Source organism: Caldibacillus thermoamylovorans, assembly GCF_000751775.1.
Taxonomy (GTDB): domain Bacteria; phylum Bacillota; class Bacilli; order Bacillales; family Caldibacillaceae; genus Caldifermentibacillus; species Caldifermentibacillus hisashii.
Window position 1 is genome coordinate 1 of the sequence record NZ_CCRF01000045.1, and the last position, 57671, is coordinate 57671.

The 57671-nt window shown below is 37.6% G+C and carries 54 protein-coding genes and 1 other annotated feature (1 of these 55 running past the window's edge); of the genes, 50 read left to right on the plus strand and 4 right to left on the minus strand.

All coding sequences use genetic code 11. The features are described 5' to 3' along the window. Positions 1-435 precede the first annotated feature (435 nt). The 3 genes from BT1A1_RS07105 to coaD all read left to right on the plus strand — a co-directional run bounded on the left by BT1A1_RS07105 (position 436) and on the right by coaD (position 3352). A complete protein-coding gene (locus BT1A1_RS07105) occupies positions 436-1851 on the plus strand; it encodes a hypothetical protein (protein WP_034769575.1) in 1416 nt (471 codons plus the stop codon). Positions 1852-2327: 476 nt separating this feature from the next. Beyond that, entirely contained in the window at positions 2328-2864 is a 537-nt protein-coding gene (rsmD, locus tag BT1A1_RS07110) for a 16S rRNA (guanine(966)-N(2))-methyltransferase RsmD (protein ID WP_231553308.1), read from the plus strand. After that, positions 2864-3352 (plus strand): pantetheine-phosphate adenylyltransferase, encoded by a 489-nt coding sequence (gene coaD / locus BT1A1_RS07115; protein ID WP_034769578.1) that lies wholly within the window; start codon positions 2864-2866, stop codon positions 3350-3352. The genes rsmD and coaD overlap by 1 nt, the downstream gene beginning before the upstream one ends. A 125-nt stretch (positions 3353-3477) precedes the next feature. Here coaD and ylbJ read toward each other — a convergent pair whose 3' ends face one another. Continuing rightward, positions 3478-4683: a sporulation integral membrane protein YlbJ gene (gene ylbJ, locus BT1A1_RS07120; RefSeq protein WP_034769579.1), complete on the minus strand. Its 1206-nt coding sequence runs from the start codon at positions 4681-4683 to the stop codon at positions 3478-3480. A 311-nt stretch (positions 4684-4994) separates the two neighbouring features. Between ylbJ and BT1A1_RS07125 the strand changes: the two genes are divergently transcribed. Then, positions 4995-5783 (plus strand): patatin-like phospholipase family protein, encoded by a 789-nt coding sequence (locus tag BT1A1_RS07125; RefSeq protein ID WP_034769580.1) that lies wholly within the window; start codon positions 4995-4997, stop codon positions 5781-5783. Continuing rightward, positions 5780-6799, plus strand: a complete 1020-nt coding sequence (locus BT1A1_RS07130; protein WP_034769581.1) for a SepM family pheromone-processing serine protease — start codon at positions 5780-5782, stop codon at positions 6797-6799. Before BT1A1_RS07125 ends, BT1A1_RS07130 begins: the two co-directional genes overlap by 4 nt. A gap of 81 nt (positions 6800-6880) precedes the next feature. Here the strand turns inward: BT1A1_RS07130 and BT1A1_RS07135 are convergent, their stop codons facing one another. Beyond that, complete coding sequence (locus BT1A1_RS07135) at positions 6881-8083, minus strand: nucleotidyltransferase (RefSeq protein WP_034769583.1); 1203 nt, start codon at positions 8081-8083, stop codon at positions 6881-6883. A 257-nt stretch (positions 8084-8340) separates the two neighbouring features. Between BT1A1_RS07135 and BT1A1_RS07140 the strand changes: the two genes are divergently transcribed. The 3 genes from BT1A1_RS07140 to BT1A1_RS07150 all read left to right on the plus strand — a co-directional run bounded on the left by BT1A1_RS07140 (position 8341) and on the right by BT1A1_RS07150 (position 9886). Then, entirely contained in the window at positions 8341-8880 is a 540-nt protein-coding gene (locus tag BT1A1_RS07140) for a YceD family protein (RefSeq protein ID WP_231553309.1), read from the plus strand. 26 nt (positions 8881-8906) lie between these two features. After that, positions 8907-9080 (plus strand): 50S ribosomal protein L32, encoded by a 174-nt coding sequence (gene rpmF, locus BT1A1_RS07145; protein WP_034769587.1) that lies wholly within the window; start codon positions 8907-8909, stop codon positions 9078-9080. Positions 9081-9265: 185 nt separating this feature from the next. Continuing rightward, on the plus strand, positions 9266-9886 hold the full coding sequence (locus BT1A1_RS07150; protein ID WP_034769588.1) for an RsfA family transcriptional regulator: 621 nt from the start codon (positions 9266-9268) through the stop codon (positions 9884-9886). A 62-nt stretch (positions 9887-9948) separates the two neighbouring features. Here the strand turns inward: BT1A1_RS07150 and BT1A1_RS07155 are convergent, their stop codons facing one another. Further along, positions 9949-10428 (minus strand): N-acetyltransferase, encoded by a 480-nt coding sequence (locus tag BT1A1_RS07155; protein ID WP_072012665.1) that lies wholly within the window; start codon positions 10426-10428, stop codon positions 9949-9951. Positions 10429-10685: 257 nt separating this feature from the next. On the opposite strand from BT1A1_RS07155, the gene BT1A1_RS07160 reads away from it, so the two are divergent. The 41 genes from BT1A1_RS07160 to pyrE all read left to right on the plus strand — a co-directional run bounded on the left by BT1A1_RS07160 (position 10686) and on the right by pyrE (position 55311). Then, positions 10686-11600 (plus strand): 2-dehydropantoate 2-reductase, encoded by a 915-nt coding sequence (locus BT1A1_RS07160; RefSeq protein WP_081912298.1) that lies wholly within the window; start codon positions 10686-10688, stop codon positions 11598-11600. 286 nt (positions 11601-11886) lie between these two features. Further along, complete coding sequence (locus BT1A1_RS19655; RefSeq protein WP_419468900.1) at positions 11887-12129, plus strand: DUF3397 family protein; 243 nt, start codon at positions 11887-11889, stop codon at positions 12127-12129. Between the two features lie 36 nt (positions 12130-12165). Beyond that, entirely contained in the window at positions 12166-13785 is a 1620-nt protein-coding gene (bshC, locus tag BT1A1_RS07165) for a bacillithiol biosynthesis cysteine-adding enzyme BshC (RefSeq protein ID WP_034769596.1), read from the plus strand. Between the two features lie 137 nt (positions 13786-13922). Beyond that, on the plus strand, positions 13923-14354 hold the full coding sequence (gene mraZ, locus BT1A1_RS07170; protein WP_034769598.1) for a division/cell wall cluster transcriptional repressor MraZ: 432 nt from the start codon (positions 13923-13925) through the stop codon (positions 14352-14354). 93 nt (positions 14355-14447) lie between these two features. Then, entirely contained in the window at positions 14448-15386 is a 939-nt protein-coding gene (gene rsmH, locus BT1A1_RS07175) for a 16S rRNA (cytosine(1402)-N(4))-methyltransferase RsmH (RefSeq protein WP_034769601.1), read from the plus strand. Between the two features lie 15 nt (positions 15387-15401). Next, positions 15402-15755: a cell division protein FtsL gene (gene ftsL / locus BT1A1_RS07180; RefSeq protein ID WP_034769603.1), complete on the plus strand. Its 354-nt coding sequence runs from the start codon at positions 15402-15404 to the stop codon at positions 15753-15755. Next, entirely contained in the window at positions 15752-17935 is a 2184-nt protein-coding gene (locus tag BT1A1_RS07185) for a penicillin-binding protein (protein ID WP_034769605.1), read from the plus strand. The genes ftsL and BT1A1_RS07185 overlap by 4 nt, the downstream gene beginning before the upstream one ends. A gap of 151 nt (positions 17936-18086) precedes the next feature. Continuing rightward, positions 18087-20000, plus strand: a complete 1914-nt coding sequence (locus tag BT1A1_RS07190) for a stage V sporulation protein D (RefSeq protein ID WP_034769607.1) — start codon at positions 18087-18089, stop codon at positions 19998-20000. Positions 20001-20331: 331 nt separating this feature from the next. Then, positions 20332-21840: a UDP-N-acetylmuramoyl-L-alanyl-D-glutamate--2,6-diaminopimelate ligase gene (locus tag BT1A1_RS07195; RefSeq protein ID WP_034769609.1), complete on the plus strand. Its 1509-nt coding sequence runs from the start codon at positions 20332-20334 to the stop codon at positions 21838-21840. Between the two features lie 17 nt (positions 21841-21857). Next, entirely contained in the window at positions 21858-22832 is a 975-nt protein-coding gene (gene mraY / locus BT1A1_RS07200) for a phospho-N-acetylmuramoyl-pentapeptide-transferase (RefSeq protein ID WP_034769852.1), read from the plus strand. After that, positions 22833-24185, plus strand: a complete 1353-nt coding sequence (gene murD / locus BT1A1_RS07205) for a UDP-N-acetylmuramoyl-L-alanine--D-glutamate ligase (protein ID WP_034769611.1) — start codon at positions 22833-22835, stop codon at positions 24183-24185. A 138-nt stretch (positions 24186-24323) separates the two neighbouring features. Beyond that, entirely contained in the window at positions 24324-25424 is a 1101-nt protein-coding gene (gene spoVE, locus BT1A1_RS07210) for a stage V sporulation protein E (protein ID WP_034769613.1), read from the plus strand. 229 nt (positions 25425-25653) lie between these two features. After that, the gene (gene murG / locus BT1A1_RS07215; RefSeq protein ID WP_034769614.1) at positions 25654-26754 is read left to right on the plus strand and encodes an undecaprenyldiphospho-muramoylpentapeptide beta-N-acetylglucosaminyltransferase; all 1101 of its coding nucleotides are present in this window, start codon (positions 25654-25656) and stop codon (positions 26752-26754) included. A gap of 103 nt (positions 26755-26857) precedes the next feature. Further along, positions 26858-27682 (plus strand): cell division protein FtsQ/DivIB, encoded by an 825-nt coding sequence (locus BT1A1_RS07220; RefSeq protein ID WP_051989055.1) that lies wholly within the window; start codon positions 26858-26860, stop codon positions 27680-27682. Then, positions 27672-28370 carry a DUF881 domain-containing protein gene (locus BT1A1_RS07225; RefSeq protein ID WP_034769615.1) on the plus strand — a complete coding sequence of 233 codons (699 nt, stop codon included), beginning with the start codon at positions 27672-27674 and terminating at the stop codon, positions 28368-28370. Before BT1A1_RS07220 ends, BT1A1_RS07225 begins: the two co-directional genes overlap by 11 nt. Before the next feature lie 88 nt (positions 28371-28458). Next, on the plus strand, positions 28459-29133 hold the full coding sequence (locus BT1A1_RS07230) for a DUF881 domain-containing protein (protein ID WP_161522392.1): 675 nt from the start codon (positions 28459-28461) through the stop codon (positions 29131-29133). A gap of 4 nt (positions 29134-29137) precedes the next feature. Further along, positions 29138-29500: a small basic family protein gene (locus BT1A1_RS07235; protein ID WP_034769618.1), complete on the plus strand. Its 363-nt coding sequence runs from the start codon at positions 29138-29140 to the stop codon at positions 29498-29500. Positions 29501-29672: 172 nt separating this feature from the next. Further along, on the plus strand, positions 29673-30956 hold the full coding sequence (gene ftsA, locus BT1A1_RS07240; protein WP_034769619.1) for a cell division protein FtsA: 1284 nt from the start codon (positions 29673-29675) through the stop codon (positions 30954-30956). 39 nt (positions 30957-30995) lie between these two features. Further along, entirely contained in the window at positions 30996-32147 is a 1152-nt protein-coding gene (ftsZ, locus tag BT1A1_RS07245; protein ID WP_034769620.1) for a cell division protein FtsZ, read from the plus strand. Positions 32148-32556: 409 nt separating this feature from the next. Beyond that, positions 32557-33480: a sigma-E processing peptidase SpoIIGA gene (spoIIGA, locus tag BT1A1_RS07250; RefSeq protein ID WP_034769622.1), complete on the plus strand. Its 924-nt coding sequence runs from the start codon at positions 32557-32559 to the stop codon at positions 33478-33480. Positions 33481-33575: 95 nt separating this feature from the next. Next, positions 33576-34295, plus strand: coding sequence for an RNA polymerase sporulation sigma factor SigE (gene sigE / locus BT1A1_RS07255; RefSeq protein WP_034769625.1), 720 nt, complete (start codon positions 33576-33578; stop codon positions 34293-34295). A gap of 152 nt (positions 34296-34447) precedes the next feature. Further along, positions 34448-35221 (plus strand): RNA polymerase sporulation sigma factor SigG, encoded by a 774-nt coding sequence (gene sigG / locus BT1A1_RS07260; RefSeq protein WP_034769628.1) that lies wholly within the window; start codon positions 34448-34450, stop codon positions 35219-35221. Positions 35222-35436: 215 nt separating this feature from the next. Further along, entirely contained in the window at positions 35437-36258 is an 822-nt protein-coding gene (pgeF, locus tag BT1A1_RS07265; protein WP_034769631.1) for a peptidoglycan editing factor PgeF, read from the plus strand. Positions 36259-36261: 3 nt separating this feature from the next. After that, the gene (locus BT1A1_RS07270) at positions 36262-36936 is read left to right on the plus strand and encodes a YggS family pyridoxal phosphate-dependent enzyme (protein ID WP_034769634.1); all 675 of its coding nucleotides are present in this window, start codon (positions 36262-36264) and stop codon (positions 36934-36936) included. 18 nt (positions 36937-36954) lie between these two features. Next, positions 36955-37401 carry a cell division protein SepF gene (locus BT1A1_RS07275; protein WP_034769636.1) on the plus strand — a complete coding sequence of 149 codons (447 nt, stop codon included), beginning with the start codon at positions 36955-36957 and terminating at the stop codon, positions 37399-37401. A gap of 8 nt (positions 37402-37409) precedes the next feature. Then, positions 37410-37670 carry a YggT family protein gene (locus BT1A1_RS07280; RefSeq protein WP_034769638.1) on the plus strand — a complete coding sequence of 87 codons (261 nt, stop codon included), beginning with the start codon at positions 37410-37412 and terminating at the stop codon, positions 37668-37670. A 41-nt stretch (positions 37671-37711) separates the two neighbouring features. Continuing rightward, a complete protein-coding gene (locus BT1A1_RS07285) occupies positions 37712-38485 on the plus strand; it encodes a YlmH family RNA-binding protein (protein WP_034769640.1) in 774 nt (257 codons plus the stop codon). A gap of 97 nt (positions 38486-38582) precedes the next feature. Continuing rightward, positions 38583-39098, plus strand: coding sequence for a DivIVA domain-containing protein (locus BT1A1_RS07290; protein WP_034769642.1), 516 nt, complete (start codon positions 38583-38585; stop codon positions 39096-39098). Positions 39099-39315: 217 nt separating this feature from the next. Beyond that, positions 39316-39541, plus strand: a binding site (T-box leader). Between the two features lie 106 nt (positions 39542-39647). Continuing rightward, complete coding sequence (gene ileS / locus BT1A1_RS07300) at positions 39648-42422, plus strand: isoleucine--tRNA ligase (protein ID WP_034769646.1); 2775 nt, start codon at positions 39648-39650, stop codon at positions 42420-42422. 554 nt (positions 42423-42976) lie between these two features. Continuing rightward, positions 42977-43267, plus strand: coding sequence for a TraR/DksA C4-type zinc finger protein (locus BT1A1_RS17395; protein ID WP_051989057.1), 291 nt, complete (start codon positions 42977-42979; stop codon positions 43265-43267). Between the two features lie 142 nt (positions 43268-43409). Next, a complete protein-coding gene (lspA, locus tag BT1A1_RS07310) occupies positions 43410-43874 on the plus strand; it encodes a signal peptidase II (RefSeq protein WP_034769648.1) in 465 nt (154 codons plus the stop codon). Between the two features lies 1 nt (position 43875). Then, a complete protein-coding gene (locus BT1A1_RS07315; protein WP_034769651.1) occupies positions 43876-44787 on the plus strand; it encodes an RluA family pseudouridine synthase in 912 nt (303 codons plus the stop codon). A gap of 263 nt (positions 44788-45050) precedes the next feature. Further along, complete coding sequence (pyrR, locus tag BT1A1_RS07320) at positions 45051-45590, plus strand: bifunctional pyr operon transcriptional regulator/uracil phosphoribosyltransferase PyrR (protein WP_034769654.1); 540 nt, start codon at positions 45051-45053, stop codon at positions 45588-45590. Positions 45591-45769: 179 nt separating this feature from the next. Further along, positions 45770-46705, plus strand: a complete 936-nt coding sequence (locus BT1A1_RS07325) for an aspartate carbamoyltransferase catalytic subunit (protein WP_034769656.1) — start codon at positions 45770-45772, stop codon at positions 46703-46705. Continuing rightward, positions 46671-47963: a dihydroorotase gene (locus tag BT1A1_RS07330; RefSeq protein WP_034769658.1), complete on the plus strand. Its 1293-nt coding sequence runs from the start codon at positions 46671-46673 to the stop codon at positions 47961-47963. Before BT1A1_RS07325 ends, BT1A1_RS07330 begins: the two co-directional genes overlap by 35 nt. Beyond that, positions 47960-49057, plus strand: coding sequence for a carbamoyl phosphate synthase small subunit (locus BT1A1_RS07335; RefSeq protein WP_034769660.1), 1098 nt, complete (start codon positions 47960-47962; stop codon positions 49055-49057). Before BT1A1_RS07330 ends, BT1A1_RS07335 begins: the two co-directional genes overlap by 4 nt. Beyond that, on the plus strand, positions 49038-52253 hold the full coding sequence (gene carB, locus BT1A1_RS07340; RefSeq protein ID WP_034769663.1) for a carbamoyl-phosphate synthase large subunit: 3216 nt from the start codon (positions 49038-49040) through the stop codon (positions 52251-52253). Before BT1A1_RS07335 ends, carB begins: the two co-directional genes overlap by 20 nt. Before the next feature lie 14 nt (positions 52254-52267). Further along, on the plus strand, positions 52268-53026 hold the full coding sequence (locus tag BT1A1_RS07345; protein WP_034769856.1) for a dihydroorotate dehydrogenase electron transfer subunit: 759 nt from the start codon (positions 52268-52270) through the stop codon (positions 53024-53026). Then, positions 53023-53961, plus strand: a complete 939-nt coding sequence (locus BT1A1_RS07350; RefSeq protein ID WP_034769665.1) for a dihydroorotate dehydrogenase — start codon at positions 53023-53025, stop codon at positions 53959-53961. Before BT1A1_RS07345 ends, BT1A1_RS07350 begins: the two co-directional genes overlap by 4 nt. Then, on the plus strand, positions 53933-54646 hold the full coding sequence (pyrF, locus tag BT1A1_RS07355; protein ID WP_034769668.1) for an orotidine-5'-phosphate decarboxylase: 714 nt from the start codon (positions 53933-53935) through the stop codon (positions 54644-54646). Before BT1A1_RS07350 ends, pyrF begins: the two co-directional genes overlap by 29 nt. Further along, on the plus strand, positions 54643-55311 hold the full coding sequence (gene pyrE, locus BT1A1_RS07360) for an orotate phosphoribosyltransferase (protein WP_231553310.1): 669 nt from the start codon (positions 54643-54645) through the stop codon (positions 55309-55311). Before pyrF ends, pyrE begins: the two co-directional genes overlap by 4 nt. Positions 55312-55379: 68 nt before the next feature. Here the strand turns inward: pyrE and BT1A1_RS07365 are convergent, their stop codons facing one another. Continuing rightward, a complete protein-coding gene (locus BT1A1_RS07365) occupies positions 55380-57089 on the minus strand; it encodes an Rqc2 family fibronectin-binding protein (protein ID WP_034769670.1) in 1710 nt (569 codons plus the stop codon). A 199-nt stretch (positions 57090-57288) separates the two neighbouring features. On the opposite strand from BT1A1_RS07365, the gene BT1A1_RS07370 reads away from it, so the two are divergent. Beyond that, a protein-coding gene (locus BT1A1_RS07370; RefSeq protein WP_034769673.1) for a calcium-translocating P-type ATPase, SERCA-type crosses the window boundary here: on the plus strand, positions 57289-57671 show its 5' end (the start). It continues 2290 nt past the right edge of the window; 383 of the gene's 2673 nt are visible here — the first part of the coding sequence; it begins with the start codon at positions 57289-57291; its stop codon lies off the right edge, out of view.

The following is a 57671-nucleotide window of genomic DNA, read 5'->3' on the forward strand; positions in this document are numbered from 1 at the left end:
AGTTTTATTGTCTAGCTACGAGCGCCAGCGACTGAGAAACTAACTCCCCTTTAATGTGCTCCTGCGCCATAGCCTATTCGAGGAAGCGGATGTTCAGCTCGTCGCAAAGCTTCATGAAGTATATCAAGGAAGATTACTCATGAAGTTCACTCTAGGAGTAGCTTCACTACGATAAGTCAACATCGGCTCGTCACTCGCCGTGTTTCCTTTTCCTTAGAAAAAGCTACTCGCTTTTTCTTCGTGCGATGCTTATTCAAGGAAGATTATTCAGAGTCCTCGAAAAAGCTAATCGCTTTTTCTTCGTGCGATGTCTATTCGAGGAAGCAAATCTGTTCTCATTGCGGGGCGCTCCAGTTTGTACGTCGCTAAGCGGGCGCTCTGCGCTTTTCTTACAAACTTCTTTTGTCTATTAAGATCAATGCCGGGGGATAATCAATGCCAATAAAGCATAAAACGAGATCGTTATTTATCATTATTTTAAGTTTAATCATCATTATACTAGCCGCCTTCCAATGGACAAAATTGAAAGAAGGAACGGATCAAGACGATCATTTATCAGTCAAACAGCAAATTGAAATTGTTCATGATTCCGGGAAATTAAAGATTAAACAGACCCTTCAAAATTTGAAAAACCATACTTATTTACTAAAATTACCTGAAGCAGGAGTTAATTTCACATTCCCGCATATGGAATTTTGGGATGAAACAAATAAAAGTATAGCTGTTCGGGATAACACTTTGACCGTTGAATATGAAATTAACACGAATCCGGATAATCAAGCTTTTTTGTTGGAAAATTGGATGGTACAAATAAGTGGTGTAGAAATAGTTAACACGATCGTGAAAATTAGTGAGCTGACAAATATGGCTGGAAGTTGGGCTGCGGGTGCACCAATGACTTATCATGAAGTACTTGATCAACTACAATATTATGTATTTGAAAGAAAAGGTGTTGATATTCCATTATATTGGCAAAAAGCACCGTTATTCTATACTTACATAGGAGAAAAGATTCCTTTATATACAGATAGAAAAACTGATCAAAATCTATTGACCAGTTCAATTGACTTAGGATTAAAGCATGATAAGGAGTTTCCCGCTGTTATTTTAACGGAGCAAATAAATCCACTACAGTCTGTCTCATTAATTATTGAAAATCCTGAGATTGATCAAAACTTATTATCTTCCATATGGGTGGAACAATTTTTGTTATCAAATTTTTGGGCAGGTAAGGATGAGGAAAAATGGGTGATGAATATTTTGGCTAAAATCATAACTGAACAACCACCGATTGATGAAGTGAAAGCACAAATTTATGCTGAACTTAAAAATAAATTGTCGAACAATGAAATTTCTATATTTATCTCATCCATTCTTCAAACCGATCAAAAGTTCACTTCTTTAGCTGAAATTGATCAATTATTAGGACGATTGAAGGGGCTAAAAACAAGCTTTTTTCAGGATATTGCAATTGAACAAACAGTGAGTCCTTTATATTTTTTTACTGATGAACCGATTTATGTGAGAAATCACAAGTTGGAGAATTATCGCGTGTATTGGATGGACGATGTTTATTATTTTCCAATTCGGCCAATCATAGAAAATTTAAATTATCAATTTGAACAGATATCTGAAGATGAAATTTTTATAACCAATGGGAAAACGACATTTCGTTTTTATGATAATAAAGACTTTTTTCTAATAAATGAGGAACAATATGGTTTGCTGACAATGAGCGATAAATTACCGTATCTAAAAATCAACAATGAATTTTATATACAAAAAGAGTTTTTTCGTAAAGTCTTTCGTATTGAAATCAATCATCAGAATAACCAATTTTTTATAAGGTAACATAAAGAAAACTCGGCGACTGCCGAGCCTTTAGGTGAGAGCAGAGCCGCAAGAGCACTTATGCGTTAGGAAAGTAGAAATTGAAAAATTTATACTTTCCTATTAGCTAAAAAATAACCCTGCAGTAAACTTCTGCAGGGCTCCTTCAAACTCTTCGTGAGTGAAGGCAAAGGGAGAGGAGAAACCGGAGGAAGAACTTATGGGGAAACGTAAGTCTTCTCCGCGGTTGGCAACAACATCTAACGTTTGATGTTGTCATTTACATTATGACCAAAATAGGATAACTTATACAAATTTTATAAAATATTCTTTTTATATATTGAGGATGGACCACCGGATTGGAACAACAGCTTCTTCAATGAAAGATAATGCTCGACATAGTATTTTTCGTCCATTTATGATAGGATGGATAACGTAAAATATTTGAACGATAAGGTGATCGTGTGCGAGTAATATCAGGCAGACAGAAGGGAAGAATGTTAAAGGCGGTCCCCGGTGAGTCAACGAGACCGACGACCGATAAAGTGAAAGAATCCGTTTTTAATATGATTGGACCATATTTTCAACAAGGATATGGACTTGATTTATTTGCCGGTAGTGGCGGGTTGGGGATAGAAGGAATTAGCAGAGGGTTAAGTAAAGTCATTTTTGTTGACCGTGATCCGAAAGCAATCCAAACCATCAAAAAGAATATTGATCTTTGTGGTTTCCAAGCAAATGCAGAAGTTTATAAAATCGATTGGAAAAGAGCTTTGAAAGCAATTATCCAGCGGAATATTCAGTTTAAAGTAATCTGGCTGGATCCGCCCTATCATAGCGATGGATATCTTGCAATATTGGAGATAATCAGTAAACACGAGCTTTTAGAAAAAAACGGTGTTGTTGTATGTGAGCATCGAAAAGAGCGGGAACTCCCGGCTACTGTACATTTGCTCGAAAAAAATAAAGAAGAACAATACGGTACGATCAGTATTTCGCTCTACCACAGGAAAGATGTTGAGGAGGAGAATTAATGGAACGAATTGCAGTTTGCCCGGGTAGTTTTGACCCGATTACAAACGGACATATTGATATTATTACCAGGGGATCATTTATATTTGACAAAATGTATGTTTGTGTATTAAATAACTCTGAAAAAACATCCACTTTATTCACAATCGATGAAAGACTTGAACTGATTCGAGAATCAACGAAAGATATTCCTAATATTATCGTTGATTCCTTTAACGGACTTTTAATAGACTATGCCAGAAGTGTTAATGCGAAAGTAATTCTCCGTGGATTAAGAGCCGTAACTGATTTTGAATATGAAATGAGAATTACCTCGATGAACCGAAAATTGGATCGGGATATTGATACATTTTTTATTATGACTGATAATAGTTATTCCTTTTTGAGTTCCAGTATCGTAAAAGAAGTGGCAAAATATGGTGGTGATGTGTCCGATCTCGTCCCACCAGTAGTCAATAAAGCACTTAAACATAAATTTTCAAAAAAATAATCAGATAAGAAACTTCAAGTTGGGTCGAAATATATAAATACCCTGTTGAAGTTTCTTTTTTAATAAAGCTTTTCCGGTTAGGAAAACGCATTATTGGGTCGTCCGAGTACGTAAGTTATGGAATGTTACCTGAATGCTCTTCTTCCGTAAATGACTACATAAATAAATAACGAGGCAATTGTGATTATGGGTCCGTATTCCGTAAAAAATTGTAAAATATGTAAATATACATCGTTGTCGAAATTTAAAAATACCGGCATTGAATTATTTTGTCCTGTTAAACCATTCTCATATACCGGTTTCCAAATAATGAACGTAATTAAAGAAGCAAATATACCTTGCAAAAGTCTGGCAAATAAAAAAGGAGAAAAACGAATGTCACTTTGGGATAATAGACTGGCTACTTGTGCTTGAATACTAAATCCACCGAATGCAAGCAGGAAACTGACGACAATCGCTTGTTGCAGTAGCTGGGCATTTTTTACTTCGCTAATTAATTGACTGCCGATTGTCATCTCAAATAATCCGGAAATAAATGGTATACTGAATGCTTCAGGTAAATGAAGGATTACAAACAATATTTTAATAATTGTTGCAAGAACATCAGTAATATTTGTTAATGACAATAATGTATTAATTACCGAAAATAAAATAATAAAACCGCCGATCATTAATAAGGTTTGTATGGAAGACGTTACTGCATCTCCTAATAATGTGCCAAAAGGTCTATTATCTTTTAATCTTGTTTCATGCATAGATTGGAATGCATTTTTCAAAGAAAAGAAGGTTTTTTCTTCCTTATTCCTCGTTTTGTCTCCTATCCCGTAATAGCGCATGACCAACCCGACGAAAATATTTGCGGCATAATGAGAAATGGCAAAAATAATGCCAAGATACGGATTTTGGAAAAAACCAACCGCCACTGCACCAAAAATAAACAGGGGATTTGCACAACTGGTAAATGCAACCAATCTTTCTGCTTCAATTTGGGTAATATTGCCCTCATTTCTCAAACGTACCGTAAATTTGGCTCCAGCAGGATTTCCGGAAGCCATTCCCATCGCCCAAACAAACCCCCCAATGCCCGGAACGCGAAAAATCGGTCTCATAAAGGGCTCTAACAGTACGCCCAAAAATTTCACTACACCAAATCCAATTAATAATTCAGCAATTATGAAAAATGGCAAGAGGGAAGGAAAAACGACTTCCCACCAAGTGTGTAATCCCTTTATGGATGCTTTTAAAGATTCTTTTGGATGAGAAATAAGTGCAACGGCTAAAAAAATGGCGGAGGAAGCGAAAAGTAATGTCTTTAGTCTTGAACGATTCATTAGTTTCCCTCCTTGAGTATAAAGCGGGCAACTTAGTTTCTTTATGAATAGCAAAAGTTTATATACAAAAATTATTAGGTCGAAAAATTCTCCTTATAAACATAAATTTTGTGATAAAATGAATGAATAAAATTGAATTTGTTGCCTGTCCATCCTTACTCCAATAATGTATGAATAACTGAGGAAAAAAAGAATAAAATTTTTGCTTTGTACCGGGTTGGTTTTTTCCCTAATTATTGTTCTATAGTAGGTGAATAACTCATAATATGTTGTTTATACAAATTCTTAATAGAAAAATTGGGGGATGAAAGATGGCAGAGCCGAAAATCGGTCTGGCATTAGGATCGGGCGGTGCCAGGGGTCTTGCCCATATTGGCGTCTTGAAGGTATTGGAGAGGGAAAACATTCCGATTTCGATGATTGCCGGGAGCAGCATTGGTTCATTGGTAGCGGCATTTTATGCATCAGGACAAAATATCGATACAATGGTACGTGTTTCTCAAAAATTTAAGCGAAAATATTTTATTGACTTTACAATACCAAAACTAGGTTTTATTGCAGGAAATCGAATAAAGGAATTCATCCGCGTGTTTACTTATCAAAAACGTATTGAAGACTTAAATTTACCCCTTGCCATTATTGCAACTGACCTCCATACCGGGGAGAAGGTTATATTTAGAACCGGCGATGTTGCGGAAGCAGTTCGTGCAAGTATTTCCATTCCTGGTATTTTTATCCCAGAAACGTACCAAGGACGTCTTTTAGTTGACGGCGGGGTAAGTGACCGGGTTCCGGTTTCGGTTGTAAAAGAAATGGGAGCAGATCTGGTCATTGCCGTTGATGTAGCAGGTTTAAAAAAAAATGCGGAAATTATAACCATTTATGACGTTATTTTACAAAGCATCGATATTATGCAAGTTGAATTGGCTGAAGCTCGTGCGCTACAATCGGATATTTACATTCGTCCGCCTGTTGAAAAATACAGTTCTTATGCATTTAGTGATATTGATGAATTGATCTTAAAAGGGGAGGAAGCAACAGAAAAAGTAATACCGAAAATCAAGCAGATGATTGGTATGTGGGAGGAGTCATACGAGTGAATAAAAAAACTAAGAAAATCAGTCTATTCATTTTACTAATCATTATTTTATTTATAAATTTTTATCCTTTACCATACTATGTAATACGTCCGGGGATGGCACAAGTTCTCGATGAAATTATCGATGTTCAAGGTGGATATGATGAAGAAGGGGAGTTTATGCTAACAACCGTTCGTATGGGGGAAGCAAACGTCATTTCCTACGTAATGGCAAAGATGAAAAAGTATTATTCGTTGGAACCAAAAAATGCCATCCGTTTAGAGAACGAGACAGATGAAGAATATCAAGTCCGTCAATCCTATTATATGGAAAATTCACAAGAAAACGCATTGCAAGTCGCTTTTCAGAAGGCGGGAAAAGAAGTCAATGTCACCATGAACGGTATTTATGTTTTAAGTGTACAAGAGGGGATGCCTGCTGATGGAATTTTGAAACCGGGTGATCGAATTGTTGCCATTGACCAACAAAATTTCGATTCATCTACAGGATTTACAAATTATATACAAGGAAAACAAGTTGGTGATGATATTTCCGTCACTTTTTTTCGGAATGGTGAAAAATTAACGAGAACCGTTGCAATTGCAGAATTGTCGGAAACAAAGAAACCTGGCATAGGAATTGTCTTAGTGGAAGACAAAAATGTAAAAACAAACCCCGAAGTAAAAATAAATACGGAACAGATTGGGGGACCATCTGCTGGTTTAATGTTTTCGCTGGAGATCTATAATCAATTAGTGAAAGAAGATATTACAAAAGGTTACCGTATTGCCGGCACAGGAATGATTTCTTCGGATGGAACAGTGGGTCCGATTGGCGGCATTGAGCAAAAAATTGTTGCTGCTGATCGGGAGGGAGCGGAGATCTTTTTTGCGCCAAATGAAAACGGGGCTAAAAATTCAAATTATGAAATGGCGAAAAAAACAGCCAAAGACATCGATACAAAAATGAAAATCGTTCCCGTTGATACAATTGACGATGCCTTAGCGTATTTAGAAAAACTTGAAGCAAAAAAATAATGTGGACCATTCAATCCAAGTTTAAGTTTTATATCGGATTTTTACAGGGATGGGGCTTACCATCCCTCCTGTTCTTGAAAGCTATTCAACAATAATCGGGAATTGTTTTTTCTCTTCTTCAATAATTTTTTGACCGTTGTTACCAAAAGCAAAGGAATAAGTTTGACTTATCTTTATGTCAAGTTGGACCGCTTTTCGCTCAGCCTGTGAAAGGTTTGAAATAATCGGGAGCGATATCCTTTCTTTTTTTTCTTTTAAATATTGTCTCCCCAGTTGATTAAAGCCGAGCACTCGTATATATTCAGGAAACTTGTTTCTCATTTTTTCCTTTTTCGTATTTGTTAAAATATGGACACAAGCCCTTTGTAGTCTTGTCCAAGTGTAACGCTTCGTTTTAATCTTTTCCATAAAATCTTTAAAACTGGTTGCCTCCTGTGCAAAACGAATAAGGCGATATTCCATCCCTTCTTCGACTTCATAAATGTCTTTTAATTCATTCGGCTCACTATGAGAAAACCGATATTTTAGAAATGGCCAAAAATTTTCCCAGAAGGCAAAGGTGTTATATTTTTTGTAAAAGGCTGATAATTCTTGGTAAGTTGTGTCAGGAATATGACTTTGAATGTGGTCAAGTGTTCTGTTTTCAGCCAATGTTTTTCGAATACTAGTTGCACTGGATATTTTTACCGATGACAACTGTTGATCATGGTAACCTGCATGAATTCGTTCAATGGTCATGGGGACGGTTTTACTTCCGATCTCTTGTAAAGCTTTTACATAGTGATAACCTAATATATTATTTGGTTTCGATAAATCCAGTAAGTCCCGGGATGGTGCTAACTGTTGAAAAGCAAGTGAAGCTGCTTTTGGATAACTTACTCCTTCGTTCATGAATTGTCTAATGAATCGATTATAATCTGATTCATGATTTGATATAAAATTAATCGTATTTGTAAACGTATCAATATTGCCCGATTCACTGCCGAAACAAATAAAATCAGCTTGCAAACTTGTTAAGAGATAAACAGCTCCTTCAGCAAATTTTTCGGCTTTTTGTGTACAAAAAGTATAGGGAAGTTCAATCACTAAGTCCACGCCGGCTTTTAAAGCCATATTCGTACGTGCCCATTTTGATACAAGAGCAGGTTCCCCCCGCTGTAAAAATTGTCCGCTCATTACGGCGATAACGACATCAGCATTTGTTTTCTTTCGTGTTTGTTGTAAGTGGTATAAATGTCCGTTGTGGAAAGGATTATATTCCACGATAATTCCTGCACTGATCATATGTCCTCCTTTTTATGTATTGTTCATTTTTTGACAGCATAAAGTGTATAAATTGGTTTTATTTTATTGTCTGGCTTCGGACATCCTGCTATTCTTATGTATCAAAATTGTTTTAAATGCAGAAACTAGATGAAAAAACCGGTGTCATGATACACTTATATTTATTATCAATAATATCCGGATTCAATGCAAGACTGTAAAGAAAAAATATTGACAAATGTTTTTTTGCAGGCTATAATAACCTTTGTTGCCTTGGGGTGATCGTATTGAAGTGGTCAATGATGCAATTACAAAAATTCCGAAATAAAGGGTTAACATTTAATGAAATGGTGAATCTGGAATCTTTAAAAAACAGAGATCCACAAATTCGTACCATTTCACCCATTCAAGTGTTTGGTACTGCGGAAATTGATTCAAAAAAAGTCACTTTTCACTTACATATTAAAGGTGAATTGGTTTTGCCGAGTACCCGTACACTTGAAGATGTCCAATTCCCTATTGATATTCAAAGTACGGAAATCTTTATGTACGAAACAGCTGAATACAATGAAGATTCCGAGTTAAATTTGCATATTATCCATGGGGAAATGATCGATTTAACGCCCGTAATTGAAGAATTAATTTTAGTTGAAATTCCCATGCAAGTATATAATGAAGAGGAAGATGTTTCTTCGTTATTCAGTTCTGGAAGAGATTGGGAATTTATTCAGGAAGCTGATCAGGAGAAACAGGAAAAAATAGATCCCCGTTTCGCAGAATTGGCAAAATTATTTAATCAAAAAAACTCAAACAAATGAATTCATCCTTTTAAGGAGGTGTAAATATGGCTGTACCATTTAGAAAAACTTCAAAAACAAGAAAACGTCTGCGCCGGACACATTATAAACTACAAGTTCCGGGTATGGTAGAATGCCCAAATTGTGGTGAAATGAAAAAAGCTCACCATGTTTGCCCAAAATGCGGAACTTATAAAGGGAAAGAAGTTATCGACGTTTAAGCCTAAAGAAAGAAGTTGCATATTTATGTAGCTTCTTTTTTTTTACCAAAATACCTCGTGTGGAAATTTCCCTCCGTTTGGACCTGCTTAATAGAATAATTAAGAAGTCTATCGTTTCTACTATGTGCATATATTATTACAAAAATATGTAATTTTATATTTCTGATACACGAGGAGGGTAAAAGATGACAACTGTTCGTCAAGATGCATGGACAAAAGATGAAGATTTACTTTTAGCGGAAGTTGTATTACGCCATATAAGGGAAGGTAGCACACAATTAAAAGCTTTTGAAGAAGTCGGAAAAAAATTGAGCAGAACTGCGGCTGCCTGTGGTTTTCGCTGGAATTCTTCAGTAAGGAAACAATATAAAACGGGAATTGAACTCGCAAAACGTCAGAGGAAAGAACTAAAGAAAAAGAGTCAGGATGTTTTTGATTCACATCAAGTGGATGGTGAGAAAAAAATAAAAGGCAATGAAGCTGAATTAAACGGGATATTCTCGATTGAGCAAGTCATTTCATTTTTACAACGATTAAAAGAAAAAGAGATACAATTTGATACATCTGTAGATGAATTAAAGAAGTATAAGGAAGAACGAGATGATTTAAGGAAGAAACTAAAAGCTACACAGGAAGAAAATGAAAAGATGAAGAAGGAAATTAATTCACTGAAAGATGATTACTTAGCATTATTATCAATCATGGAAAAAGCAAGGAAACTGGCTTTAAAGGATGAAAACCAAGAGGAAAAAATGAAATTCCAAATGGACATAAACGGAAACATTGATATGATAAAAGATAAATAATACGGAAGGGGAAATCCCTTCCATTCCTTTTGGATTCCAAGTTAATGAACCGAAGAAAACATTTAACTAATTTTGGCGAATTCCCCTGTTTCGCCGTTTGGAAGCCAAATCATTAGCGTACTGTTAGATTCGCCTTCTATTTTGTAGGAGACCGGAAAAAAACCATGTTTTTCCCAGAAATTTTTTGATTTTATCCTGGCAATTGTTTTTATTGGCAGTCCAAGACTTTTGGCGTAGGAAACGAGAGTTGATCCGAGCCCTTTCCTTTGATACTCCGGTAATACTTCAATTTTAGCCAGCTCTATATATTCTTGATCCGAACCAAAATACTGATTATTTTTCTCACATCGTTTATACAGGCTCATTCGGGCTACAAGTTTATTGCCATAATAAATACCATAAAAAGGTGACTCACAGTTATTTTCGATCATATTTGCTTGAAGATCTTCAAACATCGATAGTTGCTGAAGACCGTATTCCTTGAATACTTTAAATTCCTCCACTGTTTTGAAATTTATCTTTAAACGCTCCACTTGATACATGATTAATTCCCCCTTTGTTTGTAAAATATTTCTTTATAAATTATTATATAATAATAAATCAATAAATTCGAAGCAAAAAGTGTTATCGCTTACAAAATTTAAATTTTGAAAAGACCTTAATATATTTCATGCCCTTTGGCAGAGACTTTTGCGAATTAAATTAAAAGGCATATGTGACTGTTTATAGATGGTATGACTATTTTTAATATCTTTATTTTTATGTTTTTTTCGTGTCACCTGTGGCAGTTTCTGTTAATATGAATCTAGAATATAAGATAGGTGGCGGTTTTATGCGGATCGGGATTATCGGTGGCGGTGCAATCGGGCTGCTTTTTGCCTGTTATTTAAGTAAAAGCAATCAAGTGACACTGTATTGCAGAACAAATGAACAGGTGCGACTAATTAATAAATATGGAATTTATTTGAAACACCATGGAACTGTAGATAATTTCACAATAAAAGCGCAACCATCAGATGAAATTTCAGCTGAAGATCTTTTCATTATTGCTGTCAAACAATACCAACTGGAACAAATCGAAAGGGTATTCCATCATATTCCTTCTCAAACCCCGCTAATTTTTATTCAAAATGGAGTAGCTCATTTGAAGTTTATTGAAAATCTCTCACATGAGACTATTATCGTAGGGGTCGTCGAACATGGTGCACTAAAAGAGAAGACCAATTATGTTCATCACACCGGGGAGGGACTTACAAGACTGGCGATATTCCGTGGCAATGAACAGTTTGTTGGACCTATTATTCACAAGCTTAATACGATTCCCTTCCCTTTTATTTTTGAAAAAGATTATCTGGAAATGGTGTTTGGAAAATTGATTGTCAATGCCGTAATAAATCCACTGACGGCCATACTAAAAGCAAAAAACGGAGAATTAATGTTAAACAGCCATTATCTTCACTTAGTTCATCTTGTCCTTGATGAAGTGGTCAAGATTTTAGATATATCCGACCGTGAAAAGGTATTTATGCGGATTAAAACGATTTGTGAGAACACAGCGAGTAATCAATCATCGATGTTAAAAGATATTCTAAACCATCGTCAAACAGAAATTGACGGTATTATAGGCGGGCTTCTCAATATGGCAGAAACAAAAGACTTAAAGGTTCCTGTTTTACAATTTTTATATCATAGTATAAAAGGAATGGAGAGGTAAAATCAATTGGCTTCCCTTCTTTCAACGATCATTTCTGTATTTATATTATTGCCCGCTTTATTATTTATTGTTGTACTCAGTATCTTACTCTTATTGAGAAAACGGAGAAAAACAGCTTTTCAACAGGCAGCTGATATTTCAACGATCTTTTTTATACGTTAAGAATGTATAAATTTCCAGCAAAGAAGCGATTTCGACGTAGAGGGAAATTTTAAGAATTAAGTATAAGTGCTCTTGCGGCTCTGCCAACGCCTGAAGGCTCGGCAGTCGCCGAGTTTTCTTTATCCTGTCTGTTTATTTTCTTGCTATAATTATTTGGGATCGTTCATTGTTTTTCCCCCTTATTGTTTTTATGATATTATGTTTCATGTTATTTAGTTGGATTTATTGGAAAGAAAAGAGCAGATTTGATCTTACAAAAATTTTTCGCGGCTTTTGGCGATTAATGTTTTTAAGTTTCTTTCTCCTTTATGTTTGCTTAATGATGTATGGAATAATCACCAGTGCTTTTTTTTTACTGGGTCAGTAGAAACAACGAATGATTGAAAGGAAAGGAGATTGACATATGGAATTGCTTCAACTGCAACTTGACATAAAAAACAAGCTGGTTCATCGATACGTTCATTTTGGAGACCACTCGTTTTTTCACTATTCTTTTCGGAACAAAGATGACCTGGTCAAAAGATATAATGAATTAACGGAGCGAACTTTTCCGCGTAAGGCATTAGCCAATCATATCCGAGAATATATGAGTAAATTCTCAATGACAAAACAAATTGAGAGCAATTTACAAAAATTAGAAAACGAAAACAGTGTTGTTGTTATCGGCGGTCAACAGGCAGGTCTATTAACGGGTCCATTGTATTCTATTCATAAAATGATTTCTATCGTTTTATTGGCAAAACAACAAGAAACATTTCTTCAACAACCGGTTGTCCCGGTATTTTGGGTTGCCGGTGAAGACCATGATATTCAGGAAGTAAATCATGTATTTAAACTGGAAAAGCAGCGTCTCGTTAAATCAATATTTCCGCAAAAATTACCAAGTGAGAAACGAATGATATCCCGGATTGAATTCGATAAAGATCAAATGGAATCTTGGTATAAAAAGATTATCGCGTCTTTTGGAGAAACCGAACATACGAAAGGGATATTACAATTTTTATACGGTTGCTTGTCCAAATCTCATACATACACGGAGTTTTTTGTAAGTATTGTGAATGAACTATTTAAAAATTATGGACTTTTACTCATTGATTCGGCACATCCTGATTTAAGAAAAATCGAAAGTACCTATTTCCAACTTATGATTGAATATGGTGAACAAATAACGGATCGCCTTCTGTCCAAACAAGAAGAATTATTGGCTCAAGGGTTCAGTAAAACGATTGAGACAAAATCGTCCAGTCTGCAGCTGTTTCATGAAGAAAGGGAAGAACGAACATTATTACAATATGACCCGGGGAAAAATCTGATTATCGGGAGAAATATTGCTTTTACAAAAAGCGATTTGGTTAAAGCGGCCCGAGAAAATCCGGAAAAATTCAGCAATAATGTTGTGACGAGGCCGATCATGCAAGAATTTCTATTTCCGACAATTGCGTTTGTTGCCGGACCCGGCGAAATTGCCTATTGGGCGGAACTAAAATCATGTTTTGAGCTTTTTGGACTTAAAATTCCACCGGTTTTTCCAAGAATCAATATTTCCTTTTTAGAAAGAAATATTGAAAGTGATATAAATGATTTACATCTTTCAATAAAAAATATTTTATTGAATGGAACGGAACCGGAAAAACAAAAAACATTTAAGTCTTTACAAAATAACCAGATTGAGACACAATTAGAAATTTCAAGACAAGTCATTCGAGAACAATACGACAAGCTGGCAAATACCATCATTACGTATGATAAAGGGTTAGAAAAAATCATTCAAAAAAATGCTCAGTTTGTTCTCTCTCAATTGGAATTTTTAAAAAATAAAACCGATGAAACGATAATAAAAAAGCATGAATTGTTATTAGCAAAGTTTGATAGAATTAATGAGTTTCTCCATCCTTTTGACGGATTACAAGAACGATGTTGGAATGTTTTTTACTTTTTAAATCAACACGGGCTGGATTTCATCGATCGTTTACTGGAATTGCCGTTTACCTGTAACGGAAACCATTATCTTGTAAAATTATAGCTTAAAAAACTGCCTAAATATTTTAGGTAGTTTTTTTGTTTTATAAAAGGATTTTACAATTTACTGGCGAATTAAAAAAAGAGTGGAAGAAAGTGGGGGAATGTGGTAAATTGGTGGTATGAAGTGGAGGGATAGATATGTTCATGGGGGAATATCGCCATAATGTTGATACAAAAGGTAGATTAATCGTTCCGGCAAAATTCCGGGAATATCTCGGTGAAGTTTTTGTATTGACACGTGGCCTTGATCAATGTATTTTCGGGTACCCCATGACCGAATGGAAAGTAATCGAGGAAAAAATTAAATCCCTCCCTATGACAAAGAAAGATGCACGTGCATTTGCCCGCTTTTTCTTCTCCGGTGCCACGGAATGTGAGATTGATAAACAAGGTCGGGTGAATATCCCCACTCCATTACTCCAATATGGAAAAATTGAAAAAGAATGCGTGGTAATTGGTGTATCCAACCGAATTGAAATTTGGAACCAACATATTTGGGAAGAATATTTTAATCAATCAGAGGAATCTTTTGCAGACATTGCAGAGAATTTGATTGATATTGATTTATAAATGGGAACAATATGTAAATGCTATTGTGTCTGCCAAACATAATGAAGGTTAGGAAAAAAACATATGTCCTAAAACAGGAAGGTAGGAGACATCATGTTTCAACATACGACAGTCCTTTTACGAGAAGCTGTTGAGGGTCTAAATATTAAGCCGGACGGAATCTATGTCGATTGTACACTTGGCGGTGCCGGGCATACGGAAGAAATTTTAAAACGATTATCAGAAAAGGGCAAAGTTTACGCTTTTGACCAGGATCTGACAGCTGTTGAAAATGCGAAAAAGAAACTTGCTATCTATGGGAATCGATTAGAAATTATTCACCGAAATTTTGCTCATTTAAAAGAGGAATTACATATTCGAAATGTGTTTCAAGTGGATGGTATTTTATATGATCTCGGCGTATCATCACCGCAATTAGACGAACCCGACCGTGGATTTAGCTACCATCATGATGCACTTTTAGATATGCGGATGGATCAACATTCCCCCATTTCTGCAAAAGAAGTTGTGAATGAATGGCCTTACGAAAAACTGGTAAAAATTTTTTTTAAATATGGAGAAGAGAAGTTTTCCAAGCAAATTGCCCGAAATATTGAACGTTTCCGTGAAAAACAGACGATTGAAACAACGGGACAACTTGTGGAAATTATCAAGGAATCGATACCTCTTCCGGCAAGAAGGAAGGGTGGACATCCGGCCAAACGGATTTTTCAAGCGATTCGGATTGCCGTGAATGATGAATTAAATAGTTTTGAAAAATCACTGGAGCAAAGTATTGAGCTTTTAAAAGTCGGCGGCAGAACGGCAGTCATCACTTTTCACTCTTTGGAAGACCGCATAACCAAAACTATTTTTAAAAAATATGCAACGATACCGGATTTGCCATCCGGATTACCTATAATTCCCGATGAATATCAACCTGTTTTAAAAGTGATAACGCGAAAACCAATCGTACCGTCTGAAGAAGAACTTATTCGAAATAATCGAGCACGTTCGGCAAAACTGAGAATTGCTGAAAAAATAAAAGACTGATTAGGAGGCGTACCTATGAGTAATTTGGCGAAAAAATATCAATCGGTAGAAATTCAACAACCAAAAACATTAGCAAAACCGAAAGTGAAAAAAAACCTGTTCACAAAAGGCGAGAAAGTATTGTACATACTTTTTGCAACTGTCGTTTGTTTTTTTTCTGTAAAAATCGTGTCAAACCAAGCACATATTTATCAAGTAAATAAAGAAATTCAGCAGGTAGAAGCGACGATTGAAAAACAGGAAAAAGTAACGGAAGATTTGAAGGCTCAAATGAATGAGTACAGCAATTATAAGAGGGTTATGCAAGAAGCAAAGGAACAAGGCTTAAAAAATAATGCAGATAACGTAAAGGTTGTTCCGGGGAAATGAAAAAAAGACCTAGTATGAATAAAAGAGGACTAGTATTATTTATTGGATTTAGTTTTCTGTTATTTTCTTTAACATACAGATTTTTTGTTATTCAACTGACCGGACAAGTTGAAGGGAAATCGTTAAAGGTGTATGCTGAGGAAAAATATACAAAGCAAAGAACTTTACAAGCTTCCCGCGGTGATATTGTGGATCGAACCGGAGAACCGTTGGCAACTGATACGATTACTTATAAATTGGTCGCAATTTTAGACCCTTCCGTTACTCCGGATAACGCAAAAACGCCGAATCATGTCGTTGATCCGGAAAAAACGGCAAAGGAATTGGCAAAATATATTCCAATGGAAGAATCGGAAATATATAAACAGTTGACAAAAGACCTGTTTCAAGTGGAATTTGGTGCAGCCGGAAAAAACTTAACCAATGAAGTAAAATCGAAAATTGAAGCATTAAAACTTCCCGGTATTACTTTTATTCGCGAGTCAAAACGAGCTTATCCAAATGGAGATTTTGCTTCCCATCTACTCGGATTTACCAATTATCAAAATAACAAGAATGGTAGCAAAACATTGGTTGGACAAATGGGCTTGGAAAAAAGTTTAGATGAGTATTTACAAGGTAAAGACGGGAAGATTACTTACAAAAGTGACAGTTGGGGATATATATTACCTTCAGCTGCAACGAAAATAACTGAACCTAAAAATGGTGACACAGTATATGTAACGATAGACAAAAAAATTCAAACGTTTTTGGAAGACGCGATGAATGATGTACAAACGGAATATAATCCAAAAAATATAATGGGAATTGTTGCCGATGCTAAAACCGGAGCAATACTTGCCATGTCACAACGACCGACATTTGATCCGAACACGAGAGAAGGTGTTGAAAATAATTGGCATAACGTAATTGTGGAAAATGCCTATGAACCCGGATCAACGATGAAAGTAGTTACACTGGCATCAAGCATTGAGGAAGGGGTATGGAATCCGAATGAGGCCTATCAATCCGGTTCATTTTCCGTAGAAGGGGCACCGGCCATTCATGACCATAATAAAGTAGGCTGGGGACCAATTTCGTACTTAGAAGGGATTCAGCGTTCATCAAACGTTGCAGTTGCGAATCTTGTTAAAAAAATGGGAACAGATACGTTCAGAAATTATTTGGATAAATTTAAATTTGGACAAACAACCGGAATTGAATTGCCCAGTGAAGCAACTGGAACAATTCAATATCAATGGGAACGTGACCGCTATTCAACTGCCTATGGGCAAGCTACCAGTGTGACCGCCCTACAAATGATTCAAGCGATGACCGCTATTACTAATGAAGGGAAAATGATGCGTCCCTATTTAGTAGAGAAAATAGTGGATAACAACGGGAAAACCGTAAAAGGATCGAATATGGGTGAAGTCGGTACGCCGATTTCTGCTGATACAGCCAAACAAGTGATTGATGTCCTAGAGTCTACGGTAACGAGCGATATCGGTACAGGGAAAGGTTTTCGTATTGATGGTTATCGTGTTGCCGGAAAAACAGGGACTGCGCAAATTTACGAAAAAGAAAAAGGCTATTTAACCGGTTGGGATAACTATTTATTTTCTTTTATCGGATTTGCACCGGCTGATAATCCGGAGTTGATCGTCTATGTCCTTGTTCAACAACCTAACTTGGACGATGAAAGTTTTGAAAGTGGATCTGAACCGGTATCGAAAATATTTAATCCGGTTATGAAAAATAGTTTACAATATTTAAGAATCAAACCAGATGAGTCAGTAGAAAAAGCAAAAGTAATAAATGTTCCGGACTATTCATCGAAAAATACAGGCGAGGTCGTAGCAAAATTGTCGTCGCTTGGTTTGGTACCGGTTGTCCTCGGTGATGGTGCCAACGTCCAAAAGATATATCCGGGTGTCGGGACAAAATTGTTGAACGGTGAGCGCATTATTGTTGTTACGGATGGACAGTGGAAGATGCCGGATATTCATAATTGGTCGTTGAGTGATGTGATGAAACTTGTTCATGCAACAAATATGCAGTTTTCTTTTGAAGGGAATGGGTTTGTAACATCACAAAATCTTGATCCCGATACGGTTATTACAAAAGAGAGTAATTTACAAATCACATTACAGCCGGCAGTTAATAACAGCGGGGAAGAGACAAATCAAACAGATGAATAAAATACAAGATAGGGATTGTTCAATTTGCAGATGCAAACTCGGACAATCCTTTTCTTTTTGAAATTAACCCCTAGCTCATTGTTCCAATTGTTCTATTGTAGATTGGACATGCATATAAATAAAACAGGCCTTGAAAGGAGGTTTGTTTTATTTGCGCAGAGTATCTCATGTGACGGTAAGAAAACGGCTGGCATTTGTCCTTCTTGCTGGATTTTTTGTTTTTCTTGTTTTAATCTTCCGACTTGGGTTTATTCAATTTGCTTTAAGTGATATGTTAACAGAGCGGGCGAAAAACTCTTGGAACCGGGAAATCCCGTTCGAACCAAAACGTGGGGAAATCGTTGATCGAAATGGAGTTGCCCTTGCCACAAATATAAGTGCTCCGACGGTTTATGTAGTACCGAGGCAAATCAAAAACCCGGCTGACACTGCGGAAAAATTGGCAAATATTCTAAACGCAAATGTACAGGATGTTTATCAGCAAATCACAAAAAAATCAAGTATGGAACGATTAAAATCCGGGCGAAAAATTACCAATGAAAAAGCGAAAGAAGTCGAAAACTTAAATTTACCCGGGGTCTATATAGCGGAAGATTCAAAACGATACTATCCTTTTGGCGACTATTTATCTCATGTGCTTGGTTTTACAGGAATAGACAATCAAGGATTAACAGGATTGGAACTTTCTTATGATAAAGAATTATCCGGTGCAAAAGGCTCTGTGCAGTTTTATTCAACAGCAAAGGGCGAACGGATGAAAAATATGCCTGATGAATTTCAAGAACCTGTCAATGGATATAATCTTGTTCTCACAATTGATTCACAAATCCAGACGATTATGGAGCGGGAATTGGATAATGCCGAGGCAAAATATAATCCTGATGGACTCCTTGCCATTGCGATGAATCCAAATAATGGTGAGATTTTAGGTATGGCATCCAGACCGAATTTTGATCCATCCGATTTTCAAAACGTTGCCCCGGAAATATATAATCGAAATATTCCGATTTGGAGTACTTACGAACCGGGTTCTACCTTCAAAATAATTACGCTTGCTGCCGCACTGGAAGAAGGAAAAGTCAATCTTGAGAAGGATCGGTTTTACGATTCAGGACATGTGGAAGTCGGAGGTACGCAACTGCATTGTTGGAAAAGGGGCGGGCATGGCTCTCAAACCTTTTTAGAGGTTGTTCAAAACTCTTGCAACCCGGGATTTATTGAAATGGGTCAACGATTAGGAAAGGATACTTTGTTTAAATATATCCATAATTTCGGGTTCGGACAAAAAACCGGTATCGACCTAGAGGGAGAAGGTACGGGAATTCTGTTTCCTTTGGATAAAGTTGGTCCTGTTGAATTAGCAACCACGGCATTTGGACAAGGGGTTTCCGTTACGCCTATTCAGCAAGTTGCTGCTGTCTCAGCGGCGATAAACGGAGGTACTTTATATCAGCCGTATGTGGCAAAACAATTGGTTGATTCGCAAACCAATGAGGTTGTCATGAAGAAAAGCCCGGTGGCAAAAAGAAAAGTCATTTCCGAAAAGACTTCCGAGCAGATTCGCTATGCATTGGAAAGCGTTGTTGCACAAGGAAGCGGGAAAAAAGCATTTATTGAAGGGTACCGAGTTGGCGGGAAGACCGGTACTGCACAGAAGGCACAAGGTGGTCGATATTTAGAAAATAATTATATTCTCTCTTTTATTGGTTTTGCACCGGCGGATGATCCGCAAATCGTCGTTTATGTAGCCGTGGATAATCCAAAAAATGCTATCCAATTTGGCGGTCAGGTAGCCGCTCCCATCGTCGGCAATATTATTGAAGATAGCATGCGTGTGCTCGGTGTAGAGCAAAGGAAAAATCAGTTGGAAAAGAAAGTAACTTGGCTAGATACACCGATGATCGAAGTCCCTAATTTAGTTGGCTTGGAAAAGAACGAAATTGTTAATCAACTGTTCAATTTGAAACTTGATATTAGCGGTGAAGGTGATAAAATTGTGAAACAGGCTCCGGATCCCGGTACAAAAGTAGAAGAAGGCTCGACTATAAGAATATATTTGGAATAAAATAGATGAATGAGACAGAAAAAAGACGCTCTTGCTAAAAGAACGTCTTTTTTCATACGTAAGGATAAATTTTCCAACAGTGAAGCTCAGTTGTTTGTTAGCAAAAATTTTAAGAATAAAAATAACTAAGGCCAACATAAATAGAATATATTGAAAGTACAATGGTTATGATGGATAATCATAAATTTTTGTTTCTAAAGATTTCTCTTGTTTTAAAAAGAGACGTAGAAAAAGAGAACAGATTCATGTAAAATGAATGATGGTATTTTTACAGTTCAAGCAATTGCTTTTAATAGGAAATAATGTTTTCTACTTAGAAGGAGATGTTTTAATGAAATTACATACATTATTAACTCATCTGCCATTTGTAAAACAGATGAATGGTGAAGATAATCCAGACATTTTAGCTATCGAACAAGATACGAGAAAAGTGAAAGAAGGGACCTTATTTATTTGCATTGAAGGATCAAGATTTGATGGACACGAGTTTGCTCACGAAGCTATTGAAAAAGGTGCGGTTGCCATTCTTTCAAATCGGAAATTAGCGGTGAATGTACCAAATATTATTGTTCCCGATACAAATAGAGCAATGGCGATTTTAGCCGATGCTTTTTATCAACATCCTACTCATGAACTATTTCTCGTCGGGATAACAGGAACGAACGGGAAAACATCTGTCAGTCATTTAGTTGATCATATATTTCGTGCAGCCAATAAAAAAACCGGGCTCATTGGCACTCTGTATTCGAAATTTGGAAACAAGACGACCGAAACGAAAAATACAACCCCGGACAGTTTGACATTGCAGAAAACATTTCGACAAATGTTGAATGAACATGTGGAAGCGGTCAGTATGGAAGTCTCTTCTCATGCATTAGTTCAAGGTCGGGCTCGGGGCTGTGATTTTGATATTGCTGTATTTACAAATTTGACACAAGATCATTTGGATTACCATAAAACGATGGAAGAATATAAGAAAGCAAAAAGTTTATTGTTTTCTCAACTTGGTAATACCTACTATGAAAACAGAAAAAAGTATGCAGTATTAAATGCGGACGATTCAACGACAGAAGAATATATGAAAATGACCTCTGCCCACATCATTACATACGGAATGAAAAATGCCTGTGATGTTCGTGCAGAGAATGTAAATTTTACAGGTCAAGGGACAACTTTCCATTTAATAACACCGAAAGGAAACAGGCAAGTTACGACGAAATTGATTGGTATTTTTAATGTTTATAATGTACTTGCAGCAGTTTCGGTTGGTTTAGCAGCAGGTATAAATATAGACACAATGATTAACAGTCTATCCAGTTTTGCCGGGGTTCCCGGACGGTTTGAATTGGTTCAAGCCGGACAGAAGTTTCCGGTCATTGTTGATTATGCTCACACACCGGATAGTTTGGAAAACGTCCTGAAAACAGTCACTTCTTTGCCTCATTCACGCATTTTTGTTGTTGTTGGTTGCGGCGGGGACCGCGATCATGGGAAGCGACCATTAATGGCACGAATCGCATGTACATATGCCTCAGATGCCATTTTTACATCAGACAATCCAAGATCCGAGGACCCGATGGCCATATTAAATGATATGGAAAAAGGTGTAAGTGGACTTTCTTACAAAGTAATTCCTGACAGAAAAGAGGCGATTCATTACGCGATTGAACAGGCTAATGACGGGGATGTCGTCTTAATTGCAGGAAAAGGACACGAAACCTATCAAATTATCGGAGACAAGGTGATTGATTTTGATGATCGACAAATTGCCAAAAAGTGCATAACAGAAAAGTATAAAAAATTTCAAACAACGAAACGAAATACAGATTTTGATCAATAGAAAGGGAGGACGTAATGTTGTTGGAACAAGTCATTTTATATACAATTATTTTAGCATTTTTAATTACTGTCTTCCTTTCACCTTTGTTTATTCCATTTTTGAAAAGATTGAAATTTGGACAAAGCATTCGGGAAGAAGGGCCAAAATCGCACCAAAAAAAATCGGGAACACCAACGATGGGCGGAATTATGATTTTACTCTCCATCATTGTAACGACCATCTTTATGACAAACCAATTTTCAAACATGACGGTAGAAACGTATCTTCTTCTATTGGTGACAATCGGTTTTGGGATTCTCGGATTTTTGGATGATTTTATTAAAGTAGTAATGAAAAGAAATCTTGGACTGACATCGAAGCAAAAATTATTTGGGCAAATCATTATTGCGGCAGTCTTTTATGTTATTTATCACTCCTATGGAATGCCAACAACAATCACGATTCCGGTTGTCAATTATTCGATTGAGTTGGGCTGGTTATACGTTTTATTTATCATTTTTTGGCTTGTCGGGTTTTCCAATGCGGTCAATTTAACGGATGGCCTCGATGGGTTGTTATCAGGAACGGCAGCGATTGCCTTTGGAGCGTATGCGGTTTTGGCGTGGTATCAGGATCAATTTGATATTGCCATATTCGGTGTCGCTGTTGTTGGGGCTGTATTAGGATTTCTCGTCTTTAACGCACACCCTGCAAAAGTGTTTATGGGTGATACCGGTTCTTTAGCTTTAGGTGGTGCGATTGCAACCATGTCCATTTTAACGAATTTAGAATTATTACTCGTCATTATAGGCGGAATTTTCGTCATTGAAACTTTATCTGTTATCATTCAAGTTGTTTCGTTTAAAACAACAGGAAAACGGGTATTCCGGATGAGCCCTTTGCATCACCATTATGAATTATCAGGCTGGAGTGAATGGCGTGTTGTCGTTACCTTTTGGACCGTCGGATTATTATTTGCAGCTTTAGGAATTTATATCGAGGTGTGGTTATAATTGAAAAACATAACGGCGTATAAAAACAAAAAGATTTTAGTGTTAGGACTGGCAAAAAGCGGCGCAAGTAGTGCAAGTCTTTTGCACGAATTAGGTGCAATTGTCACTGTTAACGATCGAAAACCTTTTTCGGAAAATCCCGAAGCACAAACCTTACTGGAAAAAGGGATAAAAGTGATTTGTGGGGAACATCCGAAAGATCTTCTCGATGAAGGATTTGAATTGATTGTAAAAAATCCGGGAATCCCTTATCGAAATGAATTGATCCAAGATGCAATGAAACGGGGGATACCGGTAATTACGGAAGTTGAATTAGCTTATCAAATCTCTGAAGCGAGATTTATCGGTATTACCGGAACAAACGGTAAAACGACAACAACTACATTAATTTTTGAAATGCTGAATCAAGGTAATAAAAATCCGCTTATTGCTGGAAATATTGGTACGGTCGCTTCGGATGTTGCGAGGATTGCGACAGAGAAAAATATTATTGTGACAGAATTATCTTCCTTTCAACTGATGGGAATCGTTCATTTTCGTCCGCGCATCGCTGTGATTACAAATATATATGAGGCACATCTTGATTTTCATGGGTCAAGAGAACAGTATATAAACGCAAAAAAGAATATATTAAAAAACCAGACGAAAACTGATTTTGCCATTTTAAACTTTGATCAAGAAGAAGGTAGGCAAATAGCGAAAGAAGCAAAGGGAACCGTCATTCCGTTTTCAAAAGAGAAATATTTGCCGGAAGGGGCATCGCTTAAAGATGGGTTTATTTATTTCCAAGGGGAAAAAGTGATTGATTATCAAAAAGTTGTTCTTCCCGGAAAGCATAATCTTGAAAATATTTTGGCCAGTGTTGCCAGTGCAAAATTAATGGGTGTCGCAAATGAGCATATTGAGCAAGTGCTAACAACTTTTCGCGGTGTCGAACATCGGTTGCAATTTGTCAAAGAAATTAATGGCCGAGTTTTTTATAATGACTCGAAAGCAACGAATACGTTAGCGACAAAATCTGCCCTTTCCGCTTTCAACCGTCCGATTATTTTACTGGCAGGCGGGCTTGATCGTGGGAATGATTTTGATGACCTCATTCCATCACTGAAAAATGTTAAGGCACTAATTACCTTTGGCCAAACAAAGGAAAAATTAGTTCAAACCGGCAAAAAAGCAGGGATAGAAAAGATTTTTATCGTCGATAATGTACAAGAGGCTGTCCCTTTAAGTTACGCCTTATCGGAAAATGGTGATGTCATTCTTTTATCACCGGCATGTGCCAGTTGGGATCAATATAAAAGTTTTGAAGTAAGAGGAGACATTTTTATGGGGGCGGTGCATAAGTTAGTATAGAGGCTGTATAAGATGGACAAGGAGGAAAAATCGACAAGATGCTAGAAGCAAGAGCTTTAAAATATCATTTGCTTCCAACTGTGTTACTTTTCTTCCTTTGTGTACAGGCTCTAATCCGTGTTAATGAGGTGACCTGCTTTGCCAGTGAAAAAAACAACTCCGGACTTTATTTTAGTCATCGTGATATTAGCTCTTTTATCACTTGGCTTGATTATGGTGTATAGTGCAAGTGCGGTTTGGGCCGATTACCGATTTGATGATTCGTTTTATTTTGCGAAAAGGCAGTTGCTTTTTGCTATTATCGGTTTGATTGCTATGTTTTTTATCATGAATATTGATTATTGGACTTGGCGATCCTGGTCGAAAGTCATATTGATCACTTGTTTTGTCCTGTTAATCGCCGTTTTAATTCCGGGAATAGGGAATGTCCGTAACGGTTCCCGAAGCTGGATTGGCGTCGGGGCATTTTCTATTCAGCCGTCGGAATTTATGAAACTGGCGATGATTATATACCTTGCAAAATTTTTATCGGAAAATCAAAAAAATATTACTTCTTTTAAGAAAGGTTTAGTACCAAGTCTCGGTTTAGTTTTTACCGCTTTTGCGCTGATTATGCTTCAACCTGATCTGGGTACGGGCACCGTTATGGTAGGAACTTGCCTCATTATGATTTTTGTCAGCGGTGCTCGCATTGCTCATTTTATCGGGCTGGGTTTAATTGGTTTAGCAGGTTTTGTCGGGTTAATTGCGGCAGCACCTTATCGAATAAAACGAATTACGGCTTTTCTTGATCCGTGGGAAGACCCTTTAGGAAGCGGATTTCAAACCATTCAATCTCTATATGCGATCGGGCCGGGGGGGTTGTTCGGTCTTGGACTGGGACAAAGTAGACAAAAGTTCTTTTACTTACCGGAACCGCAAACGGATTTTATCTTTGCCATTTTAGCGGAAGAACTCGGCTTTATTGGCGGGGCATTTGTCTTATTGCTTTTTGCCTTATTATTATGGAGAGGAATTCGTACAGCCTTAAATGCACCTGATTTATACGGCAGCTTTCTCGCTGTTGGAATCATCTCTATGGTTGCTTTTCAAGTGATGATTAATATAGGTGTTGTCATTAATCTAATACCTGTAACAGGTATTACTTTACCATTTTTCAGCTACGGCGGTTCTTCTCTAACGTTAATGCTGATGGCGATGGGAATTTTACTAAATATTAGCCGCTACAGTCGAATATAGCTTTCATTTCTGAGCAATTAGAAATGAAAAACTTTTTTCAGATACAGGGGAAATCGAAATTTTTGATTTCCTCTTTTTTCATTTGTTTCTTTTGTCATAAAATCATAAAATGGTAATACATGAGTTTCATATTCATAAAAAGCTGTTTACATTTTTAATACATTTCCCCGAAACTGGTTGAAATGGTGTAAGATAAATTTCACAAAGAATGAGCATGAGGTGAACATCGATGAGAATCGTTATAAGTGGTGGAGGAACTGGAGGACATATATATCCTGCACTTGCTTTCATTAAAACAGCAATTTCCGAAGATCCAAATACACAAGTTTTATATATCGGTACGAAAAAAGGTTTAGAGAACAAAATTGTGACGAGAAATCACATTCCTTTTGAAACAATTGATATTACCGGCTTTAAAAGAAAGTTATCGTTTGAAAATGTGAAGACAATTATCCGCTTTATTAAAGGAGTTCATAAAAGCAAAAAACTGCTGAAACAATTTAATCCCGATATTGTCATTGGTACAGGCGGTTACGTATGCGGACCGGTTGTTTATGCCGCCCACCAATTGAAAATCCCTTCCATTATCCATGAACAAAATAGCATCCCGGGATTAACAAATAAATTTTTAAGTAAATATGTTGATAAAATTGCCATCTCTTTCAAAGAAGCTGAACAATATTTTCCAAGCGATAAAGTGGTTTTAACCGGGAATCCTCGTGCTACCGAAGTATTAGGGCACGATGGGATTAAAGGAAGACAGTCGGCAGGTTTGTCATTAACAAAGAAAACAGTATTAATATTTAGCGGATCCAGGGGAGCAAGGCCAATTAATGAAGCCGTCGTATCGGTTATCAATGATTTTGCGATTAGGGACTATCAAGTGCTTTACGTTACCGGGGAAATCCATTTTGAATCGGTTAAAGAGAAAATTGCCCATGCCGGAAATCCTGATAATGTTAAAGTTGTTCCATTTATACATAATATGCCGGAAGTTCTAGCCGGTGTTGATTTAGTCGTATCCCGAGCCGGAGCAACATCAATTGCCGAGTTTACCAGTATTGGCTTGCCGAGTATATTGATTCCAAGTCCGTACGTAACGAATAATCATCAAGAAAAAAATGCAATAAGTTTGCGAGAAGCCGGGGCAGCAACAGTGATTTTAGAGAAGGAATTAACGGGTAAAAAACTATTAGAGGCAATTGATCAAATTTTAACCGATAAAAATAAGTTGGAAAGAATGAAAAAAAATTCGAAAAAAATAGGAATTCAAGATGCAAGTAATCGTCTTTACCGATTATGTACAGCTGTAATAAACAATAAACAGTAAATCTACTTTTTCGGTAAATTGAATTCTTAATTTTTACTTCCTAATTTATTTTGATTCCGATAAAATATGAATAGTAACCTCTTTTACAGGTGGGGTGTGAATTTTGCCAAATAAAGTAGTATCACTTGAAGATCGATTGCCCAAACTAAAAGAGCAAAGAAGAAAGCGGGCAAACCGTAGACTGATCATTTTATTATTCTTCTTTTTTTTGTTTGTTTGTGGATTTATTTATATCCAATCACCTTTAAGTAGAGTAGGGGAGCTGACGATTGACGGGAATCACTTTGCTTCAAAGGAGAAAATTGTCAAGGCAAGTAAATTAACAAACAAATCGATTGTTTTGAATATGAAAAAAAGTACACTCGAACATCGTATTTTACAAGTACCGGAAGTAAAAAAAGTGAAAATTGATATGAAATTTCCTAACCATATCATTATTAAAGTTGAGGAATACAGGCAAATTGGTTTTTTATATATCGAAGGACAAGCAAAACCGCTTTTGGAAAATGGGCATGTGACCAGAATAACAAGTGATATGACCACACAACCGGGTCCGGTCTTAAAAAGTTTCGATAAAGATAAACCTTTACAGATGACGATAAAGGAATTAAAAGCAATGCCTGATGAAATTCGACAATTAATTTCTGAAATTATTTTTGCTCCCAAGAACACAGATCCATACAGTATCATTGCCTTTATGAATGATGGTAATGAGGTGCATGCAACATTAAGAACTTTTGCTGAAAAAATGGTCTATTACCCGGATCTCGTTAAACAATTACAACCTGAAGAAAAAGGAATCGTTGATCTAGAAGTCGGTGTATTTTTTAAATCTTATCAATCGATAAAAAATGGAGACACAAAAAATGATGAGCCTGTAAATGATAAACACGCAACGGAAGAAAGCGGGGAAGAAAATGAAAATTAATCGGGTTATTCTTTCCCTTGTCTTTTTAGTTTTAGGGTTTATGATCGCTTTTTCTTATCAATTAACAAAAAAGCAACAGAGTGATACGAGTATGACGGATCATGAATGGGAAAGGACTATTCAATTGCGGAATGATTTAATCGATTTGGAGGAAAAGAACCGACAACTTCAAAAGGAGTTGAATGAAAAGCAAGCCAAAATCATTGCCATAGAAAATGAGATGGCTGAAAATGAAAAAAATTTATCCAAAACTGCAAAAGAGGCAGAAAAACTCCGCATGATTTTAGGAAAAGTAAAAGTCCAAGGAGAAGGAGTCATCGTCACGTTAAATGATGGGAATTATAATCATGAAGAAGGGAACGTGAACAATTTTATTGTCCATGAACATCACGTATTGAAAACCGTCAATGAATTATATATCTCCGGTGCAGAAGCAATTGCGATAAACGGGAAGAGGTTAAAAAATAATTCATATATTGTGTGTGATGGTCCTGTCATTACGGTTGATGGTGAACAATTTCCTGCCCCTTTCATCATTAGTGCCATAGGAGATAAAGATACACTCGAAAAAGCACTGACCATTCAAGGGGGCGTAAAAGATCAACTAGTCAGTGACAATATTGTGTTTAAATTGGAAAAATTAGATCGGATTGTAATGGACCCCACTTTGGGAAACCGAGCAGACTAGAAAGGTAAAGGAAATATAGAAAGTATGGTGATCCATGAAGAAGAAAAATAAAATAATGTTCTTTTTGATAACCATATTGGCAGGGTTTATGCTAGCGATTCAATTCAATACGACTCATCAAGAAAACAATTTAGCTGATGATACGAGTGATTTATGGGAACTGCGTCAGCAATATTTGTCCGAAAAGGAATTGGAGACTTATTTTCATCAACAAATTCGTCAGTCTGAAGATAAAATTGCTCAATACGAAACAGAAAGGCATAATCGTAATGGACAAGTTTTACAAGACACATTGAATGAACTAAAAAAAGAGGCCGGTTTGAAAGAAATTTCCGGTCCGGGGATTATCCTATCTATAACGCCTGCCTATGAATACATTACTCCCGGTCAGAGTAAAGTATACATATCACCCGATGTATTAAGAAAATTAATCAATGAATTGAATATGTATGGAGCTAAAGCGATATCTATTGCGGATCAACGAATCATATCAACAACAACCATTCGTAATATACAAGGTGAGACAAAAGTCGATGGTTACCCCCTTCGAAAATTTCCTTTAGAGATTAAGATCATTGCAAATGATCATGAGACAGTAAAAAAACTTTACAATCAGATGCAGATTTCAACCGTTCCCGATGATTTTTTTATTGATAATTTGAAGGTATCGATATCAGAACCTCAGGAGGAAATCATAATTCCTGCCTATAGTAGTAGTGTTTCCGTTAATCATATGCAAACTGTGAAAGAAGAAAGGAAATAACATTATGTGGCTCCCCGTTTTAGGATTGGTAATCGGAATAACTTTAGGCTTATTAACAGATATGAGTGTCCCGCATGAATATCAAAACTATTTATCTATTGCTGTTCTGGCTGCCCTTGATACATTAATCGGAGGAATTAGAGCCCAATTGCAAAATTTATTTAATGAAAAAATCTTTGTTTCAGGGTTCTTTTTTAATATAATTTTAGCTGCAAGTTTAGCTTTCCTTGGCGTCCATCTTGGTGTAGACTTGTATTTAGCAGCAGTATTTGCTTTTGGTGTTAGGCTATTTCAAAATATAGCTGTGATTAGAAGAATTTTATTGACCAAATGGGATCAGAAAAGAAAAAATGAAAAAGAAAGTTAAAATTAAAGGAAAATCGGTGAAAAATAGCGAATATCTTAAATAAATCATTCAGGTTTTTCACTTTATATGAAATACTTCCAATTAAAACAGCAGTATTTTATAGTAAGTATACACTTTTTCCATTATTTGGAACTTGTTGTTGTTCAATGAAAAGTAGGAGGAGGTGCCACAGATGAACAGCAATGATATTTTTGTAAGTTTAGACATCGGTACATCCACGGTCAAAGTGATTATTGGGGAAATGGTTAATGATGTATTAAATATTATCGGCGTCGGTAATGTAAAGTCAGAAGGTCTGAAAAAAGGCTCGATTGTCGATATTGATAATACAGTCCAATCAATAAAACGTGCTGTTGAACAGGCAGAGCGGATGATTGGTATGGAGATTCGTCAAGTGATTGTTGGTATCCCTGCTCACCATGTTGACTTATTGGATTGTCATGGTGTCGTTGCTGTTAATGGAGAAAACAGGGAGATTACAAATGAAGACGTGGCAAGGGTGGTGGATGCGGCTCAAGTCATGTCAATCCCGCCGGATCGGGAAATCATCAATATTGTAAAAAAACAATTTATTGTTGATTCACAGGATGAAATTAATGACCCCCGTGGAATGATCGGTGTACGCTTAGAAATGGAAGGATTTTTAGTTACTGGATCAAAAACATTGCTATTGAATATTCTCAGATGTGTGGAAAAAGCAGGACTTGAAATTATTGATATCGTTCTTCAGCCACTTGCATCCGGTGAGATAGCTTTATCCAAAGATGAAAAAAATCTTGGTTCTGCGCTAATTGATATTGGCGGGGGCTCCACAACGGTGACTGTATTTGAAGATGGATACATGAAAGGCACTTGTCTTTTACCCGTCGGCGGTGACCATATTACGAAAGACATTTCTATTGTATTAAGAACTACAACAGAAGATGCTGAAAAGGTAAAATTAAAACATGGACATGCTTTTTATGACCATGCTTCTGTTGATGAAGTATTTGAACTTCCGATCATCGGTACGAACCAAAAACAACAGTTTACACAGCTTGAACTAGCTGAAATTATTGAAGCAAGGGTTGCCGAAATTTTTGATTTCGTTCAAGATGAACTGAGAAAAATGGGCGTAGATTATTTGCCCGGGGGGTATGTGATAACCGGAGGAGTCGCCAATATGCAAGGGCTGGCAGAACTTGCCCAAGCGATTTTTCAAAACCGTGTCCGAATCGCAATCCCTGACTATATAGGGGTGCGAGAACCACAGTATGCGACTGCAGTTGGTATGATCAAATATTTTTATAAGAATGCGAGATTACAAGGAAGATTTCTAGATTCGGTCGTTATGCCAATGGAACAGAAGGAAAAAAGAACAGTGAAACAGCAACCTGCCAAAGGGAAAAATTCAAATTTACATGAAGAAAAATTAGCTAGTAAAATGAAAAGATTTCTTGGTTCTTTTTTTGAATAAATGCATAGGTTTAAGTAATTTGAATTAGGAGGATTTTGCATGTTGGATTTTGAAACATACGTAGACCAATTAGCAACAATTAAAGTAATTGGTGTTGGTGGCGGCGGAAACAATGCAGTCAATCGCATGATCGAACACGGCGTCCAGGGGGTTGAATTTATCGCTGTCAATACAGATGCCCAAGCTTTGAATCTTTCAAAAGCGGAAATAAAACTGCAAATTGGCTCCAAATTAACCCGTGGTCTTGGAGCAGGTGCAAATCCGGAAGTTGGGAAGAAAGCCGCTGAAGAGAGTAAAGAACAAATTGAAGAAGTGATTAAAGGGGCAGATATGGTCTTTGTCACGGCAGGAATGGGCGGTGGAACCGGAACTGGTGCGGCGCCTATAATTGCCAGTATTGCAAAAGAATTAGGTGCTTTAACTGTCGGTGTTGTTACTCGTCCGTTCAGCTTTGAAGGGAAAAAACGGGCTACGCAAGCTGCCAATGGGATTACTTCGATGAAAGAAGCCGTTGACACATTAATTGTTATTCCGAACGACCGTCTTCTTGAAATTGTGGACAAGAGCACACCGATGTTAGAAGCTTTTAAAGAGGCTGATAATGTCCTTCGTCAAGGTGTTCAAGGTATTTCTGACTTAATTACCACTCCTGGTCTCATTAATCTCGACTTTGCCGATGTGAAAACCATTATGTCCAATAAAGGATCCGCTCTTATGGGAATCGGTATTGCCTCTGGTGAAAGCCGTGCTCAAGAAGCCGCTAAAAAAGCTATATCTTCTCCTTTACTGGAAACATCGATTGATGGTGCTCAAGGAGTTCTAATGAACATAACGGGTGGAATGAATTTGAGTTTGTATGAAGTACAGGAAGCTGCCGATATCGTTGCCTCTGCATCTGATCAAGAAGTGAACATGATTTTTGGTTCTGTCATTAATGAAAATTTGAATGATGAAATTGTTGTTACGGTAATTGCAACCGGATTTAGGGAAGAAAACGATCAAAATAAACCAACCCGACCAACTCATAGTCATAACAAGAACCTTAATACAAACCAAACACATCAAAAACAAAATCGCGAGACACCGGTTCGAGAAGAAAAACATCAAGAACCAACTCGAACAAATTCCAGCACACAGGAAGATTTACTGGATATTCCTACATTTTTGAGAAACAGAAATAATCGAATCTGATATTTAGCTGTTACTCAAAGATATAAAGAAAAAATATAAGGCTGTTCTTGAAACGCAGCAACTCATGCTTTACAGAATTTTTTAGAAAATCTGTAAGGGAGCTGCTTTTCGAGAACAGCTTTTTTGTAGAAAAATTTTTGTGAAAACCTCGGATTCGTTTTATTGTTTCACTTCAAGGACAGGCTGCAATAACAAAATTTCTCCTTTCGTAATAATCGAAAAAGATCATTCCGATTCTTTTGACAAAATCGGAGAAAATTCCTGAAAACTTCTTAAATTTTACGGTCAAAAAGCGACACACTTTTACGAGAGGCAGTGCTATACTTTTTCATAACATAAAAATACTAGAGAGCCGCCTTTTTACTAGGGCTAAGTAATTCCGTTCTTTGGAGAAAAGGGGAATGAGGGGTTGACCTTATATTTAGATATTATTTGGCTTTTAAATTTTTTGTTTGATAGCATGCTCTTATCATTGACCGGTGTTATATTAAAAAGAAAAATTCGAAAACGGAAAATTTTTTTTGGTGGTTTGATTGGCTCGATTATCGTGTTTGCTCCCTTTATAACGAATGCTGCTTTGTTTTCTTCTCCTCTTTTTAAAATAGCAATTTCAGTACTGATGGTATGGATTGCTTTTGGTTTCAAGCGAATGCGGTTTTTCTTTACCAATTTATCTGCATTTTATTTACTCACTTTTGCGATTGGGGGAGCGCTAATTGGTTTGCATTATTTATTTAGTTTCCAATATAACGCAGCAAATGCTTTATTTTTAACTAATATCCGTGGCTTTGGGGATCCGATCAGTTGGTTGTTTGTCATCATTGGGTTTCCAATACTTTATTTTTTTTCAAAGGATACTTTTGATAAATGTGAAACTGTCAAAATAGAGTATGAAAATCTTGTGGATGTTGAAATCTCAATTAACAATCAAACAAAACAATTAAGGGGGCTGGTAGACAGTGGAAATCAATTATATGATCCTTTGACAAAAAAACCGGTTTTAATTGTCTCACTAAGAAAAACAGCCGGTTTCTTTCCAAAAGAGGTTTTAGCGGTTTTTGAAGATGTTCATCAACTTTGGAAGGAAAATGAATTACCATCGGAATGGATGAATAAAATTTCCATCATTCCATATCGGGTTGTTGGTAAAGACAATTTGCTTCTGGCTGCCGTTAAACCGGACAAAGTAGTTATTCGCGTTGACAAAAAGATTTATCAAACAAACCGGCTTTTGTTGGCATTTATCAATCAAACATTATCCGCTGATGATCGTTTTGATTGTATCATTCATCCAAAAATTTTAGCACAATCGCATCACGAACAAGTTTCCTGATGGTAATGATCATAGACAAAGTCAAGTGCGTTCAATTCGTTCAAGCACGTTTCGTTTGCTTTAATCAAGTGGCTATGTTAGAGAGGGGAATGGTCATGAAAAAATTGAAATTTCATTTTTACTATTATTGGAACAAGTTGTTAAAGAAACTAAAGTTAAAAACCGATGAAATCTATTATATCGGAGGCAGTGAAGCTCTTCCGCCACCACTTTCCAAAGAAGAGGAAGAGATTTTAATCAATAAACTTCCTAAAGGGGATGAAACAGCCCGTTCGCTGTTAATTGAAAGAAATTTACGGCTCGTCGTTTATATTGCGAAAAAATTTGAAAATACCGGCATTAATATTGAAGATCTAATTAGTATTGGCACCATTGGATTAATAAAAGCGGTCAATACGTTTAATCCGGAAAAAAAGATTAAATTAGCCACGTATGCTTCGCGCTGTATTGAGAACGAAATATTAATGTATTTACGGAGAAACAATAAAGTACGCTCAGAGGTTTCTTTCGATGAACCATTAAATATTGATTGGGACGGGAACGAACTCCTTCTATCAGACGTGCTTGGAACAGAAAATGATATTATCACGAAAGATTTGGAAGCGCGTGTCGATCGAAAACTGCTGATGAAAGCTTTACATACATTATCCGATCGTGAAAAGCAAATTATGGAATTGCGCTTTGGTCTGGTAGGAGGCGAGGAAAAAACACAAAAAGATGTTGCCGACATGTTAGGTATATCACAATCCTATATTTCAAGATTGGAAAAGAGAATATTCAAAAGATTGAGGAAAGAGTTTGAAAAAATGGTTTAATATTATTTTTGAAAAATATTTTTCGCTAGTTTCCTTTATTTATCAAGGATAGGAAGTTTATCGAAAAATCACTCATTTGTTACAGTGCATATTTTTCCTTCCCAGGGAGATACTGAATTTTGTAAAAGCATTCCTCGGAGGAGGGAAACCTTATGCGTAACAAAGTTGAAATCTGTGGTGTAGATACATCCAAACTTCCGGTTTTAAAAAATGAAGAAATGAGGGAATTATTTAAGGAAATGCAAAATGGCGATTTGTATGCCAGGGAAAAATTAATTAACGGAAATTTGCGATTAGTTTTAAGTGTGATTCAACGATTTAATAATCGTGGTGAGTATGTCGATGATTTGTTTCAAGTTGGCTGTATCGGATTAATGAAATCAATTGATAATTTTGATTTGAGTCAAAATGTTCGATTCTCCACCTATGCAGTTCCAATGATTATTGGGGAAATTCGCCGGTATCTTCGGGATAATAACCCGATCCGAGTCTCCCGGTCATTGCGTGATATTGCGTATAAATCGTTACAAATCCGCGAACGGTTAATTGCTGAAACATCGAAGGAACCGACGGCTGAGGAAATTGCCAAAGAGTTAGGTGTTCCTCAAGAAGAAATCGTCTTTGCTTTAGATGCGATTCAAGACCCGGTTTCCTTATTTGAACCGATATACAATGATGGTGGAGATCCGATTTATGTAATGGACCAATTAAGCGATGAAAAAAATAAAGATTCCAATTGGATTGATGAAATAGCATTAAAAGAGGGTATGCGCCGTTTAAATGAGCGGGAAAAAATGATCTTGAAAAAAAGGTTCTTCCAAGGAAAAACACAGATGGAAGTCGCAGAAGAAATCGGTATTTCACAAGCGCAAGTTTCTCGTCTTGAGAAAGCAGCCATTAAAGTTGTGGCAAAAAATATTCAGTAAGCCTCCTTTAAAAGGTGGCTTTTTTTTTGTTTTAAAAAAAAAGCACAAGTCATCTGTCGCTTTAGGCTAGTTAATAAAACGAACCTAAAATTAATCATTTGTATTTTATTCTGTGAGAAAAGAACAGTAATATTAGAAACAATTGCTTAATTTTGAACGAATAGTATGATAAACTGAAATATGTATTGTGTGATGTGAAGAGATGAGGGAATCATATGACTGAACCGTTCCATCTAATGGATGATTCATATTTTTTAATTAAAAATTGGCAAAAAATAAACCCGAGAATTTTTGCGGGATTTACAACGAAAATGGGCGGAATAAGCAGTGGCCCGTATTTTAATAATAATATGGGACTACATGTTGGCGATGATAACGCTAAAGTCGTTTTTAACCGAAACCAATTTGCAAAAAAAATCAATTTTCCCATTTCCAATTGGGTGTGCTGTGAACAAACCCATGGTTCGAATGTACAGTACATTGCAGAAACAGATTGGGGAAAAGGGACTGAATCTTATGGAGATAGTTTAAAAGATTGTGATGGGATCTATACAGATAAAGGGGATACTTTACTTGCTCTTTGCTTTGCAGATTGTGTACCTATCTATTTTTTTGCACCAAAGTATGGACTTTTTGGAATTGTTCATGCGGGTTGGAAAGGTACGGTAAAAAATATAAGCCATTCACTCATTGAACAGTGGAGAAGTCGTGGAATTCCCGTGGAAAAAATATTCGTAACCATTGGTCCTTCCATTTGCAATCAATGCTATATTGTAGATAATAAAATTATAGATCAAGTTGAAAAACTTCCGCTAAACGCTGTACAACGTTTTTATACTCAAGTAGAAAAAAGTCAATATCAAATCGATTTAAAAGCATTAAATCAAGCCTTGTTAGAAAATGAAGGGATTTTGCCCGACAATATTCAAGTATCCGGTCTTTGTTCCAGCTGTGACCAAACTTATTTTTATTCCCATCGCCGCGATAAAGGACAAACAGGTCGAATGATAGGTTTTATTGGAATCAGGGAGGCATAAACATTGAAAAGCGTTGAAAGTAATTTACAAATCATCACAGAAAAAATTGCGAAAGCTTGCGAAAAAGTAGGGCGAGATCCGGAAGAAGTAACGATTATCGCCGTAACAAAATATGTGAAGATTGAACGCGCTCAAGAGGCTTTGAAAGCAGGAATTATTCATTTAGGGGAAAATCGCGATCAAGAATTGCTGAAAAAATATGAAGTTTTAGGGAATCAACCGATTTGGCACTTTATCGGAACATTGCAAACAAGGAAAGTGAAAAAGATTATTGATAAAGTTGACTATATTCATTCCCTTGATCGGCTTTCATTAGCTGAAGAGATTCATAAACGGGCCAACAGAAAGATACCTTGCTTTGTTCAAGTGAATGTAAGCGGGGAAGAATCGAAACATGGATTGCCACCTGAAGAAGTTCTTCCGTTTATCCAGCAATTAGCAATGTATTCAAATATTGAAATTGTCGGTTTAATGACAATGGCACCATATATTAAAGACGAACAAATATTGAGGAACTGTTTCCGTTCCTTAAAACAGCTTCAGGATGAAATTCAAAATCTGAAATTACCTTATGCCCCTTGTACAGAATTATCTATGGGGATGTCTAATGATTATGAAATTGCCGTTGAAGAAGGGGCGACATTTGTTCGAATCGGTACATCTTTGGTCGGTGAGTAAATCGGGAGGTGAAGAATTTTGGGTATAAAGTCGAAATTCAAAACATGGTTTTTCTTAGATGATAATTATGAAGACGAATACGAAGCGGAGTATGATGAACCGGTAGAATATGAAAATACCACCGGACCGTCGCGCTTCCAACAACAAAAGAAAAACGTTGTCAGTTTACAAAGTATAAAAAGTTCCTCAAAGCTCGTTTTAGTTGAACCGCGAGTTTTTAATGATGCTCAAGAAATTGCTGATCATTTAAAAAATCGCAGAACCGTTGTTGTTAATTTGCAGAGAGTCGAAAAAACAGAAGCGCGAAGAATTGTCGATTTTTTAAGCGGCACCGTTTACGCCATCGGTGGCGAAATCCAAAAAATCGGTTCATATATTGTGTTATGCACACCGGATAATGTGGAAGTAACCGGTGCGATTTCCGACGCTTTTATCAACAATAATTTTGAAGACACGAGGTGGTAAAAGAAATTATGTCAATCATTTTTGATATTATTCATTCTGTATTTAACATTTATTTTTATGCTTTACTCATTTATATTTTCATGTCTTGGATTCCCGGAGCGAGGGAGTCACAAATCGGTCAATTCCTTGGAAGTATTTGTGAACCATATTTGGAGCAGTTTCGAAAATTTATCCCGCCTATTGGCATGTTCGATTTTTCACCAATTGTTGCGTTATTTGTTTTACAATTAGCCCAAGTCGGTTTAAATTCGATCCAAACATGGATTTAGTTATCTATCATCAATGATACATCTTGAAATAAGGAGAAGTTATGTCAATATATCAGCATTTTCGTCAGGAAGAAAAAGAATTTATTGATCAAGTACTGAATTGGATAGACTATGTTGATAAAAATTATGCAGGAAAACTGACCGATTTTTTAGACCCTAGAGAGCAATATATTGTTCAATCAATTATCGGAAAAGAGAGAAGCTGTAGAGTTCAATTTTTTGGCGGCGCAAAACAATCTGAACGTTGCCGGGCTTTTCTTCATCCGGATTACTATGAACCGGCAGAGGAAGATTTTCAAATCACTTTGTTTGAAATCATTTACCCGGAAAAATTTGTAACACTCACGCATCCTGAAATTTTAGGGAGTTTAATGAGCCTTGGCTTATCAAGGGGAAAGTATGGAGATATTCTCATCAAAAATAAACAAATTCAATTTTTCTCTGCCAGTGAAGTAGCTGATTATATTCGTACAAATTATATGACTGTAGGAAAGACAAAAATCCAACTGCAGGTAAAGCCTATGTCAGAAAGTATAGTGACTGATGAATTGATGACGGAACATTCCGTGACTGTTTCATCCCTTAGACTTGATACGGTTCTATCGCAAGCCGGTCGCATGTCAAGGCAGAAAGTGCAAACATTAATTGGACAAGGGTTAGTTAAAGTAAATTGGACAACTGTTGATTCTCCTTCTTTTCCTTTGAAAGAAGGCGATCTCATTTCGGCAAGAGGCATAGGGAGAATTCGATTAATTACGGTTGGAGATAAAACAAAACGGGATAAGTGGAAAATCACTTTAGGAAAAATGAAATAAAAATTTATTTTTGGCAGGATTTTCCCCGCAATCTGTCGAAACTTAGTGTATAATAAAAGACAACCGTATTTTCTGATTTTTATATGGAGGTGGCATGATGCCGTTAACGCCGTTGGATATACATAATAAGGAATTTGCCAAAACCTTTCGTGGGTATGATGAAGATGAAGTGAATGAATTTTTAGATCAAGTGATAAAAGACTATGAAATAATCATTCGAGAAAAACGCGAATTAGAAAATCGAGTCAAAGAATTAGAGGAAAAATTAAAGCATTTTAGTTCCATTGAAGAAACATTGAATAAATCAATCGTTGTTGCTCAAGAGGCCGCGGAAGAAGTAAAAGGCAGTGCGCAAAAAGAGGCGAAGTTAATCATTCGCGAGGCTGAAAAGAACGCGGATCGAATTGTTAATGAAGCTCTCTCAAAAGCGAGGAAAATAGCCTTAGAAATTGAAGATTTGAAAAAACAATCAAAAGTATTCCGCAATCGATTTAAATTATTGATTGAAGCCCAACTGGATATGATCAATTCAAACGATTGGGAACAATTAATGGAGTTTAATGTGGACGCAACCGAATTAAAGTCGGCTGAGGAGGATATCGTTATTAAGTAATTGCTTAAATGGGGAGAGCCAAGAAGATGAGGGAATCAAGGACCTCTGAGTACCTGAGCTTCTGTTTTTCATATAAAAGAAAAAGGAAAACGACGGCTGTTTTTCCCGGACTTTTTGGATTTCCTCTAAAAATAACTGGATTTATGCAAATTGTTATTGACTTCTATCACCATATTTGCATATAATTCCTTATATCCATAAAATATTCTCATATTATTTACAAACAATGAAGGGGACAGTACAATTTTTCTGCTTTTATCCAGCGAGTCGAGGATGGTGGAAGCTCGATTAAAAAGGGAAATTGGAAAATCACCCCGGAGTTCCTGCTCTGAAATTGAATAGTAAGGGTGGGCGTGTTTCACGTTATAAAATGAGCGGACAAAGAACGTCTTTTCTCTTTGTCTATTTGGGTGGTACCGCGGGAAAGCTTTCTCGTCCCATATACAGGGATGTGAAGGCTTTTTTATTTTACTTTATAGCCAAAATGATTATTCTTACCAAAACTGGTTAACACTGTTACCAAAATTCGTATTAAGGAGGGCAATTTCATTGGATTATAAAGATACATTATTAATGCCGAAAACTGATTTTCCAATGCGTGGAAATTTGCCGAAAAAAGAACCGGAAATTCAAGCACGCTGGGAAGAAATGGATATTTATAAAAAGGTTCAAGAACGGACAAAAGGACGTCCAAAATTCATTCTTCATGACGGACCACCATATGCAAACGGCAGTCTACACATGGGTCATGCTTTAAATAAAGTTTTAAAAGATTTTATTGTTCGTTCCCGGTCCATGATGGGCTACGATGCTCCGTATGTTCCGGGGTGGGATACCCATGGCTTGCCAATTGAACAAGAATTGACAAAAAAAGGTGTGAAAAGAAAAGAACTGTCCGTTGTTGAATTTCGTAAACTTTGTGAGCAATATGCTTATGAACAAGTCGATATTCAACGGACCGGCTTTAAAAAATTGGGTGTACGCGGTGATTGGGAACATCCATATTTAACTTTACACCATTCATTTGAAGCACAACAAATTCGTGTTTTCGGTGAAATGGCGAAAAAAGGATTAATTTATAAAGGATTAAAACCGGTATATTGGTCGCCGTCATCGGAATCGGCATTAGCTGAAGCAGAAATTGAATATAAAGATATCAAATCACCATCCATTTATGTGGCATTCCCGATTAAAGACGGCAAAGGGGTGCTTGACTCGGATACAGAAATCGTTATTTGGACGACAACTCCATGGACCATTCCGGCCAACTTAGGGATCTCTGTTCATCCACATCTGCAATATGTTGTAGTCAACGTAGGAAACAGGAAGTTCGTAGTCGCCGAAGACTTATTGAAGTCCGTCAGTGAAGAATTAGACTGGATAGATTATCAAGTCTTGAAAACGGTCAAAGGTTCTGACTTAGAATATGTTTTAGCGAAACATCCGTTTTATGATCGTGATTCGCTTGTTATGTTGGGTGAACATGTTACAACCGATGCCGGTACCGGTTGCGTTCATACCGCTCCCGGTCATGGGGAAGATGACTTCTATGTTGGTCAAAAATATAATCTTGATGTACTCAGTCCCGTCGATGACAAAGGTTGCATGACCGAAGAAGCACCCGGCTTTGAAGGATTGTTTTACGAAGAGGCAAACAAGCATATTACGAAAAAGCTGGAAGAAGTTGGCGCATTACTTAAATTATCATTCCTTACCCACTCGTATCCGCATGATTGGCGGACGAAAAAACCGGTTATTTTCCGAGCAACACCGCAATGGTTTGCATCCATTGATCCAATTCGTGAACAACTGTTAAAAGAAATCCATCAAGTGAATTGGTATAATAAATGGGGCGAAACAAGACTGTATAATATGATTCGTGATCGCGGTGACTGGTGTATTTCAAGACAGCGGGTTTGGGGTGTACCAATTCCGGTATTTTATGCGGAAAATGGTGAACCGATTATTACCGAAAAAACGATTGAACATGTTGCAAGCCTATTCGAACAACATGGATCCAATATTTGGTTTGAAAGAGAAGCGAAAGACCTTCTACCTGAAGGATTCAGTCATCCGGGCAGTCCGAATGGTTTATTTACAAAAGAAAATGATATTATGGACGTTTGGTTTGATTCCGGTTCCTCTCATCATGGTGTATTAAGAACTCGTGAAGAACTTCAATTTCCGGCAGATATTTATTTGGAAGGTTCCGACCAATACCGTGGCTGGTTTAACTCTAGTCTGATTATCAGTGTTGCGGTTAACGGTGTTGCACCATATAAAGGAGTTGTATCAAACGGGTTTACTGTCGATGCGGAAGGTAAAAAGATGTCAAAGTCCATCGGAAATACCATTGTTCCTGATCAGGTGACAAAGCAATTCGGTGCCGATATTTTGCGATTATGGGTCGCTTCTGTGGATTATACGGCAGATGTCAAAGTATTCATGGATAATTTTAAACAAGTGTCTGAAGTGTACAGGAAGATTCGCAATACGCTTCGATTCATGCTCGGAACAACAGCTGATTTTGATCCGAAGCAGCATACAGTCCCATATGAAAACTTACGTGAAGTTGACCAATATATACTGGTAAAATTAAACAATCTCGTGAAAAAAGTACGGCATGCTTATGAAACATATAACTTCATGGAAATTTACCATGATATGAACAAGTTTTTCACGATTGACTTAAGTTCATTCTACTTAGATTTTGCCAAAGATGTTCTTTATATTGAAGCAGAAAATAACCCTATTCGTCGTTCCATGCAAACGGTCATCTATGAATGTCTCGTATCTTTAACAAAAATGTTAGCGCCGATTTTGGCACATACAGCCGATGAAGTATGGGCATATATAAAAGGTGTTGAGGAAGAAAGTGTCCAACTGACCGACCTGCCGGAATATAAAGAATACCCAAATGCCGTTCAACTGGAAGAAAAATGGTCGCAATTTATGAAATTAAGAGATGACGTGTTAAAAGCTTTGGAAGAAGCTCGCAATGAAAAAATAATTGGTAAGTCACTGACAGCAAAAGTTACTTTATATGTTCACGATGATGTAAAACAATTACTAGATTCCATTTCAGAAAATATTGGACAAATTTTCATTGTCTCTGATTTTGAAGTGGCCGGTCATTATGATGAAGCGCCAAGTAATGCATTGAAATTGGAAAAGGCCTCCATTGTCGTAACAAAAGCTGAAGGAGAAACTTGTGAACGTTGCTGGGTAGTGACAAAGGATGTCGGTCATAACCATCATCATCCGACATTATGTACCCGCTGTGCAAATATTGTAGAAGAACATTATAGTCATTTAGTTAATTAACAGATTTACCCAAGAAAAGCGCAGAGCGCCCGCTTAGCGACGTACAAACTGGAGCGCCCCGCAATGAGAACAGATTTGCTTCCCTGAATAGGCATCGCACGAAGAAAATGCGAATGCATTTTCGAGGAAAAGGAAACACGGCGAGGCACGAGCCGATGTTGACTTATCGTAGTGAAGCTACTCCTAGAGTGAACTTCATGAGTAATCTTCCTTGATATACTTCATGAAGCTTTGCGACGAGCTGAACATCCGCTTCCTCGAATAGGCTATGGCGCAGGAGCACATTAAAGGGGAGCTAGTTTCTCAGTCGCTGGCGCTCGGAGCTAGACAATAAAACTAATCCCAAGTTATTTACTTGTATTTTTATACTTTCTTATACTATAAAAAAGGGAAGAATTGTCTTCCCTTTTTTTGCTTGTTTAAAAAGATTTTTACATTTCTACCTTGTATTTAATGAAATAGAAAATAGTTATAGCCGTCAGAAAGGAACAATCGGTAATAATAAACATACAATAACAATTAGAAATTGGATCACGGATGGGAGGGTACATTCCTTGAGTCAATCGCTACATGATCTTTATAATGAAATTGTTGCAATGAAAATTGATTTAGAAGAGCACCTTAACAATCATGAATTGTCACCTCAAGTAAAACAAATGGCCGAGGAAGAACTGTCAGATTTAATTGCGACAATAGAAAAAATTGAAACCGGTCATTATGGCGTTTGTGAAGAAACAGGGCATCCAATCCCAGTTGAATTTTTAACTTTTCAACCAACCGTTCGTTCCTTAAGTGAAATGAAAACATTACTGAAATATTTAAAAAAACCGGTTTTTCCCTTTTGACAGGTATAACTATATGTCCTGTCTTTTTTGTGTATAAACATTTTTATATCCAGTAAATAAAAAAATTCCAACGGTAAATGCAAAAAATGTTCTTTTATGCTACAATGCAAAAAGAGTCTATCTAGAGTTTGGAGGGCGTGCATTGCTGTATTATTTGCTTTCAATCATCATTATCGGTTTCGATCAATTGACGAAATGGATGATCGTTAAATTTATGGATCTTGGTGAAAGTATCCCTGTTATCGAAAATTTATTTTACATAACATCACACCGAAATCGTGGTGCCGCTTGGGGCATTTTACAAGGGCAGATGTGGTTCTTTTACCTCATCACCGTTATTGTAGTCATTTTTATCATTTATTATTTGCAAAAATATGCGAAAGGAAAACCGCTAAATAGTATCTCATTGGCCTTCATGTTAGGAGGAGCTGTTGGCAACTTCATTGACCGTTTGTTTCGCAAAGAAGTCGTTGATTTTATTGATGTAAAAATATTCGGTTATGACTTCCCAATTTTTAATATTGCTGACTCTTCTTTAACCATCGGGGTTATATTATTAATAATTGTCATGTTTTTAGAAGAACGTAAAGAGAAAAAGGAGCAATAATATGGAAAAGATTTTGCACATTGTCCGTGAGGATCAAGCGGGTGAAAGAATTGATAAATTGATAACATCTCTTGAAGAAGATTGGTCCCGGACGCAAGTGCAGGAATGGATTAAAGATGGTGTTGTGTCGGTTAATGGTAATAAACCAAAAGCCAATTATAAATGCGAAACTGGCGATAAACTGGTCATCAATGTGCCGGATCCTGTTCCATTAAATGTTGAACCGGAAGAAATGAATTTAGATATTTACTATGAAGATTCGGATGTTCTTGTTGTTAATAAACCGCGTGGAATGGTCGTTCATCCGGCACCGGGCCATGTAACCGGAACGCTTGTCAACGGGCTGCTTGCTCATTGTAAAGATTTGTCCGGTATTAATGGAGTGATGCGACCGGGAATTGTCCATCGTATTGATAAAGATACATCCGGTTTACTGATGGTTGCAAAAAATGATTTTGCACATGAGTGTTTAGTCGAACAACTCGTTGAAAAGTCGGTAACAAGGAAATATGAAGCGATAGTTCACGGCGTTATTCCGCATGATTACGGAACGGTGGACGCACCGATTGGACGGGATAAAAATGATCGACAAAAAATGGCAGTGGTCGATAATGGAAAACATGCCGTCACCCATTTCCGTGTGCTTGAACGTTTTCAAGACTATACTCATATTGAATGTGAACTGGAAACAGGCAGAACCCATCAAATCCGGGTTCATATGAAATATATCGGTTATCCGCTCGCCGGTGACCCGAAATATGGACCGAGAAAAACTTTAGAAATTGATGGACAGGCACTCCATGCCGGGGTTCTTGGCTTTATTCATCCGAGAAAAAAGGAATATATGGAATTTCGTGCACCATTGCCCCAGGAATTTCTAGTGCTTTTAGAACAATTACGGATGAACTTGTAACGGGGAATTGATGCACTGGTCAGGTCATCACTTAATGTTTTTAATAAATAATTATCTTTTTCGCCATTGACAAAATCGGAAATTCATTTTATGATCATAACAGAACTGAATAGCACCTTTAAATCAGTCCAGAGAGTCTGAGAAGGGAACGGATTATTTTTTAAAAAAGAAACAGTTTATTCTCCTGCCCTCTTTGGCAGGAGTTTTTTATTGAAACGGAAATGGATCACGCGAATGTTCCATAAACAATGGAGGGAAGCAGATTGCAAAAAGCAATTGTTTTGGATGAGCAAGCAATCCGAAGAGCATTAACCCGGATCGCTCATGAAATCATTGAAAGAAATAAAGGGATTGAAGATGTTGTTCTTGTAGGAATTCGTACACGCGGCATATTCTTGGCAAGAAGGTTGGCTGAAAAAATTAACCAAATTGAAGGAAAAAATGTACCGGTTGGCGAATTGGATATTACTTTGTATCGGGATGATTTATCCATCAAAACAAAGGATAAAGAACCGGAAGTTTTAGGTTCGGATATTCCGGTTGATATACATAATAAAACCGTTGTCTTAGTTGATGATGTCTTGTACACCGGAAGAACAGTCCGAGCAGGAATGGATGCCCTCATCGATTTCGGGAGACCCGGCCTGATTCAACTGGCCGTACTTGTTGATCGAGGTCATCGTGAACTGCCGATTCGCGCAGATTATGTTGGAAAAAACATACCGACAGCAAAAACGGAGATGATTGTTGTTGATCTGGTGGAAGTTGATCATATCGACCAAGTGACAATCCATGACACATAAAAAGATTGCCCTTTTAACAGACAGTCCAGAGAGGCTGGAAAGGGGAAGGCTGAGTGTCAGTCGGAAGTAGAACCTGCTTCAGGCTGTGAATGCAACGCTACTCATTTACCTCTTTCCATATACTGGAAAGAGGTTTTTTTATACTAAATGTTTCTTAATGAATCAAGGGGGGAGATTCAATGAAAAGTTTATTAACGATGGATCAATTATCAACTGAAGAAATTCTGGCAATTTTACACGAAGCTGATGAATTTTCAAAAGGGAAAACTTGGCAACCGGAAAATCAAACCTTTGTAGCGAATATGTTTTTTGAACCAAGTACCAGGACAAAATGCAGTTTTGAAGTGGCTGAGCGAAAACTTGGGTTTCAAGTCATCCCGTTTGACGCAGGTTCATCAAGCGTGCTTAAAGGGGAAAGTTTGTATGATACGGTGAAAACATTGGAGGCCGTCGGTGTTTCTGCTGTCGTCATTCGCCATGAAAAAGAACGCTATTTTGATGAACTTAAAACGATTCATATCCCTATTATTAATGGCGGTGATGGTTGCGGCCACCATCCGACCCAATCATTACTTGATCTGTTGACAATAAAACAAGAATTTGGTCGCTTGGACCAGTTACATGTGGCAATCATCGGGGATATTCGCCATAGCAGGGTGGCCCGTTCGAATGCAGATGCATTAACAAGATTAGGGGCGAAAGTCAGTTTCTCCGGGCCGGTTGATTGGTTTGATGAATCAATCATTAAACAAGGAACATACTTGTCTATCGATGAAGCCATCGAACAGGCTGATGTCGTGATGTTACTAAGAATCCAACATGAAAGGCATAAAATGATTTCTTCTCTGACGAAGGAGGAATATCATCAAACATTTGGACTTACCTTGGAAAGAGAAAAAAGGATGAAAAAGCATAGCATTATCCTCCATCCGGCACCGGTCAACCGCGATGTGGAAATAGCTTCTGAACTTGTTAAATGTAACAGATCACGGATTTTTAAACAAATGGAAAATGGCGTGTTTATCCGAATGAGTGTATTGAAACGGGCGATACAGCAACAAAATGAAGGGGAGAAAATATATGAAACTCATTATAAAAAACGGATTGCTAATTAATGAAAATGGTTCATTGGAAAAGAAACATCTGTATATTGACAACGGACAAATTGTAAAAATTTCGGAACATCTTTCAGGGGAGGATCAAGCAGAAAAAGTAATCGATGCGAACGGATTATTCGTGAGCCCGGGATTTATTGATGTCCATGTTCATCTGCGGGAACCGGGCGGGGAACATAAAGAAACGATAGAAACCGGTACAAAAGCTGCAGCAAAAGGCGGTTTCACAACGATATGTGCCATGCCGAATACCAACCCGGTTTCGGATTCAAAAGAACAGATTCAATGGTTAAAAAAACGAATCCAAGAGACAGGAAAAGTTCGCGTTCTTCCATACGGTTCGATCACAAAAGGACTGGCGGGCGACCAACTGAATCATTTTAAAGAATTGGCAGAAGCGGGTGCGTTTGCTTTTACTGATGACGGGGTTGGCATTCAAACGGCAGAAAGAATGTATCAAGCGATGAGGGAGGCGGCAAAAGTAAATAAAGCCATTGTCGCCCATTGTGAAGATATGTCCCTTGTACAAGGTGGTGTCGTCCATGAAGGGAAAGTTGATAAACGGCTTGGTCTAAAAGGGATTACTTCCCTTGCCGAATCGGTTCAGATTGCCAGAGATGTTTTGCTCGCAGAACAATCCGGCTGTCATTACCATGTTTGTCATATTAGTACGAAAGAATCTGTGAGAATTGTCCGCGACGCAAAAAGAGCAGGCATTCATGTGACAGCGGAAGTCTCCCCCCATCACCTGTTATTATGTGAAGACGATATTCCGGGTAATGACACGAATTATAAAATGAATCCGCCGTTAAGAAGTCGGGCTGATCAGGAAGCACTTATTGAAGGCCTGCTTGACGGAACCATTGATCTAATTGCCACTGACCATGCGCCACATAGTGAGTCAGAAAAACGTCAAGGAATGGAAAAAGCGCCGTTTGGCATCGTCGGCTTGGAAACAGCTTTTCCCCTTCTCTATACAAATTTTGTTGAAAAAGGGGTGCTATCACTAAAACAGTTGGTTGATTTCTTAACAAAAAAACCGGCAGATATTTTCAACTTGCCATATGGAAAATTGGCGGAAGGAAATGTGGCTGACTTAGTTCTTATTGATTGGAAACAAGAGGAGACGATTGATCCGGCTACTTTTGTATCGAAAGGAAAAAATACACCGTTTGCCGGTTGGACATGTAAAGGTTGGCCGCAAGCAACCATTGTTTCGGGCGAAGTTGTCTGGGAGAAGGAGCGTGTTCATCATTGAAAAGACAATTAATTTTAGAAGACGGAACGATTTTTATTGGCGAGGCTTTTGGAGCAAATAATGACTCAATCGGAGAAGTTGTTTTTCATACCGGCATGACCGGCTATCAAGAAATTATTACTGACCCTTCTTTTGCCGGACAAATTGTAACATTGACATATCCGTTAATCGGAAATTACGGGGTGAATCATGAAGATTTTGAAACATTTCAACCGGCAATTAAAGGATTGATTGTTAAAGAAGCGGCTGACTACCCTTCAAATTTTCGCAGTCAAATGACCATTGACACTTATTGTAAAGCAAAAAATATCCCCGGTTTGCAAGGGATTGATACGCGTAAATTAACGAGGAAAATTCGTCAATTCGGTACATTACGTGGGATGTTATGCGGGATCGATGTAAACAAAGATGAAGTGATTGATCGACTGAAACGGGAAAAGGCGGCAAACGACCTTGTATCAACCGTCTCAACCAAGCAAATTTTTCCGAGTCCGGGCCGGGGCTATCGTGTCGTTTTGGTTGATTTTGGGATGAAACACGGAATTCTCAGGGAATTAACACATCGAAATTGTCATGTCATTGTTGTTCCTCATAACACAACAAGTAAAGAGATACTGGCTTTACATCCGGATGGCGTGATGTTATCGAACGGACCCGGGGACCCGAAAGATGTTCCGTATGCCGTCAAAATGGTGGAAGAATTACTTGGTCAAGTTCCGCTTTTCGGAATTTGTCTAGGTCATCAATTATTGGCTTTAGCAAATGGGGCTGATACGGAAAAACTGAAATTCGGTCATCGCGGAGCCAATCACCCGGTTAAAGATGTCAGAACCGGAAAAGTCATTTTAACGTCGCAAAACCATGGCTATGCAGTGTCACTCGATTCTGTAAAAAATACGAATCTGGAAATTACTCATATTGCGATAAATGACGGAACAGTAGAAGGGTTGAAACATAAAAAATATCCGGCGTTTTCCGTTCAATATCATCCGGAAAGCGCCCCGGGTCCGGAAGATGCCAATGATTTATTCGATCAATTTATCGAATTGATTCAAAAATGGGAGGAAGCGGGTCATGAAACGTACAGATATTAAGTCGATTTTAGTCATCGGTTCCGGTCCGATTATTATTGGGCAGGCTGCTGAATTTGATTATGCGGGTACGCAAGCATGTTTAGCTTTAAAAGAAGAAGGATATCGGGTGATCCTTGTTAATTCCAATCCGGCAACGATCATGACCGATACAGAAATTGCCGATGTCGTTTATATGGAACCTTTAACCGCTGATTTTATCACGCGTATTATTCGAAAAGAACGACCGGATGCACTCCTTCCAACATTAGGCGGACAAACCGGCTTAAATTTAGCAGTTGAATTATCCAAATCCGGTATCCTCGAACAATATGATGTCGAAATTTTAGGGACAAAATTGTCTTCAATAGAAAAAGCAGAAGATCGGGAATTGTTTCGGGAATTAATGAATGAAATTGGTGAACCGGTACCGGAAAGCATGATTGTCCATAATTTGGATGAAGCCTATGCATTTGTTAAAGAAATCGGTTATCCGGTCATTGTCCGCCCGGCTTTCACATTAGGCGGCACAGGCGGAGGGATCTGTGAGAACGAAAATGATTTAATCGAGATTGTTTCAAACGGCTTAAAATTAAGTCCTGTTCATCAAGTTTTACTGGAAAGAAGTATTAAAGGTTTTAAAGAGATTGAATATGAAGTAATGCGTGACAGCAAAGACCAAGCGATTGTCGTTTGTAATATGGAAAACATCGACCCGGTCGGAATCCATACCGGTGACTCGATTGTTGTTGCACCGAGCCAAACGTTGTCGGACAGAGAATATCAATTATTACGCAATGTTTCCTTGAAAATCATTCGTGCTCTGGAAATTGAAGGGGGTTGTAATGTACAAATTGCTCTGAACCCAAATAGTTTTCAGTATTACATCATTGAAGTAAATCCGCGAGTTAGTAGGTCGTCTGCTCTCGCTTCGAAAGCAACCGGTTATCCGATCGCCAAAATTGCCAGTAAGATTGCGGTCGGCTTAACATTGGATGAAATGATCAATCCGGTTACCGGGAAAACATATGCGATGTTTGAACCGGCACTGGATTATGTTGTAACGAAAATACCGCGGTTTCCGTTCGATAAGTTCGAATCGGCAACAAGAACACTAGGTACCCAAATGAAGGCTACCGGAGAAGTTATGGCCATTGGACGGACGTTTGAAGAATCTTTACTTAAGGCGGTTCGTTCCTTGGAAGCGGGTGTTTACCATATAACAATCGATGCATTTGAAAAATTAACGAATGACTGTTTAGCAGAAAAGATTCGACAAGCGGATGATGAGCGGCTCTTTTATATTGGCGAGGCATTAAAACGGGGCATTCATATTGATGAGATACATGAATGGAGCGGGATTGACTTATTTTTCCTGCATAAGTTTAAGAAAATCATCGAATTAGAGCAAGAATTGAACGAAAATGTTTTCGATATTGAACGGTTAAGAAAAGCGAAGGAAAAAGGTTTTTCCGATAAAATCATCGCAAAACTTTGGAATATGCCGGAAATCGATGTATATCAATTGAGAAAAAAATATGGCATCATGCCGGTTTATAAAACGGTTGATACTTGTGCGGCCGAGTTTGAAGCAACCACGCCGTATTATTACGGGACATATGAAGAAGAAAATGAATCCGTAAAAACCGACCGGGAGAGCATCCTCGTTATCGGTTCAGGGCCGATTCGGATTGGTCAAGGGGTTGAATTTGATTATGCAACGGTTCATTCTGTATGGGCAATTAAAGAAGCCGGTTATGAAGCAATCATCATAAATAATAACCCGGAAACCGTATCAACAGACTTTAGTATTTCCGATAAGCTTTATTTCGAACCGTTAACGATTGAAGATGTCATGCATGTTATTGAAGTGGAACAGCCAAAAGGAGTAGTTGTTCAATTTGGCGGGCAAACAGCGATTAATTTAGCAAATCAATTAGTCGAACATGGGGTAAACATATTAGGAACTCAATTGGAAGATGTCGATCGTGCGGAAAATCGGAAAAAATTTGAGGAAACTTTACAAATGAACAACATTCCCCAGCCAAAAGGAAGTACAGCATTAAGTATTGCTGAAGCAGTTGAAATTGCCGATGAGATTGGGTATCCGGTATTGGTTCGGCCGTCTTATGTACTTGGCGGAAGAGCGATGGAAATTGTTTATCATAAACAAGAGTTATTACATTATATGGAAAATGCCGTCAATGTGAATCCGGATCAACCGGTTCTGATCGATCGCTATATTACCGGAAAAGAAATTGAAGTGGATGCCATTTCAGATGGAACGAATGTCTTAATCCCGGGGATTATGGAACATATTGAACGTGCCGGTGTCCATTCAGGGGATTCAATCGCCGTTTATCCGTCACAAAATTTATCCGCTGCCGTAAAAGAAAAAATTGTTGATTATACTATGAAACTGGCACATTCCTTACATATTATCGGGCTTATTAATATCCAATTTGTGGTTAGCGGCGAAAATGTGTTTGTCATTGAAGTAAATCCGAGGTCAAGCCGGACAGTTCCATTTTTAAGTAAAATAACGAATATACCGATGGCCAAAATTGCCATGAAAGTCATTTTAGGAAATACGTTAAAAAACTTACATCTGCCGACCGGGCTCATTCCGGAAAAAGAAGGGGTCTATGTAAAGGTACCTGTCTTTTCGTTTGCGAAACTAAAAAATGTCGATATTTCTTTAGGACCGGAAATGAAGTCTACCGGCGAAGTGATGGGGAAAGATTACACATTAGAAAAAGCACTTTATAAAGGTCTGGTCGCTTCAAGAATGAACATGCATACGCACGGATCGGTCATATTAACAGTGGCGGATAAGGATAAGGAAGAAGCCGGTCTGTTGGCCAAAAGATTCCACCAAATCGGTTACCGGATCCTGGCAACAAAAGGAACGGCAATGTATTTAAAAACAAAAAACATTCCTGTAGAAGAAGTGGAAAAAGTAGAAAGCAGCGGCACAAATAATTTATTGGATATCATCCGAACCGGGCAAGCGCAACTCGTCATTAATACGATGACAAAAGGGAAAGAAATTGCCCGAGACGGTTTCCGAATCCGTAGAGAATCGGTGGAAAATGCGGTTCCATGTCTGACTTCCCTTGATACAGCATGGGCGATTTTAAAGGTACTTGAATCACTTGTCTTCTCCGTTGATTCAATGAAACAAGAAAAGGTGCACGCCAAGGAGATGATTGAAGTTTGAAGAAAATTGGTGAAATGAAAATCGTTAGCCAGAAAGAAATTGCTAAAAATATTTTTCAATTGATTTTACAAGGAAAACTAGTTTCTGAGATTGAAAGACCCGGTCAATTTGTTCATATGAAAGTCGGAGAAGGGATTGATCCACTTCTCCGCAGACCGATCAGTATTTGTGAGATTGATCGTGAAAATCAAATCATGACATGTATTTATCGGACGGAAGGGAAAGGCACAACTTGGCTTAGCAAAAAACAGCAAGGTGAGTATATAAATGTACTTGGTCCGCTCGGTAACGGATTTCCGGTTCAAATGAAAAGCGGGAAGGTAGCCTTATTAATCGGTGGCGGGATCGGTGTTCCGCCTTTATATGAGCTATCGAAACAATTGAGAAACAGAGACATTCAAGTCATCCATGTACTCGGCTTTCAAACAAAAAGTGCCGTTTTTCTTACTAAGGAGTTTCAACGGCTTGGTGTTACTTATATCGTTACTGATGATGGTTCCTATGGGGAAAAAGGTTTCGTAACCGATGTGTTAAAAAAACAAAATTTTGATTTTGACCGGTTATATGCCTGTGGACCGACCCCGATGTTAAAAGCGTTGGAACAAAAATTCCCGGAAAAAGAAGTGTATCTCTCATTAGAAGAACGAATGTCTTGCGGGATTGGTGCTTGTTTCGCTTGCATTAGGCCAACAAAAGATAGAGAAGACAAAAAGGGGTATCGGAAAATTTGCAGTGATGGTCCTGTATTTCAAGCAGGGGAGGTGATTTTATGAATCGATTTTCGGTATCTTTACCTGGTTTGCAACTGAAAAATCCAATCATGCCCGCCTCCGGATGTTTTGGTTTTGGTCGGGAATTTGCCGAATTCTATGATTTAAGTATCCTTGGGGCGATTATGATCAAAGCAACAACAGTTGAACCGCGTTATGGAAATCCAACACCGCGCGTTGCAGAAACGCCGGGTGGGATGTTAAATGCCATCGGACTACAAAACCCCGGACTGAAAAAGGTAATGGAAGAAGAATTGCCATGGTTAAGTCAATTTGATGTGCCAATTATTGCAAATATTGCCGGTTCAACAGTTGAAGATTATGTTTCAGTTGCAAAAGAAATTTCTGAGGCGCCAAATGTTCATGCCCTTGAACTTAATATCTCTTGTCCAAATGTAAAACACGGAGGGATCGCCTTCGGGACGGTTCCTGATGTAGCAAAGGAAGTAACGAAACGTGTGAAAAATGTATCCCGTGTGCCTGTCTACGTAAAATTATCGCCTAATGTGACGGATATTCGCTTAATGGCTAAAGCCGTAGAAGATGGTGGAGCGGACGGAATTACGATGATTAATACGTTGACAGGATTACGCTTGGATATGAAAACAGGAAAGCCGATTTTAGCCAATATAACCGGGGGATTATCCGGTCCGGCAATTAAGCCGATCGCCATCAGGATGGTCTATGAAGTAAGTCAAACAGTAAATATCCCAATTATTGGCATGGGTGGCATTTCCAGTGCGGAAGATGCCCTTGAATTTATTTATGCCGGTGCAAGTGCCGTTGCTGTCGGTACCGCAAATCTAATTGATCCGTTTATTTGCCCGAAAATCATTACCGATTTGGAACAATTATTAGAAAAATTGAATATTGATCATATTTCAGATGTTTGTGGAAGGAGTTGGAAACATGGAATATCCGGTTATCATTGCCCTTGATTTTCCTTCTGGCGCAGAAGTTTTTCACTTTTTACGTAAATTCCCGGATGAACCTCTTTTTGTGAAAGTGGGAATGGAATTGTTTTACCGGGAGGGGCCGGCTATTGTTCAGCAAATAAAAGGAATGGGCCATTCTATATTTCTTGATTTAAAACTCCATGATATTCCGAATACGGTCGGACGGGCCATGAAAGGAATTGCCCGGTTAGGCGTGGATCTTGTCACTGTTCATGCAGCCGGTGGAACCGAAATGATGAAAGCGGCTTTAGCAGGGTTGGATCAAGGAACCGGAGCCGGTCAAAAGAGGCCGAAATGTGTTGCCGTTACCCAATTAACAAGTACATCAGAATGGCAGATGCAAAAGGAACAACTGGTTTTATCAACCCTTGAACAATCCGTTTATCATTATGCAAAATTGGCTAAACAAAGCGGATTGGATGGTGTGATTAGTTCTGTTCATGAAGCCCCGATCATTAGGCATCTCGGTGAAGAGTTTTTGATTATTACTCCCGGTATTCGTTTGGAAAATGATGATGTCCGTGATCAAAAACGCGTTGCCACACCTAAACAAGCGAGACAATCAGGAGCGTCAGCAATTGTCGTTGGCCGGTCCATTACCGAAAGTCACGATCCATATGAAACATTTTTAAAGATTAAACAACAATGGGAGTTGATTGGTGTATGATTACCGAAACGATGGTAGCTGAAAAATTGTTAGAAATTAAAGCTGTTTCACTAAACCCGAATGAACCGTTTGTTTGGACTTCAGGAATAAAATCCCCAATTTATTGTGATAACCGGTTGATTTTAGGTTATCCTGAATTACGGAAAGAAGTTGCAAAAGGCTTGACGGGGTTAATTGAATCGCATTTTCCTGAAGTGGAATTGATTGCCGGAACTGCAACTGCTGGTATCCCACATGCTGCTTGGGTCAGTGATCTTTTAAGTCTCCCAATGTGTTATGTACGCTCAAGTTCAAAGGGACATGGGAAAAAGAACCAGATTGAAGGTCCGGTTCAAACGGGACAAAAAGTGGTAGTCATTGAGGATTTAATTTCCACAGGGAAAAGTTCAATTCAGGCAGCAAATGTTTTGAAAGAAGCAGGTTGCCGAGTTTTAGGGATCGTTTCCATCTTTACATATCAATTGATTGAGGCGGAGGAGGAGTGTCGTGAAGCCAATGTTCCTTATTACTCCCTTTCTAATTTTTCTACATTAATTGATACCGCCGTCAAGAAAGGCTATTTAACGGAAGACAATGTAGCATTTGTTATGAAGTGGCGGGAAAATCCGAAAGAATGGGGAATTAGTACGTGTTATCGGCTGACTAAAAATGTTGAGCATGACTGATTAGCAGACGGGAAGTTTTATCAGATCGGATAAATCCAAACAAAGAACAGAACAAAGGAGCCGGATAATCAGCTCCTTTTCTTTAATTTTGCTACAAGTTCAGCTTTTGGTGTCACAAAGATTGTTTGTTGATGATCATAAATAACAAATCCGGGTTTCGCTCCGTTTGGTTTTCTGACATATTTCACTTTTGTACAATCAACGGGAACCCTGCTTGAGGCACGTGCTTTACTAAAATAGGCTGCGAGAACGGCTGCTTGTTCAATCGTTTCCTCTGATGGATTTCCGCTCCGAATGACAACATGTGAGCCGGGAATATCTTTTGTGTGCAACCAAATATCTTCTTTATGAGCCAGCTTCATCGTTAAATAATCATTTTGTTTATTATTTTTTCCAACAAGAATGGAAGTGCCGTCCGCCGCCTCGTATTTTTCCAATTCCGGTTGCGTTTTTTGTTTTTTCACCGTTTTTTTCTGCCGCAAACGAATATAGCCTTGTTCGGCCAATTCTTCTTTTATTTCTTCTATATCTTTTGGAGCGGCACTCTCTAATTGTTGCAAAATGTTCTCTAAATACAACAACTCCTCTTTTGCCTTTTCCATTTGCTCCTGAACATGTATGATTGCCTTCTTACTTTTTTGGTATTTTTGAAAATACATTTGGGCATTTTCAGATGGAGTTTTATTAGGATTTAACGGAATATCGACCGGTTTATTTTCATCATAATAGTTTTCAACCGTAATTTGCTCCATACCTTTTTGAACGGCATACATATGGGCTGTTAACAATTCTCCATATAATTGATAAATCGAGCTGTTTTCCGCTTCTTCCATCGTTTCTTGTAATTTTTCGAGTTTCCCTTTGTTTTTATCGATTTCATTTTTGATCCGTTTTTCAATATCACCGCTGATTTGTTTCACACGATCTCTTTGTGCCTTGCCGAAATAATAGGCATCCAATAATTTGCTTAAAGTCGGGAATGATTTCTTTTCTCCCGGGATATGTTCTAGCGGAAACATATAAAAATATTCCTTTTGGTTTCCTGTTATCATTGTCGGTAATATTTCGCGTTTTTGCACCTTTTTCATTAAAGCAATAAATTCTTTCGGTACCGTTATCCGGTTGGCAAGCCCTGCCCGATGGACAACTTCTTTGGCAAACAACGGAGAAATTCCACTGAATTGGTTAACAAGTTGCTTGTCCAGTTTCCCGCTATTGAAATCAATCTGTTTTAGAATATCTTCCTCCTTACAAAGAAACGGATTTAATTTTCCTTGAGCAGGTGGCCAAATATATGGTTGCCCCGGTAAAATGGCACGATACCGGTTAACTGCATAGGAAATGTGCTTAATACTATCAAGAATTACCTCTTTATCAGCATCAATTAAAATGATATTACTATGTCGCCCCATAATTTCAATAATTAAATGTTTATAGGATAAATCCCCGATTTCGTTCCTGCCTTTAATTTTAAAGATGATGATCCGGTCCATCTCTTTTTGGTAGATGTCTTCAATAATATGTCCTTCCAAATGTTTCCTTAACAACATACAAAACAAGGGAGGGGTAGCCGGGTTCTCATATTCTTCTTCAGTTAATTGGACCCTGGCATAGGATGGGTGTGCAGATAAAAGTAACTTTTCATTTTTCCCCCGGGCCCGGACTGTTAATACAATTTCATTTAAAAATGGTTGATGTATTTTCAAAATGCGTCCGCCATTTAAGACGGAAGCTAATTCATGTGTCATAACATATGTAAATAATCCGTCAAAAGACATAAATAACACCCTTTTCAAATTTTATCTCGATTTCGATTGTATACGACTACCAAGGTAAATAAACCCGATTTTCTTTACAAAATGGAATCTTTCACAAGTATAGCATTTTTTAGGACAAGGATGAATAATCTTTAATGAGAAAACAAACTGGCTTAGCGATTGACAACAATTACAATAGGGAATGGAGGAATCGATTGCGTTGAAATATCATGAGATGAGTCCCGAACAAGTGGAAAAGGCCGTTCAAACGTCTTTTAAAAACGGATTGACGAACGAAGAAATCAAAATAAGACGGAAACAGTTCGGATTCAATGAATTACAAGAAGCGGAAAAGCAATCGGCATTGCTTTTATTTTTTAGCCAATTTAAAGATTTTATGGTAATCGTTCTATTAGTCGCCACACTGATATCCGGAATCTTAGGTGAATATATTGATGCAATTGCGATCATTCTTATCGTATTTGTAAACGGGATTTTAGGCTTTTTTCAGGAACGAAAAGCAGAAAAATCACTGGAGGCATTAAAAGAACTTTCTGCCCCAATGGCAACCGTATTAAGGGGTGGTAAGTGGGAAAAAATCCC

What these genes read in the sequence shown, in the direction of transcription:
- BT1A1_RS07105 (WP_034769575.1), top strand. Translation starts at nt 436, where the DNA reads ATGCCAATAAAGCATAAAACGAGATCGTTATTTATCATTATTTTAAGT.
- rsmD (WP_231553308.1), top strand. Translation starts at nt 2,328, where the DNA reads ATGTTAAAGGCGGTCCCCGGTGAGTCAACGAGACCGACGACCGATAAA.
- coaD (WP_034769578.1), top strand. Translation starts at nt 2,864, where the DNA reads ATGGAACGAATTGCAGTTTGCCCGGGTAGTTTTGACCCGATTACAAAC.
- ylbJ (WP_034769579.1), bottom strand. Translation starts at nt 4,683, where the DNA reads ATGAATCGTTCAAGACTAAAGACATTACTTTTCGCTTCCTCCGCCATT.
- BT1A1_RS07125 (WP_034769580.1), top strand. Translation starts at nt 4,995, where the DNA reads ATGGCAGAGCCGAAAATCGGTCTGGCATTAGGATCGGGCGGTGCCAGG.
- BT1A1_RS07135 (WP_034769583.1), bottom strand. Translation starts at nt 8,083, where the DNA reads ATGATCAGTGCAGGAATTATCGTGGAATATAATCCTTTCCACAACGGA.
- rpmF (WP_034769587.1), top strand. Translation starts at nt 8,907, where the DNA reads ATGGCTGTACCATTTAGAAAAACTTCAAAAACAAGAAAACGTCTGCGC.
- BT1A1_RS07150 (WP_034769588.1), top strand. Translation starts at nt 9,266, where the DNA reads ATGACAACTGTTCGTCAAGATGCATGGACAAAAGATGAAGATTTACTT.
- BT1A1_RS07155 (WP_072012665.1), bottom strand. Translation starts at nt 10,428, where the DNA reads ATGTATCAAGTGGAGCGTTTAAAGATAAATTTCAAAACAGTGGAGGAA.
- BT1A1_RS07160 (WP_081912298.1), top strand. Translation starts at nt 10,686, where the DNA reads ATGAATCTAGAATATAAGATAGGTGGCGGTTTTATGCGGATCGGGATT.
- bshC (WP_034769596.1), top strand. Translation starts at nt 12,166, where the DNA reads ATGGAATTGCTTCAACTGCAACTTGACATAAAAAACAAGCTGGTTCAT.
- mraZ (WP_034769598.1), top strand. Translation starts at nt 13,923, where the DNA reads ATGTTCATGGGGGAATATCGCCATAATGTTGATACAAAAGGTAGATTA.
- rsmH (WP_034769601.1), top strand. Translation starts at nt 14,448, where the DNA reads ATGTTTCAACATACGACAGTCCTTTTACGAGAAGCTGTTGAGGGTCTA.
- ftsL (WP_034769603.1), top strand. Translation starts at nt 15,402, where the DNA reads ATGAGTAATTTGGCGAAAAAATATCAATCGGTAGAAATTCAACAACCA.
- BT1A1_RS07185 (WP_034769605.1), top strand. Translation starts at nt 15,752, where the DNA reads ATGAAAAAAAGACCTAGTATGAATAAAAGAGGACTAGTATTATTTATT.
- BT1A1_RS07195 (WP_034769609.1), top strand. Translation starts at nt 20,332, where the DNA reads ATGAAATTACATACATTATTAACTCATCTGCCATTTGTAAAACAGATG.
- murG (WP_034769614.1), top strand. Translation starts at nt 25,654, where the DNA reads ATGAGAATCGTTATAAGTGGTGGAGGAACTGGAGGACATATATATCCT.
- BT1A1_RS07225 (WP_034769615.1), top strand. Translation starts at nt 27,672, where the DNA reads ATGAAAATTAATCGGGTTATTCTTTCCCTTGTCTTTTTAGTTTTAGGG.
- BT1A1_RS07230 (WP_161522392.1), top strand. Translation starts at nt 28,459, where the DNA reads ATGCTAGCGATTCAATTCAATACGACTCATCAAGAAAACAATTTAGCT.
- BT1A1_RS07235 (WP_034769618.1), top strand. Translation starts at nt 29,138, where the DNA reads ATGTGGCTCCCCGTTTTAGGATTGGTAATCGGAATAACTTTAGGCTTA.
- ftsA (WP_034769619.1), top strand. Translation starts at nt 29,673, where the DNA reads ATGAACAGCAATGATATTTTTGTAAGTTTAGACATCGGTACATCCACG.
- ftsZ (WP_034769620.1), top strand. Translation starts at nt 30,996, where the DNA reads ATGTTGGATTTTGAAACATACGTAGACCAATTAGCAACAATTAAAGTA.
- sigE (WP_034769625.1), top strand. Translation starts at nt 33,576, where the DNA reads ATGAAAAAATTGAAATTTCATTTTTACTATTATTGGAACAAGTTGTTA.
- sigG (WP_034769628.1), top strand. Translation starts at nt 34,448, where the DNA reads ATGCGTAACAAAGTTGAAATCTGTGGTGTAGATACATCCAAACTTCCG.
- pgeF (WP_034769631.1), top strand. Translation starts at nt 35,437, where the DNA reads ATGACTGAACCGTTCCATCTAATGGATGATTCATATTTTTTAATTAAA.
- BT1A1_RS07280 (WP_034769638.1), top strand. Translation starts at nt 37,410, where the DNA reads ATGTCAATCATTTTTGATATTATTCATTCTGTATTTAACATTTATTTT.
- BT1A1_RS07285 (WP_034769640.1), top strand. Translation starts at nt 37,712, where the DNA reads ATGTCAATATATCAGCATTTTCGTCAGGAAGAAAAAGAATTTATTGAT.
- BT1A1_RS07290 (WP_034769642.1), top strand. Translation starts at nt 38,583, where the DNA reads ATGCCGTTAACGCCGTTGGATATACATAATAAGGAATTTGCCAAAACC.
- BT1A1_RS07315 (WP_034769651.1), top strand. Translation starts at nt 43,876, where the DNA reads ATGGAAAAGATTTTGCACATTGTCCGTGAGGATCAAGCGGGTGAAAGA.
- BT1A1_RS07325 (WP_034769656.1), top strand. Translation starts at nt 45,770, where the DNA reads ATGAAAAGTTTATTAACGATGGATCAATTATCAACTGAAGAAATTCTG.
- BT1A1_RS07330 (WP_034769658.1), top strand. Translation starts at nt 46,671, where the DNA reads ATGAAACTCATTATAAAAAACGGATTGCTAATTAATGAAAATGGTTCA.
- carB (WP_034769663.1), top strand. Translation starts at nt 49,038, where the DNA reads ATGAAACGTACAGATATTAAGTCGATTTTAGTCATCGGTTCCGGTCCG.
- BT1A1_RS07345 (WP_034769856.1), top strand. Translation starts at nt 52,268, where the DNA reads ATGAAAATCGTTAGCCAGAAAGAAATTGCTAAAAATATTTTTCAATTG.
- BT1A1_RS07350 (WP_034769665.1), top strand. Translation starts at nt 53,023, where the DNA reads ATGAATCGATTTTCGGTATCTTTACCTGGTTTGCAACTGAAAAATCCA.
- pyrF (WP_034769668.1), top strand. Translation starts at nt 53,933, where the DNA reads ATGGAATATCCGGTTATCATTGCCCTTGATTTTCCTTCTGGCGCAGAA.
- pyrE (WP_231553310.1), top strand. Translation starts at nt 54,643, where the DNA reads ATGATTACCGAAACGATGGTAGCTGAAAAATTGTTAGAAATTAAAGCT.
- BT1A1_RS07365 (WP_034769670.1), bottom strand. Translation starts at nt 57,089, where the DNA reads ATGTCTTTTGACGGATTATTTACATATGTTATGACACATGAATTAGCT.